This is a genomic window from Lampropedia hyalina DSM 16112, from assembly GCF_900129055.1.
In the GTDB taxonomy this organism is placed as follows: Bacteria; Pseudomonadota; Gammaproteobacteria; order Burkholderiales; family Burkholderiaceae_C; genus Lampropedia; species Lampropedia hyalina.
Window position 1 is genome coordinate 1 of record NZ_FQUZ01000011.1, and the last position, 56161, is coordinate 56161.

55 protein-coding genes, 2 pseudogenes and 1 riboswitch (1 of these 58 cut by a window edge) are annotated in these 56161 nt (G+C 62.4%); of the genes and pseudogenes, 21 read left to right on the top strand and 36 right to left on the bottom strand.

All coding sequences use genetic code 11. The features are described from left to right. Both BUE21_RS14440 and BUE21_RS15100 read right to left on the bottom strand, forming a co-directional pair. The coding region (locus tag BUE21_RS14440; RefSeq protein WP_143164438.1) for a transposase at nt 1–230 on the bottom strand (230 nt) is incomplete at its 3' end. Between the two features lie 77 nt (nt 231–307). After that, a pseudogene (locus tag BUE21_RS15100) lies at nt 308–556 on the bottom strand (DNA-processing protein DprA); the annotation flags it as partial. Between the two features lie 244 nt (nt 557–800). Between BUE21_RS15100 and BUE21_RS05855 the strand changes: the two are divergent. The 4 genes and pseudogenes from BUE21_RS05855 (at nt 801) to arsH (ending at nt 3310) form a co-directional block, all read left to right on the top strand. Then, nucleotides 801–1154 (top strand): ArsR/SmtB family transcription factor, encoded by a 354-nt coding sequence (locus BUE21_RS05855; RefSeq protein ID WP_073355709.1) that lies wholly within the window; start codon nt 801–803, stop codon nt 1152–1154. Between the two features lie 2 nt (nt 1155–1156). Further along, the gene (arsB, locus tag BUE21_RS05860; protein WP_073355712.1) at nt 1157–2170 is read left to right on the top strand and encodes an ACR3 family arsenite efflux transporter; all 1014 of its coding nucleotides are present in this window, start codon (nt 1157–1159) and stop codon (nt 2168–2170) included. 3 nt (nt 2171–2173) lie between these two features. After that, nucleotides 2174–2509: pseudogene (arsC, locus tag BUE21_RS14925) on the top strand (arsenate reductase (glutaredoxin)); the annotation flags it as partial. A 63-nt stretch (nt 2510–2572) separates the two neighbouring features. Beyond that, nucleotides 2573–3310, top strand: coding sequence for an arsenical resistance protein ArsH (arsH, locus tag BUE21_RS14930; RefSeq protein WP_234971067.1), 738 nt, complete (start codon nt 2573–2575; stop codon nt 3308–3310). A gap of 63 nt (nt 3311–3373) precedes the next feature. On the opposite strand, the gene BUE21_RS05870 is transcribed toward arsH, so the two are convergent. The 6 genes from BUE21_RS05870 to BUE21_RS05895 all read right to left on the bottom strand — a co-directional run bounded on the left by BUE21_RS05870 (nt 3374) and on the right by BUE21_RS05895 (nt 9207). Continuing rightward, entirely contained in the window at nt 3374–4573 is a 1200-nt protein-coding gene (locus BUE21_RS05870; RefSeq protein WP_073355718.1) for a tyrosine-type recombinase/integrase, read from the bottom strand. Nucleotides 4574–4879: 306 nt separating this feature from the next. Further along, entirely contained in the window at nt 4880–6484 is a 1605-nt protein-coding gene (gene guaA, locus BUE21_RS05875) for a glutamine-hydrolyzing GMP synthase (protein ID WP_073355721.1), read from the bottom strand. 112 nt (nt 6485–6596) lie between these two features. Then, nucleotides 6597–6860, bottom strand: coding sequence for a hypothetical protein (locus BUE21_RS05880; protein WP_073355722.1), 264 nt, complete (start codon nt 6858–6860; stop codon nt 6597–6599). A gap of 17 nt (nt 6861–6877) precedes the next feature. Continuing rightward, nucleotides 6878–8347, bottom strand: coding sequence for an IMP dehydrogenase (gene guaB, locus BUE21_RS05885; RefSeq protein WP_073355725.1), 1470 nt, complete (start codon nt 8345–8347; stop codon nt 6878–6880). Nucleotides 8348–8704: 357 nt separating this feature from the next. After that, nucleotides 8705–8968 (bottom strand): Txe/YoeB family addiction module toxin, encoded by a 264-nt coding sequence (locus BUE21_RS05890; protein WP_073355728.1) that lies wholly within the window; start codon nt 8966–8968, stop codon nt 8705–8707. After that, a complete protein-coding gene (locus BUE21_RS05895) occupies nt 8965–9207 on the bottom strand; it encodes a type II toxin-antitoxin system Phd/YefM family antitoxin (protein ID WP_073355836.1) in 243 nt (80 codons plus the stop codon). Before BUE21_RS05895 ends, BUE21_RS05890 begins: the two co-directional genes overlap by 4 nt. Before the next feature lie 210 nt (nt 9208–9417). Between BUE21_RS05895 and polA the strand changes: the two genes are divergently transcribed. The 11 genes from polA to mhpT all read left to right on the top strand — a co-directional run bounded on the left by polA (nt 9418) and on the right by mhpT (nt 22829). Beyond that, entirely contained in the window at nt 9418–12204 is a 2787-nt protein-coding gene (gene polA, locus BUE21_RS05900) for a DNA polymerase I (protein WP_073355731.1), read from the top strand. A 133-nt stretch (nt 12205–12337) separates the two neighbouring features. Continuing rightward, on the top strand, nt 12338–13162 hold the full coding sequence (locus BUE21_RS05905; RefSeq protein WP_073355733.1) for an ABC transporter substrate-binding protein: 825 nt from the start codon (nt 12338–12340) through the stop codon (nt 13160–13162). 155 nt (nt 13163–13317) lie between these two features. Next, nucleotides 13318–14067: an amino acid ABC transporter permease gene (locus tag BUE21_RS05910; RefSeq protein ID WP_200796697.1), complete on the top strand. Its 750-nt coding sequence runs from the start codon at nt 13318–13320 to the stop codon at nt 14065–14067. Next, nucleotides 14064–14744, top strand: coding sequence for an amino acid ABC transporter permease (locus BUE21_RS05915; protein ID WP_073355735.1), 681 nt, complete (start codon nt 14064–14066; stop codon nt 14742–14744). The genes BUE21_RS05910 and BUE21_RS05915 overlap by 4 nt, the downstream gene beginning before the upstream one ends. A 170-nt stretch (nt 14745–14914) precedes the next feature. After that, a complete protein-coding gene (locus tag BUE21_RS05920) occupies nt 14915–16615 on the top strand; it encodes a bifunctional 3-(3-hydroxy-phenyl)propionate/3-hydroxycinnamic acid hydroxylase (RefSeq protein ID WP_084522932.1) in 1701 nt (566 codons plus the stop codon). Nucleotides 16616–16697: 82 nt separating this feature from the next. Continuing rightward, entirely contained in the window at nt 16698–17699 is a 1002-nt protein-coding gene (locus BUE21_RS05925; protein ID WP_073355739.1) for a 3-carboxyethylcatechol 2,3-dioxygenase, read from the top strand. Continuing rightward, on the top strand, nt 17696–18568 hold the full coding sequence (locus BUE21_RS05930) for an alpha/beta fold hydrolase (RefSeq protein WP_073355742.1): 873 nt from the start codon (nt 17696–17698) through the stop codon (nt 18566–18568). Before BUE21_RS05925 ends, BUE21_RS05930 begins: the two co-directional genes overlap by 4 nt. Continuing rightward, entirely contained in the window at nt 18569–19378 is an 810-nt protein-coding gene (mhpD, locus tag BUE21_RS05935; RefSeq protein WP_073355743.1) for a 2-keto-4-pentenoate hydratase, read from the top strand. A 95-nt stretch (nt 19379–19473) separates the two neighbouring features. Further along, complete coding sequence (locus tag BUE21_RS05940; protein ID WP_073355745.1) at nt 19474–20427, top strand: acetaldehyde dehydrogenase (acetylating); 954 nt, start codon at nt 19474–19476, stop codon at nt 20425–20427. After that, nucleotides 20424–21446: a 4-hydroxy-2-oxovalerate aldolase gene (gene dmpG, locus BUE21_RS05945; protein ID WP_073355748.1), complete on the top strand. Its 1023-nt coding sequence runs from the start codon at nt 20424–20426 to the stop codon at nt 21444–21446. Before BUE21_RS05940 ends, dmpG (BUE21_RS05945) begins: the two co-directional genes overlap by 4 nt. A 159-nt stretch (nt 21447–21605) precedes the next feature. Next, nucleotides 21606–22829, top strand: coding sequence for a 3-(3-hydroxy-phenyl)propionate transporter MhpT (gene mhpT / locus BUE21_RS05950; protein WP_073355751.1), 1224 nt, complete (start codon nt 21606–21608; stop codon nt 22827–22829). 39 nt (nt 22830–22868) lie between these two features. On the opposite strand, the gene BUE21_RS05955 is transcribed toward mhpT, so the two are convergent. Further along, a complete protein-coding gene (locus BUE21_RS05955; RefSeq protein ID WP_073355754.1) occupies nt 22869–23687 on the bottom strand; it encodes a DNA-binding transcriptional regulator in 819 nt (272 codons plus the stop codon). Between the two features lie 128 nt (nt 23688–23815). Here BUE21_RS05955 and BUE21_RS05960 point away from each other — a divergent pair, with 128 nt between their 5' ends. Continuing rightward, on the top strand, nt 23816–24271 hold the full coding sequence (locus BUE21_RS05960) for a YchJ family protein (protein ID WP_073355756.1): 456 nt from the start codon (nt 23816–23818) through the stop codon (nt 24269–24271). A 46-nt stretch (nt 24272–24317) separates the two neighbouring features. Here the strand turns inward: BUE21_RS05960 and htpX are convergent, their stop codons facing one another. Both htpX and BUE21_RS14450 read right to left on the bottom strand, forming a co-directional pair. Then, a complete protein-coding gene (gene htpX, locus BUE21_RS05965; protein WP_073355758.1) occupies nt 24318–25172 on the bottom strand; it encodes a protease HtpX in 855 nt (284 codons plus the stop codon). Continuing rightward, the gene (locus tag BUE21_RS14450; RefSeq protein WP_143164440.1) at nt 25169–25477 is read right to left on the bottom strand and encodes a hypothetical protein; all 309 of its coding nucleotides are present in this window, start codon (nt 25475–25477) and stop codon (nt 25169–25171) included. The genes htpX and BUE21_RS14450 overlap by 4 nt, the downstream gene beginning before the upstream one ends. Between BUE21_RS14450 and BUE21_RS05975 the strand changes: the two genes are divergently transcribed. After that, nucleotides 25476–26351 (top strand): alpha/beta fold hydrolase, encoded by an 876-nt coding sequence (locus BUE21_RS05975; protein ID WP_073355764.1) that lies wholly within the window; start codon nt 25476–25478, stop codon nt 26349–26351. The two genes, BUE21_RS14450 and BUE21_RS05975, sit on opposite strands and share 2 nt — an antisense overlap. A gap of 15 nt (nt 26352–26366) precedes the next feature. On the opposite strand, the gene BUE21_RS05980 is transcribed toward BUE21_RS05975, so the two are convergent. The 11 genes from BUE21_RS05980 to BUE21_RS06030 form a co-directional block, all read right to left on the bottom strand. Beyond that, a complete protein-coding gene (locus tag BUE21_RS05980; RefSeq protein WP_084522959.1) occupies nt 26367–27269 on the bottom strand; it encodes a SphA family protein in 903 nt (300 codons plus the stop codon). A gap of 47 nt (nt 27270–27316) precedes the next feature. Next, a complete protein-coding gene (locus tag BUE21_RS05985; RefSeq protein WP_073355768.1) occupies nt 27317–27796 on the bottom strand; it encodes a flavin reductase family protein in 480 nt (159 codons plus the stop codon). Then, on the bottom strand, nt 27789–28412 hold the full coding sequence (locus BUE21_RS05990; RefSeq protein WP_073355772.1) for an FAD synthetase family protein: 624 nt from the start codon (nt 28410–28412) through the stop codon (nt 27789–27791). Before BUE21_RS05990 ends, BUE21_RS05985 begins: the two co-directional genes overlap by 8 nt. Then, nucleotides 28409–29956 carry a 4-hydroxyphenylacetate 3-hydroxylase N-terminal domain-containing protein gene (locus BUE21_RS05995; protein WP_073355775.1) on the bottom strand — a complete coding sequence of 516 codons (1548 nt, stop codon included), beginning with the start codon at nt 29954–29956 and terminating at the stop codon, nt 28409–28411. Before BUE21_RS05995 ends, BUE21_RS05990 begins: the two co-directional genes overlap by 4 nt. 123 nt (nt 29957–30079) lie before the next feature. Then, nucleotides 30080–31078 carry a VOC family protein gene (locus tag BUE21_RS06000; RefSeq protein ID WP_073355777.1) on the bottom strand — a complete coding sequence of 333 codons (999 nt, stop codon included), beginning with the start codon at nt 31076–31078 and terminating at the stop codon, nt 30080–30082. Nucleotides 31079–31118: 40 nt separating this feature from the next. Continuing rightward, the gene (dmpG, locus tag BUE21_RS06005; protein WP_073355778.1) at nt 31119–32204 is read right to left on the bottom strand and encodes a 4-hydroxy-2-oxovalerate aldolase; all 1086 of its coding nucleotides are present in this window, start codon (nt 32202–32204) and stop codon (nt 31119–31121) included. Continuing rightward, nucleotides 32201–33115 carry an acetaldehyde dehydrogenase (acetylating) gene (locus BUE21_RS06010; protein WP_073355780.1) on the bottom strand — a complete coding sequence of 305 codons (915 nt, stop codon included), beginning with the start codon at nt 33113–33115 and terminating at the stop codon, nt 32201–32203. Before BUE21_RS06010 ends, dmpG (BUE21_RS06005) begins: the two co-directional genes overlap by 4 nt. Before the next feature lie 43 nt (nt 33116–33158). Then, entirely contained in the window at nt 33159–33371 is a 213-nt protein-coding gene (locus tag BUE21_RS06015; RefSeq protein ID WP_084522935.1) for a 2-hydroxymuconate tautomerase, read from the bottom strand. Nucleotides 33372–33402: 31 nt separating this feature from the next. Then, nucleotides 33403–34191 (bottom strand): 2-oxo-3-hexenedioate decarboxylase, encoded by a 789-nt coding sequence (gene dmpH / locus BUE21_RS06020; RefSeq protein WP_073355782.1) that lies wholly within the window; start codon nt 34189–34191, stop codon nt 33403–33405. Next, complete coding sequence (dmpE, locus tag BUE21_RS06025; RefSeq protein WP_073355839.1) at nt 34188–34982, bottom strand: 2-oxopent-4-enoate hydratase; 795 nt, start codon at nt 34980–34982, stop codon at nt 34188–34190. Before dmpE ends, dmpH begins: the two co-directional genes overlap by 4 nt. A gap of 19 nt (nt 34983–35001) precedes the next feature. Beyond that, complete coding sequence (locus BUE21_RS06030; RefSeq protein ID WP_073355784.1) at nt 35002–36489, bottom strand: 2-hydroxymuconic semialdehyde dehydrogenase; 1488 nt, start codon at nt 36487–36489, stop codon at nt 35002–35004. Between the two features lie 404 nt (nt 36490–36893). Here BUE21_RS06030 and BUE21_RS06035 point away from each other — a divergent pair, with 404 nt between their 5' ends. Next, complete coding sequence (locus tag BUE21_RS06035; RefSeq protein WP_073355786.1) at nt 36894–37877, top strand: LysR family transcriptional regulator; 984 nt, start codon at nt 36894–36896, stop codon at nt 37875–37877. A 14-nt stretch (nt 37878–37891) separates the two neighbouring features. Here the strand turns inward: BUE21_RS06035 and BUE21_RS06040 are convergent, their stop codons facing one another. Both BUE21_RS06040 and BUE21_RS06045 read right to left on the bottom strand, forming a co-directional pair. Beyond that, a complete protein-coding gene (locus tag BUE21_RS06040; protein WP_073355788.1) occupies nt 37892–39163 on the bottom strand; it encodes an LLM class flavin-dependent oxidoreductase in 1272 nt (423 codons plus the stop codon). A 13-nt stretch (nt 39164–39176) separates the two neighbouring features. Next, nucleotides 39177–39962, bottom strand: a complete 786-nt coding sequence (locus BUE21_RS06045; RefSeq protein ID WP_073355792.1) for a 3-oxoacyl-ACP reductase — start codon at nt 39960–39962, stop codon at nt 39177–39179. A gap of 75 nt (nt 39963–40037) precedes the next feature. Then, nucleotides 40038–40140, bottom strand: a riboswitch (TPP riboswitch). A 159-nt stretch (nt 40141–40299) separates the two neighbouring features. Here BUE21_RS06045 and BUE21_RS06050 point away from each other — a divergent pair. Together BUE21_RS06050 and BUE21_RS06055 are read left to right on the top strand one after the other, a co-directional pair. Then, nucleotides 40300–41424: a metallophosphoesterase family protein gene (locus BUE21_RS06050; RefSeq protein WP_073355794.1), complete on the top strand. Its 1125-nt coding sequence runs from the start codon at nt 40300–40302 to the stop codon at nt 41422–41424. Next, complete coding sequence (locus BUE21_RS06055; protein WP_073355796.1) at nt 41421–44060, top strand: AAA family ATPase; 2640 nt, start codon at nt 41421–41423, stop codon at nt 44058–44060. The genes BUE21_RS06050 and BUE21_RS06055 overlap by 4 nt, the downstream gene beginning before the upstream one ends. 33 nt (nt 44061–44093) lie before the next feature. On the opposite strand, the gene BUE21_RS06060 is transcribed toward BUE21_RS06055, so the two are convergent. Continuing rightward, entirely contained in the window at nt 44094–44516 is a 423-nt protein-coding gene (locus BUE21_RS06060) for a MerR family DNA-binding protein (RefSeq protein ID WP_234971065.1), read from the bottom strand. A 46-nt stretch (nt 44517–44562) separates the two neighbouring features. Beyond that, nucleotides 44563–44763 (bottom strand): heavy-metal-associated domain-containing protein, encoded by a 201-nt coding sequence (locus tag BUE21_RS06065; RefSeq protein ID WP_073355802.1) that lies wholly within the window; start codon nt 44761–44763, stop codon nt 44563–44565. Between the two features lie 138 nt (nt 44764–44901). Here BUE21_RS06065 and BUE21_RS06070 point away from each other — a divergent pair, with 138 nt between their 5' ends. Then, the gene (locus BUE21_RS06070; RefSeq protein ID WP_073355804.1) at nt 44902–47169 is read left to right on the top strand and encodes a heavy metal translocating P-type ATPase; all 2268 of its coding nucleotides are present in this window, start codon (nt 44902–44904) and stop codon (nt 47167–47169) included. Between the two features lie 172 nt (nt 47170–47341). On the opposite strand, the gene BUE21_RS14670 is transcribed toward BUE21_RS06070, so the two are convergent. The 10 genes from BUE21_RS14670 to rsxB form a co-directional block, all read right to left on the bottom strand. Further along, the gene (locus BUE21_RS14670) at nt 47342–47695 is read right to left on the bottom strand and encodes a DUF1840 family protein (RefSeq protein WP_073355805.1); all 354 of its coding nucleotides are present in this window, start codon (nt 47693–47695) and stop codon (nt 47342–47344) included. Between the two features lie 97 nt (nt 47696–47792). Beyond that, nucleotides 47793–48968: a c-type cytochrome gene (locus tag BUE21_RS06080; protein WP_073355806.1), complete on the bottom strand. Its 1176-nt coding sequence runs from the start codon at nt 48966–48968 to the stop codon at nt 47793–47795. 18 nt (nt 48969–48986) lie between these two features. Beyond that, nucleotides 48987–49832, bottom strand: a complete 846-nt coding sequence (locus tag BUE21_RS06085; protein ID WP_084522939.1) for an ABC transporter ATP-binding protein — start codon at nt 49830–49832, stop codon at nt 48987–48989. After that, a complete protein-coding gene (locus BUE21_RS06090; RefSeq protein ID WP_084522940.1) occupies nt 49826–50914 on the bottom strand; it encodes an ABC transporter permease in 1089 nt (362 codons plus the stop codon). The genes BUE21_RS06085 and BUE21_RS06090 overlap by 7 nt, the downstream gene beginning before the upstream one ends. Before the next feature lie 4 nt (nt 50915–50918). Continuing rightward, complete coding sequence (locus BUE21_RS06095) at nt 50919–51929, bottom strand: ABC transporter substrate-binding protein (protein WP_073355807.1); 1011 nt, start codon at nt 51927–51929, stop codon at nt 50919–50921. A 70-nt stretch (nt 51930–51999) separates the two neighbouring features. Next, on the bottom strand, nt 52000–52869 hold the full coding sequence (locus BUE21_RS06100; RefSeq protein WP_073355808.1) for a class II aldolase/adducin family protein: 870 nt from the start codon (nt 52867–52869) through the stop codon (nt 52000–52002). Nucleotides 52870–52933: 64 nt separating this feature from the next. After that, entirely contained in the window at nt 52934–54028 is a 1095-nt protein-coding gene (locus BUE21_RS06105) for an LLM class flavin-dependent oxidoreductase (protein ID WP_073355809.1), read from the bottom strand. A gap of 359 nt (nt 54029–54387) precedes the next feature. After that, complete coding sequence (locus BUE21_RS06110) at nt 54388–55428, bottom strand: patatin-like phospholipase family protein (protein ID WP_073355810.1); 1041 nt, start codon at nt 55426–55428, stop codon at nt 54388–54390. A gap of 65 nt (nt 55429–55493) precedes the next feature. Continuing rightward, complete coding sequence (locus BUE21_RS06115; RefSeq protein ID WP_073355842.1) at nt 55494–55877, bottom strand: DUF2721 domain-containing protein; 384 nt, start codon at nt 55875–55877, stop codon at nt 55494–55496. Between the two features lie 46 nt (nt 55878–55923). Continuing rightward, nucleotides 55924–56161: the final stretch of an electron transport complex subunit RsxB gene (rsxB, locus tag BUE21_RS06120; RefSeq protein ID WP_084522942.1), read on the bottom strand. The gene runs 554 nt beyond the window's last position; 238 of the gene's 792 nt are visible here — the last part of the coding sequence; its start codon lies off the right edge, out of view; it ends in the stop codon at nt 55924–55926.

A 56161-nucleotide genomic window follows, 5' to 3' on the forward strand; every position in this document is an offset into this window, starting at 1 on the left:
CTGAGCTCGCGCCGTAATGCGGTCAATTCTTGGCGCTCAGCGGTGCTCAACGGTGCATCTGAAGACGTATCGCCGGTTTCATCAATTTGACTCTGGCGAACCCAGGTGCCAATGCTGGTGGCGTGGCATCCAAACTCTCGGGCAAGTTCAGCATGTGTGCGACCTGCTTTGGCCAGCTCAACAATTTGACTGCGAAACTCAGGTGGATACTGCGGGCGTTTTGAAGACATGATGGACTCCTTCTTTGAGAAATATAAGGTGTCCGGTCAATGGGGGGAACTTCAAGCTGCTCTACAGCACCTGACCAAGTGCCACTTTTACTTCCGATACTTGACTCCACAACGAGCGCAGCATCAGCCAACGCATAAATGAGCTTATTGCGCTGCATTGCCTGCCAACCTTTAAAGCGTGCACTCGGATCATAAGATGAAACCAGCACGAGACGCCCGTCAATGAGCATATCGCGGTGCTCTCGATTCATGGTCATCTTTTCAAGGTCGCCAGGCAAAACACCACAGGCTCTACCAGCCAGTACTATTGAAGAGCTCCTAGCCAAAGGGTTGAGTCAAACAGCCATCGCCCGTGAGCTCTGCGTCTCACGTCAAGCTGTGTCGGCTGCCATCAAACGGCACAAACACAGGGCAACTATCTGACTTGAACGCGGACGACACTTGCAAGGCGCCCCATCAAAACCGAACTTACCGTCCTTGGGAGCACTCATGTGATGGCAGCTTTCGACCCTAAGCAGCCATTTGCTTTTCTCAGTTGAAACATTTCAATATTTCAACTATCATTGAAATATGAGTGAAGAACAAATCATCAAGGCTTTGGCCGCACTGGCCCACTCCGTGCGGTTGAGTGTTTTTCGTGCCCTGGTAGTGGCAGGAGCCGATGGGCTTACCCCTTCGGTGCTCGCTGAACGGCTGGGTGTTCCTTCGACCGCACTGTCTTTCCATCTCAAAGAGTTGATGAATGCAGGCTTAGTACGTCAAGAGCGTGTGAGCCGTAATTTGTTTTATCGGGCTGCATATGACGAGATGAATGCGCTTCTTGGCTATCTCACAGAGAACTGCTGTTCAGGTGCTGATTGCGGTCAAGCCACCACCACCAGTTGCTGCCCCATCGCTACGCAACCCACAAAGAAGGCGGGCTAAGAATGGGGGGCTTTGAACGCTTCCTCACCGTCTGGGTCGCTTTAGGCATCGCTGCGGGCGTTGCACTTGGCCTAGTCATGCCTGCCGCTTTTGAGTGGATTGCTGCGATGGAGTATGCGCAGGTCAACTTGGTTGTTGCAGTCTTTATATGGGTAATGATTTACCCAATGATGATTCAAATTGACTGGGCTGCAGTCAAGGATGTGCGCAACAAGCCGCAGGGCTTGATGCTGACACTGGTGGTCAATTGGCTCATCAAACCATTCACTATGGCTGCGCTTGGCGTGCTGTTCTTTGAGTACCTTTTTGCACCTTGGGTAGACCCAGCATCGGCAAGTGAATACATCGCAGGCATGATTTTGTTGGGCGTTGCGCCCTGTACTGCGATGGTATTCGTGTGGAGTCAGTTGGTTAAAGGCGATGCCAACTACACCTTGGTACAGGTATCCATCAATGACTTGGTGATGGTGGTCGCATTCGCTCCCATTGCTGCGTTTCTGCTTGGCGTGACCAATGTCTCAGTGCCTTGGGAAACATTGCTTCTGTCCACTGTTTTGTATGTTGTCCTGCCTTTGATTGCAGGTGTTTTGACACGAAGTTTTCTTCAGCGACAGTCAAATCTAGCCGTCAGCAACTTCGTGGCTGCACTCAAACCTTGGTCTATTGTTGGCTTAATTGCCACCGTGGTTCTGCTGTTTGGATTTCAGGCGCAGACCATCATCGACAAACCATTGGTCATCGGCTTGATTGCGATTCCCCTTGTACTTCAAACCTACGGCATCTTCTTCCTGAGCTGGTGGGGAGCAAAGCTGATGAAGCTCCCGCACGACATCGCTGGCCCTGCCTGTCTGATTGGAACCTCCAATTTCTTCGAGTTGGCGGTAGCTGTGGCTATCTCCCTATTTGGTTTGCACTCTGGAGCTGCACTGGCCACTGTGGTTGGTGTACTGGTTGAGGTGCCCGTCATGCTCTCTCTCGTAGCCATGGTGAATGCATGGCGTCCTGCTCAAAAGTAACTTATGTCCTGCGTCACCATCTATCACAACCCCAACTGCGGCACGTCACGTAATACCCTGGCCATGATTCGCCAAAGTGGTGTGGAGCCAAACATCGTCGAATACCTCAAAACGCCACTAAGCCGTGTAGAGCTACAGGCTTTGCTTCAAGGTATGGCAATGGATGTACGTACGGTACTTCGCCAAAAAGGCACTCCTTATGACGAACTCGATTTAGGCAACTCCAAATGGACAGATGAACAGTTGCTCGATTTTGTCGAGCAACATCCCATCTTGCTCAATCGTCCTATCGTGGTGACTCCACTAGGCGTTCGTTTGTGCCGCCCATCAGAAGCAGTGCTTGGCATCTTGCCGAATGTTCAGATTGGCACATTCACCAAAGAGGATGGGGAAGTGGTGGAGATGCCCAAAGCAGCAAATCCTGGACAACTTGGAGCGGAGTTCCCTGCCTTGGTAACTGAGTCGCATCAGGCCATTGATTTGAACCAACTGAAGGCCCCATTGCGAAGCATTCATGCTCCACGAATCTTGATGCTTTATGGCTCATTGCGAGAACGCTCGTACAGCAAGCTCCTGACACTTGAAGCTGCCCGTCTCTTGGAAGCCATGGGGGCAGAGGTGCGAATCTTTAACCCTGAAGGATTGCCTCAACCAGATGCAGCTCCCGCTGAACATCCCAAGGTGAAAGAACTACGCGACCTAGTGCGCTGGTGTGAAGGCATGGTTTGGACTTCGCCCGAACGCCATGGAGCTATGACCGGCATCATGAAAAGCCAGATTGACTGGATACCGCTTTCCGAAGGTGCTGTTCGCCCGACGCAAGGAAAAACGCTGGCTGTCATGCAGGTGTGTGGAGGGTCACAGTCTTTCAATGCCGTGAACCAATTGCGTGTGTTGGGCCGCTGGATGCGGTTGCTGACGATTCCGAACCAAAGTTCTGTGGCTAAGGCTTACGAAGAATTTGCCGAGGATGGCCGAATGAAACCCTCGTCCTTCTATGACCGCGTTATAGATGTGATGGAGGAACTGGTGAAGTTCACGTTGCTGACCCGTGATGTGGCTCCGTACTTAGTTGACCGCTACAGCGAACGCAAGGAGGAGCTTGCCAAAATCCATGCCAAGAGATTGGCTGAAATGTGAAAATGGTAATGGCGGCTTTTGGCCGATAGCAGCCTCATTACAATATGAGGCAGATCAATCTCATTACATTGAGCGCTTACTCGTCCATTCATCAATCATGTTGGCCCAATCTTGCAGCATACCAGTGCGCTGTTCCCGGTACTCTGCCTTGTTATAAACCGCCCGTACTCCACGCTGCTCGTGTGCTAGGCACTTCTCAATCCAGTCCGTGTTGTACCCCGCCTCATGCAGCAAGGTGCTTGCGGTACGCCGCAAATCATGCGGCCCAAACTTAGCTAGTGGTTGCCCTTCTTTCTGTGCCAGCCGATAGGTCAAGGTCATCACCTGATTGAGCGTCGCGCTGCTCATGGGTAGGTCAGTGTCGTAACGAGATGGCAAGACATACTCGGAGCCACCCGCGAAGGTTTTCAGGGCGATGAAAATATCTAACACTTGTCGGGATAAAAACACCAAATGAGGATTGCGTCGTTTCATCCTCTCTTTCGGAATGGTCCATAACGCTTCGGTGAAGTTGATTTCGCTCCATTTTGCGTTAGTCAGCTCGCTCTTGCGCACCATCGTCAGCAGCAAAAGCTTTGCTGCTGCTCGGATAGAAGGGGTCGTACCGATACGCTCAATGTATTGATACATCAAGCCGATTTCGTCTGGTGTAAGAGCTCGGTCACGCGGCTCAAATCGGGCGATGCTGGCTGGACGGACCAACTCTGCAGGGTTCTCTACCTTCTGGCCGCGCTCAATCGCCCAGCGGAAGATTTGCAGCACCAGCTCACGCGCATGCACTGCGGTGGCAGGAGCGCCACGCTCAACAATCCGATCCGTCAGCGCGCGCAGATCCTCGTGGCTAATTTCCTGTAGCTTCAGTTTGCCGAACGCCGGTAGCAACTCCCGCTCATAGACGGACCGGCGCATATCGCGTGTGGAATCCGCCATTTGATAGCCGCGCAGCCATTTCTGCGCCCAGGCATCAAAGGTATCAGCATCTTTGATACGAGCCTTGTCACGAGCTTTCTCTTTGGCTGGTGACTTGCCTGCGGCGATCATCTTTTTGGCTTCGCCCAGTTGCTCACGCGCTTCAGCCAATGTGATGCCGCCCAAGCCGTAGCGCCCAAACGTGATTGTCTCCTGCCTGCCGTGGATGCTGTAGTTGTAGCGAAACGAAATGGCACCAGCTGGCGTGACGGCAGCATAGAGGCCATCACAGTCATTCACCTTGTACAGCTTGTCCTGAGGTTTGAGATTGCGCAGCTTGGTATCGGTCAGCATCAGAGGGGGCTCCAGATCTATAGAAATACCATGATTAAAAACTCAGAAAAAAATCAGTAAATATCCAGTAAAAACAATTGCTTATGTATTTTCAATACCATGCACAAACTGATTCGTTCGACATGGTATCTATGAGCTTCATGGTATCTAGCCCCCATGATACCAAGTTTGATGCCATGAGAAATACATGCTTGGTGTTGCCTGAAGGTGCTAGACAATGCCAAACCAAAAAACAAAAAAGCCCGCAATTACGCGGGCTTAGATGCTTTTTATGCCGTGTCGTGCCTGACTATGCCAGACGCGGGATCACTCCCACTCAATGGTCGCTGGTGGCTTGCTGCTGACGTCGTAGGTGACGCGGTTGATGCCGCGTACTTCGTTGATGATGCGGCTGGAGACCTTTTTCAGCAGCGCGTAGGGCAGTTCGGCCCAGTCGGCGGTCATGAAGTCGCTGGTTTGCACGGCACGCAGGGCGACGACGTATTCATAGGTGCGGCCGTCGCCCATCACGCCAACGCTCTTGACGGGCAGGAAGACGGTGAAGGCCTGGCTGGTGAGGTCGTACCAGGTTTTGCCGGCGGCTTCGTCGCGGAAGTTGCGCAGTTCTTCGATGAAGATGGCATCGGCTTCGCGCAGCAGGTCGGCGTATTCTTTTTTGATTTCGCCGAGGATGCGCACGCCCAGGCCGGGGCCGGGGAAGGGGTGGCGATAGACCATTTCGGGCGGCAGGCCCAGGGCCACGCCGAGTTCACGGACTTCGTCCTTGAAGAGTTCGCGCAGGGGTTCAAGCAGCTTGAGGCCGAGTTGTTCGGGCAGGCCGCCGACGTTGTGGTGGCTTTTGATGGTGACGGCTTTTTTGCTTTTCGCTCCACCGGATTCGATGACATCCGGGTAAATGGTGCCCTGGGCGAGGAAGGTCGCGCCTTGGTGACCCTGGCCACCGGCCTTGAGGCGGGCAGCTTCGGCCTTGAAGACTTCGACGAATTCGCGGCCAATGATTTTGCGTTTCTGTTCGGGGTCGCTCACGCCCTGAAGGTGGCCGAGGAATTGTTCGCTGGCATCGACGGCGACGATGTTGGCGTGGAGCTTGCCCGCGAACATGTCGATGACCATTTTGCCTTCGTCCTTGCGCAGCAGGCCGTGATCGACGAAGACGCAGGTGAGCTGATCGCCGATGGCGCGGTGGATGAGCGCGGCAGCGACCGAGGAATCCACGCCACCAGAGAGGCCAAGGATGACTTCTTCATCGCCGACCTGAGCACGGATTTTTTCGACGGCTTCGGCAATGTAGTCGGCCATGACCCAGTCGGGGGTCGCGCCGCAGATGTCACGCACAAAGCGTTGCAGGATTTGGTGTCCAAGGGGGGTGTGCGTGACTTCGGGGTGGAATTGCACGCCGTAGAAGCGACGCTGTTCGTCGGCAAAGGCGGCAATCGGGCAACTGGGGGTGGAGGCCATGCGCTTGAAGCCGGCTGGCAGTTCGGTGACTTTGTCGCCGTGGCTCATCCAGACCTGCAACTGGCCGTTGGCATCGCCCAGGCCTTGCAGCAGGTGGTTGTCGCCATGCAGCTGGATTTGCGCGTGGCCGAATTCGCGCTGCTGGCCACTTTCGACTTTGCCGCCGAGTTGCTGTGCCATGGTCTGCATGCCATAGCAGATGCCCAGCACGGGGATGCCCAGATCAAAGATGGCTTCGGGGGCGCGGTCGGTTTCGTCGGCATAGACGCTGGCGTGGCTGCCGGAGAGGATGATGCCTTTGAGCAGGCCATCGGCGGCGAAGCTGCGCACCCAGTCGCTGCTGACGTCGCAGGGGTGGACTTCGCAATAGACGTGGGCTTCGCGCACACGGCGGGCAATGAGTTGCGTGACCTGGGAGCCGAAGTCGAGGATGAGGATTTTCTGGTGGGACATGGGCGCGACCTTCCGGGGAAGAACTCAGGGTTGGGCGGTGGACAATAAAAACAAAGCACCGGGGGACGGTGCTGGCGGGGGATGATTCAAGGCAAGGCGACGGTGCGGTGCCTCAGTCGTCGGCATCGGGTGCGTAGTGCGGCTGCGCCCGGCGGTGTTTCTTCAACTGCCACGCGCCCAGACCAAAGAGGGCGACGGCGAGAAACTCGAACAGTATCCAGAGGATGGCAGGCAGATGCCGGGTGTTGCCCGGAGCCACTGCCTGCAACAGCAGCACAAAGGAACTCACCAGCACCAGCAGCGACAGTCCGATCAATGCCAGTCCGCGGGTGCGGTAGGGGGTGGGGACGGTGGCGGGCGGTGTGGTGGCACTCATATGCAATCGCTCCGGTATCAGTTGGCGCGGTAGTTGGGGGCTTCCTTGGTGATCTGCACGTCGTGGACGTGGCTTTCGCGGTAGCCTGCCGAGGTGATCTGCACGAATTCGGCTTGTTCGCGCATGTCTTCGATGGTGTTGCAGCCGCAGTAGCCCATCGCAGCGCGCAGGCCTCCAGCCATCTGGTAGATGATGGAGACGAGAGAGCCTTTGTAGGGGACGCGGCCTTCGATGCCTTCGGGCACGAGTTTGTCGGCGTTGGCGTTGCCGGTGCTGGATTCCTGGAAGTAGCGGTCGGCACTGCCCTGCTGCATGGCTCCGATGGAACCCATGCCCCGGTAGCTTTTGTAGCTGCGCCCCTGGAAGAGCACGATTTCGCCGGGGGCTTCTTCGGTACCGGCAAAGATGCTGCCCATCATGACGGTGTTGGCTCCGGCGGCAATGGCCTTGGCCACGTCGCCGCTGTAGCGCAGGCCACCGTCACCGATGAGGGGCACGCCCGTGCCTTGCAGGGCAGTGGCGACGTTGTCGATGGCGGTGATCTGGGGCACGCCCACGCCTGCGACCACGCGGGTGGTGCAGATGGAGCCGGGGCCAATGCCGACCTTGACGGCATCCGCACCCGCTTCCACCAGTGCCAGCGCGGCCGCGCCGGTGGCAATGTTGCCGCCGACCACATCGACCTGGGGATAGTTCTGCTTGACCCAGCGCACCCGCTCGATCACGCCCCGGCTGTGGCCGTGGGCGGTATCGACGATGATGGCATCCACACCGGCCCTGACAAGGGCTTCGACCCGTTCTTCCGTGCCCGCTCCCACGCCAACGGCCGCTCCCACACGCAGTTGCCCATCGGCATCGCGGGCGGCGTTCGGAAAGGTGGTCTGCTTGGTGATGTCCTTGACGGTGATGAGGCCGCGCAGTTCAAACTGGTCGTTCACGACCAGCAGGCGTTCGATCTTGTGCTTGTTCAGCAGCACCTTGGCCTGTTCCAGCGAGGTGCCTTCGGGCACGGTGATGAGCCGATCGCGGGGGGTCATGGCTTCGCGCACCGGCAGGTCGAAGCGTTGCTCGAAACGCACGTCACGGTTGGTGATGATGCCGGCGACCTTGCCGTTTTCGATGACGGGGAAGCCGGAGATGCCCCACTCCTCGGACAGGTCGATCACATGGCGGATGGTCTGGTCGGGGGTGACGGTGACGGGGTCGCGCACCACGCCGGATTCGTGCCGCTTGACCTTGAGCACCTGGGCCGCCTGCTCCTGGGCAGACATGTTCTTGTGCACAATGCCAATGCCGCCTTCCTGGGCGATGGCAATGGCCAGCCGCGCTTCGGTGACGGTATCCATCGCGGCGGATACCAGTGGCAGGTTGAGGCGGATGTTGCGGGAGAAGTGGGTCGCCAAAGAAGTGTCTTTGGGAAGCACCTGGGAGTACGCTGGCACCAGAAGAACGTCGTCGAAGGTGAGCGCTTTGCCTAGAAGTCGCATAGGGTTAGCTCCAAAAGAAGGATTGTATCGTTTTTGGGCGCAGGAGAATACATCACCGGAAAAAGATACCGGAAGCTGCGGCAATCTGCCAGATAAATTGCCGCTGGCGATACATTTATTCACAGTGAGGTGGCCTCGGCAACACGCCTGACTGTGGCCAGACACCATTGTTCTGGCACCGATTGAAATGCTTATGACACCCTCTGAAGGCCGGGGTTCTCGCGCAATCGGATGAGTGTGACTGGTGGTAACTCGAACCCCAGCCTGTCGTTACTCACCATAGTGAGGGATAGCCAAAGGCGTAACTCGCCATGCAACAAATGAAAGGCGGATACGGGTTGAATGAACTGTCGGCTGCTACTCGTAGTGTGTCCACATGCGCAGTACTTTTATCGTGTTTTCCGATTGCAGCACTTCGTAGACCAGTCGGTGTTGAATGTTGATGCGTCTGGAGTAAGCACCAGCCAGATCACCGACAAGCTTCTCGTAAGGTGGTGGATTCTGGAAAGGATTTTCCGCCACGATAGCCAGCAGTGCCTGCGCTTTGTCCTTGAGCCCTGAAGCAGCAAGGTTGCGTGCGTCTTTCTGGGCTTGCTTGGTGAATACGACATGCCAAATCACCAGTCAAGCTCCGTTGCGCAGGAGTCAATCGACTCGGCCATCCCGGCCTTGATGGATTCGCGCATGCCTGGAACGGCAAGCAGGAAAAGTGTTTCTTGAATGGCAGTCCAATCCTCCTCCGATATCAACACGGCATTGCTGCGTTTGCCGGAGATGAGAATGGGACAATGCGATTGCGCGGCCTGATCCATGAGACGGTACAGGTTGGCACGAGCTTCGCTGGCAGTGAGAGTGGTCATGGTGGTACTCCAAGGGTTTTGTAGAGCTTCGTCAAGGCTGAATCGTACGTAATTTCGTACCATTTTGCAAGTGCCGCTTGTAGCGCGAAAATGCCCATGATTTATCTGGCGTTGATTGGCTGCGAGACCGACTCGAATTTCCGCGCAAGGCATCACGCCCCACCACGTCATTGCGGCTTGCGCCGCAGTCGGCAGGGCACAATACGCGGCATGACAGAACCCACTCCCACCCTTGTGCTGGTCGATGGCTCCAGCTACCTCTACCGTGCCTACCATGCCATGCCCGATTTGCGGGCTGTGCCCGGTGAGGCGGCCAGTGCGCCCACCGGGGCGATTCGTGGCATGGTGAACATGCTGCAATCGCTGCGCAAGGACAGCCCTGCGGTCTATGCCGCCTGTGTGTTCGATACCAGTGGCAGAACCTTCCGCGATGATCTGTACGCCGATTACAAGGCCACGCGCAGCCCCATGCCGGACGATCTGCGCAGCCAGATCGTGCCCATTCACGAGGTCACGCGCCTGCTGGGCTGGCCGGTGCTGGCGGTGGAAGGGGTGGAGGCCGACGACGTGATCGGCACGCTGGCAACCCAGGCCGCACAACAGGGCATGCAGGTGCTGATTTCCAGCGGCGACAAGGACCTGGCGCAACTGGTGAACGAGCAAATCAGCATCATCGACACCATGAATGGCAAACGCCGCGACATGGCCGGGGTACTGGCCGAATTCGGCGTGCCGCCCGAGCGCATGATCGACTACCAGACGCTGGTGGGCGATGCGGTGGACAACGTGCCCGGTGTGGCCAAGGTCGGCCCCAAGACTGCCGCCAAATGGCTGGCCGAATACGGCTCGCTGGAGAACCTGCTGCAAAACGCTGCCAGCATCAAGGGCGTGGCGGGGCAGAATCTGCGCGATGCCGTGGACTGGCTGCCGACGGCGCGGCAACTCGTCACCATCAAGACCGATGTGGCCGGCTTGCCTGCCGTGCAGCAATTGCCGCTGGCGCAGCCGGATGCGCAGGCGTTGCGCCCGTTCTACCAGCAGTATGGCTTCCGCAGTCTGGCGCAGCAGCTTTCCCCGCCCGCCGCTGCCGCAACGGTGGAGCACGCAGCGCGGACGGCGGACTTGTTTGGCGAGGACGAAGGCACGGCTTCGGCCTCCTCAGAGGAGGCACTGCCATTGCCCGGCTTCCACGGCCAGCCCGATTACCACACGATTCTGGACTGGGACACGCTGGAGCAGCATCTGGCCGAATGGCAACAGGCCCCCCTGGTGGCCATCGATACCGAAACCACCTCGCTGGATTCGATGCAGGCGCAGATCGTCGGCATCAGCGTCAGCACCCGTCCGGGCCGGGGGGCCTACATTCCACTGGGGCACGACTATGCGGGCGCGCCGGAGCAATTGCCGCTGGAGGCGGTGCTGGCCAAACTCAGGCCCTGGCTGGAAGATGCGCGCCATGCCAAGCTGGGCCAGCACATCAAGTACGACCGCCATGTGTTCGCCAACCACGGCATCGAGGTGCAGGGCTTCTTGCACGACACCATGCTGCAAAGCTATGTGCTGGAGGTACACCGCCCGCACAATCTGCAAAGTCTGGCCGAACGCCACACCCAGCGGCAGGGCACGGCCTATGAAGACCTGTGCGGCAAGGGCGCGAACCAGATTTCCTTCAGTCAGGTGGCGGTGGAGCAGGCCGCCCATTACGCCTGTGAAGATGCCGACCAGACCTTCGATGTTCACAGCGTACTGTGGCCGCGCCTGCTGGCCGATGACAGACTGCGTGGCATCTACGAACTGGAGATCGCCACCAGCGAAGTGCTGTACCGCATGGAACGCCACGGCGTGCGCATCGACGCGCAGCAACTGGCAACGCAGAGCCACGAACTGGGCCAGCGCATCGTCGCACTGGAGCAGCAGGCGTATGAACTGGCCGGGCAGACTTTCAACCTGGGCAGTCCCAAGCAACTGGCGGAAATATTCTTCGACAAGCTGGGTATGCCGGTGGTGAAGAAAACCGCCACCGGCGCGCGCAGTACCAACGAAGAAGTGCTGGAAAAACTCGCCGACGACTACCCGCTGCCCGCCCGCATTCTGGAGCACCGCAGTCTGGCCAAGCTCAAGAGCACCTACACCGACAAACTTGCGCAACTGGCCCTGCCGCGCACCGGGCGCGTGCACACGCACTATGCGCAGGCCGTGGCGGTGACGGGGCGGCTCTCCAGCGTGGAGCCGAACCTGCAAAACATCCCGGTGCGCACCCCGGAAGGCCGCCGCATCCGCGAAGCCTTCATTGCCGCACCCGGCGCGAAGATCGCCAGTGCCGACTACAGCCAGATCGAGTTGCGCATCATGGCGCACCTCAGCGGTGACGAAGCCCTGCTCAAGGCCTTTGCCGAAGGCCGCGACATCCACCGCGCCACCGCCGCCGAAGTGTTCGGCGTGTCGCTGGAGCAGGTCAGCAGCGAGCAACGCCGCTATGCCAAGGTCATCAACTTCGGGCTGATCTACGGCATGGGCGCATTCGGTCTCGCCAAGAACCTGGGCATCGACCACACTGCCGCCCGCAACTACATCGACCGCTACTTTGAACGCTACCCCGGCGTGCGCCGCTACATGGACGAGACCAAGGCCCTCGCCAAGGAGCAGGGCTATGTGGAGACGGTATTTGGCCGCCGCCTCTACCTGCCGGAAATCAACTCCCCCAACGGCCCGCGCCGCGCCGGTGCGGAACGCGCCGCCATCAACGCCCCCATGCAGGGCACGGCCGCCGACCTCATCAAGAAAAGCATGGTGGCGGTGCAGGCCGTGCTCGACCGCGAAATGCCACACATTGCCATGATGATGCAGGTACACGACGAACTGGTGTTCGAGGTGCCCGAAGCCGAGGTGGACTGGCTGCGCCAGCGCATCCCGGCAGTCATGGCCGAAGTCGCCACGCTGAAAGTGCCCCTGGTGGCCGAACTGGGCGTGGGCGACAACTGGGAGCAGGCGCATTGACGGCAGGGTTGTTCGGCTCCATCCAACGGCTGGTTCTGTCGATATGGCAAAAATGTATTTCCCACGGCGAGGCGAAAGCGGTCTGATACGGGATTGAACAGGGCACGGCCCTTCTGACACTGGGAGCAATACCATGAAAAAATCACTGACCTGGATCGCCGCCGCTGCGCTGGCATTCACCGCTGGCGTGGCGCAGGCCGACCGGCTGGACGATATTCGCAAGAATGGCGTGCTGCGCGTGGCCGCCTTCGACAGCAATCCGCCGTTTGGCTTTGTCGATGCCAGCAGCAAGAAGATCGAAGGGCTGGATGTGGACTTTGCCCAGGCCTTGGCCGACAAGCTGGGCGTGAAGCTGCAAATCGTGCCCACCAACCCGGCCAACCGCATTCCGCTGCTGGTCTCCAACAAGGTCGATCTGGTGGTGGCCAACTTCACCATCACCGAAGAACGTGCCAAGCAGATCGATTTCAGCATTCCGTACTTTGCGTCCGGCCAGCAGTTCATCATCAAGAAGGGCACGGCCCTGAACCAGCCCGACGACCTGAACAAGCTGCGCGTGGGCGTGGACAAGGGCACGGTGAACGAGGGCGTGATCCGCGACAAATACCCCGGTGCGACGGTGGTGGCCTATGACGACACGCCGTTTGCCTTTGTGGCACTGCGCAACGGCAATGTGCATGCCATCACCCAGGACGGCCCCAAGCTGATCGGCCTGCTGGCGAACGTGCCGGACAAGGACAACTACGTCATCCCTCCGTTCACGGTTTCGGACGACTTGATCGGCATCGGCATTCCCAAGGGCGAGGCCGCGCTGAAAAAAGCCGTGGACGATACGCTGGTGGAACTGGAAAACAGCGGCAAGGCTGGGCAGATTTACAACGCCTGGTTTGGCCCCGACACCAAAACGCCACTGACGCGCCTGTATAAAATCGGCCACGGCAAGATCGAAGGCCAGTGAAGGAAAGCCATCCTGCTGACACGGCGCGTTGAATGTGAATGGCGCGCCTCCCGCCGAACCCTGCCACTGCTTGCCCGGTGTGCAGGGTTTGCTGTTTTTCTGCTACCTCTGCCCCGTGGGCTTCGCACCCCCTGCATGCAGGAGAAATCACCATCATGGACATCTTTGGCGAACTGCTGGCCCCCAAATACCTGGCGTGGCTCTGGCAAGGCTTTGTGACCACCATCGTGCTGTCGCTGTGCGTGTGCCTGGTGGCGACGGTGGCGGGCTTTCTGCTGTGTGTGGCGCGGGTGGAAGGGCGCGGCATGGTGGGCGCGCTGGCGCGGGTCTATCTGTCGGTGTTCCGCAATACGCCGCTGCTGGTGCAATTGTTCTTCTGGTACTTTGGCGCAGCAGCGTTCCTGCCCGATGGTTTTCTGCCGTGGTTGAACACACCGCGCCAGATCGGGCTGTTCGGTCTGCACCTGTCCTGGCCTTCGTTTGAGTTTCTGGCGGGTTTCTTCGGCCTGACGCTGTTCACCACGGCCTTCATTGCCGAGGAATTCCGCGCCGGGGTGCAGGGGGTGGGCAGTGGCCAGTATGCGGCGGCTTCTGCCGTGGGCTTCACCCGCCGCCAGACCTGGCAGCATGTGGTGCTGCCGCAGGCTCTGCGCAATGCTTTTTCGCCGCTGGTGGGCCAGTACATGCACGCGGTCAAGAACACGTCGCTGACGATGGCCATCGGGCTGGCGGAGCTGTCCTACGCCTCGCGGCAGGTGGAGACGGAAACCTTCAAGACCTTTCAGGCCTTCGGCATTGCCACGCTGCTGTACATCCTGCTGATCGCGCTGATGGAGGTGGCCTCGCAACTGTGGCAGAGCCGTCGGCGGTTCCGGCGGTTGGGGCCGGAAGGAGCGGGCGCATGAATTTCACCGTCGTCTGGGACAACCTGCCGTATCTGTTGTGGGGCGCGTGGCCCGATGGCCCGCTGGGCGGGGCTGCGCTCACGCTGGTGCTGAGCGTGCTGTCGGGGCTGGCATCGGCCCTGCTGGGGCTGGGATTGGGCATTGCGCTGGCCATGCTGCGCAACCGCTGGGCGCATGCGGCACTGACGGCGGTGCTGGCGTTCTTGCGGGCCATTCCGGTGCTGTTGCTGATTTTCTGGGTGTATTTTCTGCTGCCGGTGGCTTTCGGGCTGGATGTGCCCAAGCTGCTGACCGTGGTGCTTGCACTGTCACTGATTGGCGGCGCGTATCTGGCGCATTCGGTCTATTCGGGCATCCAGAGTTTGCCTGCCGGCCAGTGGCAGGCCGCTGCCGCACTGGGCATGAACCGCTGGCAGGTGATGCGCCACACCATCCTGCCGCAGGCTTTGCCGATGATGCTGCCCTCATTCATGAACCAGTGGATTTCACTCATCAAGGATACTTCGCTGGCCTATGTGATCGGCGTGGGCGAACTCTCCTTCGTCGCCACCCAGGTGAGCAACCGCGTGATGATCTACCCGGCCGAGATTTTCCTGGCGGTGGCAGCCATCTATTACCTGTTCTGCGCCAGCCTGGACTGGCTCTCGCGCAGGATTGGGCAGGCGGCATCGCTGTGATCTGCGGGATTTCCCGAAGAATCTAGGGTAAACCCTTGTCTTGCGTGGCCTGATTGTGCACCTGGTGCACCATCGGGCGGTTTTTTTTTGTCAGTGAAAAAGGCGAATTCGATAATCGCCGCCACTGTTCAGGCTCCCTGTGAAGGGACAAAAAAGCGAGACAAAACAACATGAACCAGACTGTTTCCCCAGAGGCATCCCGCGCTGCCCACCCCGTTTCGGCCCTGCCTGCGGCCAGCGGTTTCGACTACACCAGCCAGGTCGCCATCGTCGGTGCCGGGCCGGTGGGCCTGACGATTGCCAACTACCTGGGGCAATGGGGCATCGAGGTGCTGGTGATCGAAAAACTCGACGCGCTCATCAACTACCCCCGTGCCATCGGCATTGACGACGAGGCCTTGCGCACCGTGCAGTCGGTGGGGCTGGTGGAGCGGGTGCTGCCGCACACCACGCCGTGGCACGCCATGCGCTTTCTCACGCCCAAGGGCCGTTGCTTTGCCGACATCCAGCCCATGACCGACGAGTTTGGCTGGTCGCGCCGCAATGCCTTCATCCAGCCGCAGGTCGATGCGGTGCTGTTCGAGGGGCTGAAGCGGTTTGCGAATGTGCGCACGCTGTTCTCACGCGATCTGTCGGGCTTCAGCCAGGACGACACGGGCGTGACGCTGACGCTCACCGGCCCGGACGGGCTGACGGAAACGGTGCGCAGCCAGTATCTGGTGGCCTGTGACGGCGGCAACAGCTTCGTGCGCCGCACGCTGGACATTGCGTTCGAGGGCAAGACCGCGCCGAACCAGTGGATCGTGATCGACATTGCCAACGATCCGCTGGGCACGCCCAACGTGTACCTGTGCTGCGATCCACTGCGCCCCTATGTGTCGGCCGCGCTGCCGCACGGGGTGCGCCGCTTTGAGTTCATGGTGATGCCGGGCGAGACCGAGGAGGAGCTGGGCCAGCCGCAGAACATGCGCAAGCTGCTCTCCAAGGTGCTGCCCGATCCTGACCGGGTGGAGCTGATCCGCAAGCGCGTGTACACCCACAATGCGCGGCTGGCGGCACGCTTTCGTGCGGGCCGCATCGTGCTGGCCGGGGATGCCGCCCACATCATGCCGGTGTGGCAGGGGCAGGGCTACAACAGCGGCATGCGCGATGCCTTCAACCTGGCCTGGAAGCTGGGGCTGGTGGTGCGTGGCATCAGCCAGATCGAGCTGCTGGACAGCTACGAGCAGGAGCGCAAGAGCCACGCCAAGGCCATGATCGATCTCTCGGTGCTGGCCGGCCATGTGTTGGCCCCGCCCAAACGATGGCAGGGTGCGGTGCGCGATGGCGTGTCGTGGCTGCTCAACTACATCCCTTCGGTGAAGCGGTATTTTCTGGAGATGCGCTTCAAGCCCATGCCGCAGTACACGCAAGGCGTGCTGGTGCAGCCCGATGGCGTGGCGGCCGAGAACTCCCCGGTCGGGCGCATGTTCATCCAGCCCACGGTGCACACCGAAGCTGGCGACTCCGTGCTGCTGGACAAAGTCATCGGCAGCCGTTTTGCCATCATTGCCTGGGGCAGCAATCCGCTGTGGGGCCTGAGCGAGGCGCAGATTGCCTTCTGGCGCGCACTGGGTACGCAGTTCATCCAGGTGCTGCCGGACGTGCAGATGCAGGGCGCGCGCGAGGTTCCCGATGGCGTGGTGCGCGTGGGCGACTGCACTGGCCGCCTGAAGGAGTGGTTTGGCCGCTACCCGGCCTCGATTGCCGTGGTGCGCCCCGACCGCTTCGTGGCGGGCCTGGCGATTCCCCAGACGCTGGGCCGCGTGTCCGATGGCCTGCACACCGCGCTGGCCATCCGCACGCCACGGCCTGCCGCCCCGGCGCGCTGATTCCTCTGTTTCCCCTGTTCAATCCGCCCGGCACCCTCTGGCACAGCGGGTGGGGCATTTCTGTGGAAAGGTGATCTGTACCGTGACTGCATATCTGCATTGTCTGTCGCACACCCCGTTGCTGGGGCATGTGGACCCCGAGCCGGCCATTCTGGCCGAGGTCGATGGCGTGATTGCCGCTGCCCGGGAGCGCATTGCCGCGTTCGACCCCGAACTGGTGTTCCTGTTCTCGCCCGACCACTACAACGGCTTTTTCTACGACATCATGCCGCCCTTCTGCATCGGCACGCAGGCCCATGCGATCGGGGACTTCGGCACGGCGGCGGGCGATCTGTCCGTGCCGCAGGAACTGGCAGAAGACTGCGTGGCCGCCGTGCTGGCCGATGACGTGGACGTGGCCATTTCCTACACCATGCAGGTCGATCATGGCTTTGCCCAGCCGCTGGAATTCCTGCTGGGCGGGCTGGACTGCAAGCCTGTCATCCCGGTGTTCATCAATGGCGTGGCCGTGCCCATGCCCAGTTTCCGGCGTGCGCGGCGGCTGGGCGAGGCGGTTGGCCGCTATGCCCGCAGCCTGGACAAGCGGGTGCTGTTTCTGGCATCGGGCGGGCTGTCGCACCAGCCGCCCGTGCCCGAGCTGGCGAATGCCAATGCACACCTGCGCGAACGCCTCACCGGCGGCGGCTACCACCTGCCGCCCGACGAGCGCGAGGCCCGCACCCAGCGCGTCATTCATGCCGCGCACCGCTTTGTGCAAGACCAGAACAGCCTGCACCCGCTGAACCCGCAATGGGATCAGGGCTTCATGGCCACGCTGGCCTCAGGGCGGCTGGAGGAGCTGGACGGTCTGGCGAATGCCGAGCTGTCCGCGCTGGCGGGCAAGTCCACCCACGAGGTCAAGACCTGGATGGCAGCGTTCGCGGCCCTGTCGGTCTATGGCAACTACCAGACCAGTCACCACTATTACCGGCCCATTCCCGAGTGGATTGCGGGCTACGCCTCGATGAGCGGCCAGCCGCTGGACGTACCGCCCCAGACCGCATGGCCTTCCTACCCTTCCCCCACACAGGAGACACCCCGATGACCTCTTTCAGCGAAGCCGACAGCAGCCGCTTTGCCACCGTGCGCGACGGCGACCAGACGCTGCGCATCCACTACAACGACATGGGCAGCGACACCGGCAGCGGTGCGCAGACCGTGGTGATGCTGCACGGCTCCGGCCCCGGCGCGACCGGCTGGGCCAACTTCAGCCGCAACCTGGAGCCGCTGGTGGATGCGGGCTACCGCGTCATCCTGATGGACTGTCCCGGCTGGGGCCAGAGCGATTCCATCGTCTGCACCGGCTCGCGCTCCGACCTGAACGCCCGCGTATTGCAGGGCCTGCTGGACGAGCTGGGGTTGGAGCAGGTACACATTCTGGGCAACTCCATGGGCGGGCACAGCGCGGTGGCACTGGCCCTGCAACAGCCGCAGCGCGTGGGCAAGCTGGTGCTGATGGGCGGTGGCACCGGCGGCGTCAGCCCCTACGCACCCATGCCCACCGAAGGCATCCAGCTGCTGCAAGGGCTGTACCGCGACCCCAGCATCGAGAGCCTGAAGAAGATGATGGCAGTGTTCGTCTTCGACACCAGCGACCTGACCGAAGCCCTGTTCCAGACCCGTCTGGACAACATGCTGGCGCGGCGTGACCACCTGGAGAACTTCGTCAAGAGCCTGGAAGCCAATCCGCGCCAGTTCCCCGACTTCGGCCCGCGCCTGGGCAGCATCCAGTCGCCCACGCTCATCGTCTGGGGCCGCAACGACCGCTTCGTGCCGATGGACACCGGCCTGCGCCTGCTGGCGGGCATTCCCCGTTCCGAACTGCACGTCTTCAACAACTGCGGCCACTGGGCGCAGTGGGAGCACGCCGCCACCTTCAACCGCATGGTGCTGAACTTCCTGGGAGATGCCTGAATGACCGTCACTACCCTTTCCCCCCAGCCGCCTGCGCTGGAAAGCCTGGCCGCTGCCTTGCGCGAGGCCGAGCGCAGTGGTCAGGCCATCGCACCCCTGCGGGAGCGGATTGGCCCCGACAACCGGCAGGCCGCCTATGCCATCCAGCGGCTCAATGTGGCCCACGCGCTGGCCGATGGCCGCCGCGTCGTGGGGCGCAAGATCGGCCTGACCAACCCCAAGGTGCAGGCGCAACTGGGCGTGGACGAACCCGATTTCGGCACGCTGTTGGCCGACATGTGCTACGGCGACCAGCAGAGCGTGCCGCTGTCACGCATTCTGCAACCGAAGATCGAGGCCGAGATCGCCCTCGTTCTGGAGCGTGATCTGCCGCGCCCTGATACCCATTTCGGCGACGTGCTGCAAGCCACGGGCTGGGTGTTGCCCGCGCTGGAAATCGTCGGCAGCCGCATTCAGGACTGGAACATCCGCTTCGTCGATACCGTGGCCGACAACGCTTCCAGCGGCTGCTTTGTGCTCGGTGGCCCGGCGCGTCGCCTCGACGGGCTGGACTTGCGCCGGGCCACCATGCAGATGATGCGCAACGGCGAGCCAGTCTCCAGCGGCAGTGGCGCGGAATGCCTGGGGCACCCGCTCAATGCCGCCGTCTGGCTGGCACGCACACTGGCCGCGCTGGGCGAGCCGCTGAAGGCGGGCGACATCGTGCTCACCGGCGCGCTGGGGCCGATGGCTGCGGTGGCGGCAGGCGACCACTTCGAGGCCGTGATCGACGGCATCGGCCAGGTGGGCGTGCATTTCAGCGCGGACTGACGCTGGCACACCCGAACCCCGTAGCCCGGCGTGCAAGCGGGCAGCGGAGTTTTCCGAATCTCTCCCCATTGGCCTTTTGGCTGAAGGATTCAACCATGAAAAAACTCAAAGTCGCCATCATCGGCTCCGGCAACATCGGCACCGATCTGATGATCAAAATCCTGCGCCACGGCCAGCACCTGGAAATGGGCGCGATGGTCGGCATCGACCCCGCTTCCGACGGGCTGGCCCGCGCCGCCCGGCTGGGCGTGGCCACCACCCACGAAGGCGTGGAAGGTCTGACACGGCTGGATGTCTTCAAGGACATCGATTTCGTCTTCGATGCCACTTCTGCCGGGGCGCATGTGCGCAACGATGCCTTTCTGCGCAGCCTCAAGCCCGGCATCCGCCTGATTGACCTGACCCCGGCGGCCATCGGCCCGTACTGTGTGCCGGTGGTGAATCTGGAGCAGAACCTCACGCAGACCAATGTGAACATGGTCACCTGCGGCGGACAGGCGACCATTCCGATGGTGGCCGCCGTCAGCCGCGTGGCCAAGGTGCACTACGGTGAGATCATCGCCAGCATCTCCAGCAAGTCTGCCGGGCCAGGCACGCGCGCCAACATCGACGAATTCACCGAAACCACTTCCCGCGCCATCAGCGAAGTGGGCGGTGCGGCCAAGGGCAAGGCCATCATCATCCTGAACCCGGCCGAGCCGCCGCTGATGATGCGCGATACCGTGTTCACGCTCAGTGAACCGGCCGATCAGGCGGCAGTGGAAGCCTCCATCCAGCAAATGGCCGAAGCCGTGCAACGCTATGTGCCGGGCTACCGCCTCAAGCAGAAAGTCCAGTTTGACCTGATTCCACCCTCGGCCCCGCTGAACATTCCGGGGCTGGGGCGGCTCAGCGGCCTCAAGACCTCGGTGTTCCTCGAAGTCGAAGGCGCGGCGCACTACCTGCCCGCCTACGCGGGCAATCTGGACATCATGACTTCCGCCGCCCTCGCCACCGCCGAACGCATGGCGCAATCCATCCTGCCCACCATTTCGGGAGCCACGCAATGACCGCCAAGAAACTCTACATCTCCGATGTCACCCTGCGCGATGGCATGCACGCCATCCGTCACCAGTATTCGATTCAGAACGTGCAGGACATTGCCCGCGCACTCGATGCCGCCAGGGTCGATTCCATCGAGGTGGCCCACGGGGACGGCCTGCAAGGCTCCAGCTTCAACTACGGCTTTGGGGCGCACACCGACCTGGAGTGGATCGAGGCCGTCGCCGACGTGGTCAGCCACGCCCGCATTGCCACGCTGCTGCTGCCCGGCATCGGCTCGGTACACGACCTCAAGGATGCCTATGCCGCCGGTGCGCGCACAGTGCGCGTGGCCACCCACTGCACCGAAGCCGACGTGTCGCGCCAGCACATCGAGGCCGCGCGGGAGCTGGGCATGGACACCGTGGGTTTTCTGATGATGAGCCACATGACCACCCCGGAGAACCTCGCCCGCGAAGCCCAGAAAATGGAAAGCTACGGCGCGACCTGCATCTATGTGGTCGATTCGGGCGGGGCCATGAACATGCAGGACATCAGCGCGCGTTTCCGCGCCCTCAAGGATGTGCTGCGGCCCGAAACCGAGACCGGCATCCACGCCCACCACAACCTCAGCCTGGGCGTGGCCAACTCCATCGTCGCCGTGCAGGAGGGCTGCGACCGCATCGATGCCAGTCTGGCGGGCATGGGCGCAGGAGCGGGCAACGCGCCGCTGGAAGTCTTCATTGCCGCCGCCGACAAGCTGGGCTGGAACCACGGCACCGACCTCTACACCCTGATGGATGCCGCCGACGACCTGATTCGCCCACTGCAAGACCGCCCGGTGCGGGTGGACCGCGAAACCCTCGCGCTGGGCTATGCGGGGGTCTATTCCAGCTTCCTGCGCCATTCGGAAGTGGCCGCCCAGAAGTACGGCCTGAAAGCCGTGGACATCCTGATGGAGCTGGGGCGGCGGGGCATGATCGGCGGTCAGGAAGACATGATCGTCGATGTCGCGCTCGATTTGCTGCAACGCCAGCAGACGGCCTGAGGCGGGCGCATTCGCGCGCTGCCATTTCCTGTAACGAGACAAGGCTTGCAGATTCCCCCGGTGCCAGGCTACACCGGCACAAGGGGGCGTTGCGTCCGGCGTGCCGATGATGGGTGTGCCGCGTCGCGCTGCCTGCCGCCATTCAGTCAGAGCACTCCAATGAATACCATCGCATCCCGAGACAAACCCAATCCCCGTACCCTGATTCTGACCATCGGCCTGTGTTTTCTGGTCGCACTGATGGAAGGGCTGGACTTGCAGGCCCCCGGCATTGCGGCACGCGGCATGGCCGATGCCTTTGGCCTGGACCAGATGAGCATGGGCTGGGTGTTCAGCATGGGCATTCTGGGCCTGCTGCCCGGAGCCTTCCTGGGCGGCTGGCTGGCCGACCGCATCGGGCGCAAGCGCGTACTCATGGCCTCGGTGGCCCTGTTCGGCGTGTTCTCGCTGGTCACCGCCCATGCCTGGGACTATTCCAGCCTGCTGGTGGCGCGTTTTCTCACCGGCGTAGGGCTGGGAGCGGCCCTGCCCAACCTGATCGCCCTGACGGCGGAAGTGGCCGGGCCGCGCCTGCGCGGCATCTCCATCAGCCTGATGTACTGCGGCGTGCCGCTGGGAGCCGCACTGGCGGCGGGTATCGGGGTCGTGGAGTTTTCCACCGGCTGGAAAATGGTGTTCTACGTTGGCGGCTTCGTGCCACTGGCCATCGTGCCGCTGCTGGGCCTGTTCCTGCCCGAGTCGCCGCATTTCACCGCCCAGCAATCCCGCCCGGCCACGCAACGCATTGGCGTGTGGGAGGGGCTGTTTCGCAATGGCAATGCCAGCACCACGCTGCTGCTGTGGGCGAGTTACTTCTTCACGCTCATGGTGGTGTACATCCTCATCAACTGGCTGCCCAGTCTGCTGATGGCGCAGGGCTTCTCACGCAGTCAGGCCAGCTGGATCATGTTCGCGCTGCAAATCGGCGCGGCCGCAGGCACGCTGATTCTGGGCTATCTGGCCGACCGCATCGCCCCCTGGGCCATTGCCGCGCTGGTCTATGGCGGCATGTTGGCCGCATTGGCGGCCCTGGGGCTGGCCAGTTCCTTCACGGCCATGCTGGCGGCTGGAGCCGTGGCCGGTTTCTTCGCCACCGGTGGCCAAGGCGTGCTCTATGCCCTGGCCCCGCCTTTCTATCCGGTGGAAGTGCGTGCCACCGGCGTGGGCAGTGCGCTGTCGATTGGCCGCTTCGGGGCCATGAGCGGCCCACTGGTGGCCGGCAAGATGCTGGCCCTGGGGGCAGGCACGACCGGCGTGATGGTGGCAGCGGCCCCTGGCATTGTGGTGGCGGCAGTCGCGCTGTTTGTGCTTTCGGCACGGCGGGGCCGGATTCAGGGCGAATAAGAACGTGTTGAGAAACGACACCTAACGCGCAGGCATGGGTCAGGGGCGGCGCGCATCCGGCCCTTGCAGCGTGTACACGGCCTGCTCGATGTCATTGGCTGTCTGCTGCATGGCATGGAGATACCGCTGCGCCGCCCGCTCCAGCGACATGGCCGTGGCCATGTACACCAGGCTCAGGCAACCCAGCACCTGCCCATGCACATACACGGGCACGGCAATGGCGGCAATCTTCTCCTCGCGCCGCCACGCCATGAAGTTCTCGCCATAGCCCTGGCGGCGGGTCTTTTGCAGGATTTTCTCCAGCTCCTCCGGGTCGCGTGCCAGCCGGTTTTCCTCGTCGCGCCGGTTCGCCAGCATGGCAATGATCTGCTCGCGCTCGGCATCCGGGCAGAATGCCAGATAGGCCCGCCCGCTGGAAGTCAGCAGCAGCGGCAAACGCCTGCCCACCATCGAGCGGTGAAACGACAGGCGGCTGAAGCGGTGCGTGGTCTCGCGCACGATCATGGCATCCACGTCCAGCGTGCACAGATCGGTGGGCCACAGCACCTTCTGCATCAGCTTGGCCATCAGCGGTGCGGAAACCGAGGCAATCCATTCATCGTCGCGGAAGCCCTCGCTCAACTCGCGCACCTTCAGCGTCAGGCGGTAGCTTTTCTCGTCGGACTCACTGCGCCGCACAAAGCCTTCGGTTTGCAGCGTCTCCAGCAAACGCCGCACCGTGGTGCGGTGCAGCCCCGTCAGTTCCGCCAGCCGTGCGGCACTGGCCCCGCCATCGCACCGGTTCAGCACCGTCAGCAATTGCAGGCCGCGCACCAGTCCGCGCACTTGCTTGTATTCGGTTTCGGGGTGGTCGTTCATGGTGCAGACGCAAATGGATGCCGGGTGGTTGCAGACCTTGCGAAGAATAGCAGCAAAGAACCCCCTGATCCGGCCGCACGGTTTTCCCGCACAATCGACGGCTTTTGCCATCGCCCATCCCTATACCCATGAAACGCGCTGCATCCCATTCTTCTGCTCCGTCCTGCCCCTGCCGTGTGGGGCAGCCCATCGTTGCCCACCAGGTTCTGCCCACCTATGAACAGTGCTGTGGCCGCTACGTTGAACAGTGGCCCGATGCCCTCGCGCCCGATGCCGAACACCTGATGCGCTCGCGCTACACGGCCTTTGTGCGGGAGCGGGCCGATTACCTGCTCCAGACCTGGCACCCCAGCACCCGCCCGGCCGCGCTGGATTTCGAGCCGCAGGCGCAATGGCTGGGGCTGGAGGTCAAACGCCACCTGCCGGGCAGTGTGCCCGGCGATGCCGACCGCAGCGAAGTGGAGTTCGTCGCACGCTACCGCGTGCATGGCCGCGCCGTGCGCCTGCACGAGCGCAGCCGCTTCGTGCGCGAACACGGCCAGTGGTTTTATCTGGATGGCGACTTCCCCGGTTCCCGGCCATGAAAAAGCCCCTGAACAGGGGCTGGGAGTTCACGGGAAGGCACCCGGATCAGGAGAGTTTCTGCAACGCCTGAATGCGCTCCTCGATGGGCGGGTGGGTGCTGAACAGCTTGCCGATGCCACCGGCAATGCCCATGGTGGCCAGATTCTGCGGCAGGTCTTCGGTGCTCAGGCCGCCCAGCCGGGCCAGGGCCTTCTGCATCGAATGCGGTTGCCCCATCAGGCGCGCCGCGCCTTCGTCGGCCCGGAATTCACGGTAGCGGCTGAACCAGGCCACGATGATGGAGGCCAGAAAGCCCAGCACCACCTGCAACACCATCACGGTGACGAAATAACCGATTCCACCGCCTTCGGAACGCTCGTTGCCCCGGTTGAGAAAGCCATCGACGATGGAGCCGATCACGCGCGAGAGGTAGATCACGAACGTATTGGTCACGCCCTGCACCAGCGTCATCGTCACCATGTCGCCATTGGCGACGTGCGCCACTTCGTGGCCGATGACCGCTTCCACTTCCTCGTGCGTCATGCTTTGCAGCAGGCCGGTGGAGACCGCCACCAGCGATGAATTCTTGAATGCACCGGTGGCAAACGCATTGGGTGGGCCATCGTAAATGCCCACTTCCGGCATGCGGATATTGGATTTCTCGGCGAACTGGCGCACCGTCTCGACAATCCACGCCTCATCCTGGTTGGTGGGCTGGTTGATGATGCGCACCCCCATGCTGTGCTTGGCCATCGTCTTGCTCAGCAGCAGCGAGATGATGGAGCCGCCAAAGCCCATCACCAGGGCCATCAGCAGCAGCCCGCCCTGGCTTTTCGGATCGACCCCGAGAATGCTGGTGATGATGCCCAGCACCAGCAGCACCGCCATGTTGGTGGCCACAAAAAGAAGAATTCGTGTCATCGTGGGTTCCTGTGAAAAATGATCGAAAGAATGCCGTTTCTGCCGTGAAGCTGTTTGAAATCCATGAAGAAAACAGCCTGTTGCACGCATTGGCATCGGTGAAAAATACCATTATGCAAGATGCGCTCCAGCGACAGAAGTTCAAGGGAATGCCCGTTGGCGTTGGGGTGTATCCGGGCCATTGGGCCAGCAGAAACTTTTCGCCTGTTCAGAAATCCTGCAAGAATCCCTGCTCTGCCTGCCCATATTCGATGATTGGGCAATGCGCAGGCATCTCGGACTTTGAGAGGGAAGGAAACTGTCATGGGCCATATCGTCTATTCCGAATTCAGCGACCACCGGCTGGCAAGTGGGCCGGTGCGCATTTATGCCGCCGGGGCTGCCCACGCGCCCGCCGTGCTGTTGCTGCACGGTGCCATGCTGGATTGGGCGGAGCTGTCGTGGATGCACCTGGCCCCCGTGCTGGCGCAGACGCACCGCGTGTACGCGCTGGATTTTCCGCGCCACGGAGCCAGCCGCCCCTGGGGCGATACGCTGGTCGATCAGGCTTTGCTGGAACGCATCGTCCACGAAGCCCTGAACGTGCTGGCGGTGGGCAAGGTGCATCTGGTGGGGCTGTCGATGGGGGCGGGCGTGGCCATGGGCTACGCGCTGCACCATCCCGAGCGCGTCCACAGGGCCGTGCTGGCGGCCCCGGCAGGCATCGGGGCCAAGCGCAAGGCGCAGTTGCTGACCTGGGCGTTCACGCGCATCGCGCCGGTGCAACGCTGGAATGCCCGCTATCTGGCCAAGAAGCCAGAGCTGATTCGCGACACGCTGCGCAAGGGACTGTCGCAGGGCGAGGCCACTCCGGCATTCGAGGCCATCGTGCTGGCCTGCCAGCAGGAGGCCGAACGCCAGGCGCGCCACGGTGAAAAGGCACTGGATGACTGGCAGATCGAAGCCTTCGAGCCATTTTCCATGCAACTGGACTTTCTGCCGGAACTGCCCGACATGCGGGTGCCCACGCTGTGGCTGCGCGGCAGCGACGACCCGATGGTCTATGCCGACGATGTGGCCGAAGCCGTGCGCCGCACCCCCGGCGCACAGTTCATCGGCATCGAACGCGCTCGCCACCTGCTGCCACTCGACCAACCCGAAGCATTCAACCGCGCGGTGCAGGCGTTTTTGGTGGACTGAACGCGATCGGCATGCTCAGAAGGGAATGGCCAGCTTCAGATAGAGTTGCTGGCCTTCGGGGCGGTTGCGTACCTCGAATTCCTTTTGCCACTTCAGGGTCAGCAGCCAGCCGTCGGCATTCGCATAGCGAATCGAAGGGCCGATGCCCAGGGCCTGTGCTTTGCCTTGCGCCCGGTTGGGGCCTTTGTCGTCGCTGACCTGTTGGAAGACATGGCCTCCCAGGCCCAGCACCCAGCCATTGCCCAAACCCCAGCCTGCACTGTAATCGGCATGAATGGCCTGACCGGAGCGGGTATCGGTGTCCTTGTTGCGCAGGTTGATGTCGAACATCAGTTTCAGGTCGGCATTCAGTCCGCTGGGCTGGGTGTAGGTGAGGGCGTAGAAGGGCTGCAATGCCCAGTGGTTCTTTCCCAGGCTGGCCGGGTCGTCGCGGTCATAGTCTCCGGTGGGAACAACCGCATCCAGGCCCACGATATAGTGCAGTGCGGATGACGCATGGTAGCCCAGCCCCGCTCCCAGCGTGATGTCGCCCAGCCCGGATTGGCTGAAGCGTGCGCCGTTGGCGCGGAAGTCGATGTCGAGTACCGGGGCAACGGCATGCAGCACGAACTGTCCTCCCAGCATTTGCCGGTCTGTGACCCAGATCAGGCGGGGCACCAGCAATCGGGTATCGACCTTGAAATCCGCCAGCAGGGATTCGCCCGCATCGCCGCGCAGTTTGTCGTAGTGCATGCTGCCGCCATACAGCAGAAAATGCACACCGGGCGGTGGCAGGGCACCGACCATGAAGTTTTCCAGGCCGTCTGCATAGACCGCCAGACCGCCCCCTTCACTGGCCATACTGCCCGATGCAGCGCAACAGGCGCAGGCAATGACCGAGAGCCGCAGGCCCATCCACCGTGGTGATCTTGAGTGCATGTATTGCTCCTTGCAGGAAATGGAAATGAACAAAGGGGGAAAGGTGGCTATGCAGCACCGAGCCGGTTGAAGCGGCCGCTGTGGAACAGCAAGGGCGCGACATTCTCGGTACTGTGAATGGCGCGAACCTGGCCGATGAACAGGGTATGGTCTCCCGCAGCCACTTCATTGACGACATCTGCAATCAGTTGTACCGGGGCGTTTGCCACCACGGGAAGATCGTTCTTGCTCACCAGGATGTTGTCCAGCTCGCTGTTGTGGCGGCCTGCGAAGTGCAGGGCGATGTGCTCCATGTTTTCGCCCAGGATATTGACGGCATACTGGCGGGAGGCTTTCAGCTTGGCCAGCATCTTGGAGCGGTTGTCGAGCGAAATGGCGATCAGCGGTGGGTCGAGCGAGATCGACATGAAGGCGTTGGCCGTCATGCCGTGGCTGCCGTCACCATCGCTGGTGGTAATCACGGTCACACCGGTGGCAAAGCGGCCGCAGGCATTTCTCAAGGCAATGCCATTGATTGCGTCAGACATGGCTGTCCCTTTCATCGAGTTGGTGATCGACCAGCATCCAGCCGGTCAGCAGTTTTTCAGCGTGTGCGATGCCCTGAATCCGTTGTGCACAGTCCTGTTGGCCCTGTGCCCGAAGGGTGCGGATGCGGCTGGAAGAGACTACTTCCTGCTGTTCACAGCGCACGGTTTCGTGGATGCGCGTGGTGAAGTGCTGCGCCAGCAGTGCGACATCTCCTGCCTGTCCGGCTCCAAAGCGAAAGTCCATGCCCACATGCACTTGCACCGGGTGCAGTTGTGCCAGTGCCTGCAAGAACTGTGTTGCCGTGCGGGTGCGGTAGCTGCGGTTGAAGCGCGCCAACACAATATGATCCGGCCCCAGGGCAGCAATCCGGGCCAGCTTGTCGTCGAGTGTGCAAAGCTGGGCTGCGCCGGTGAAGAAAACCTTGGGTGGTGGATCGAACGTCCATACCACCGAGGCGACGCCCTGTGCCCGTGCGGTCGTGACGGCCGTGCCAATCAGTGCCTGATGGCCCAGATGCACGCCATCGAAGGCACCGATGGTCACGATGCTGGCCGCCAGGCAAAGCGTGCCTTCCGGTACAACCGGGGTTCTGCAAGCGCAAAACTCGCCAATCATGGAACGAGCTTGCCGAGCTGATTGACATCCCAGGGATTGACCATGTCCTTGGCCAGCCAGCCGCTCAAATCGTACTCGCTCATGTAGTCGGCTACGATTTGCTGCATTGCTCCGAGTTCGCCGCAGGCCTGCGACATCATCATGGTCTGGATGCGGATATCTTCGTAATTGCCGGCATAGTTCAGTTCGTACAGTTCGTGGCGGCCGCCGAATTCCGACCCCATGGCATCCCACAGCAACTTGAGCAGCTTGACGCGGTCCAGTGCCACGATGCCGTTGGAGCCGCGTACAAAGCGATCCAGATAGGGACGCACTTCGTCGCTTTCGAAGTCCAGTGCCGACGAGGGAAGATAAATCAGACTGCTGGCCACATGGCGTTCGATCAGTTGCTTGATGCGGGCGTATGCGGTTGGTGCGAATACGCGATAGGCGGCTGCGTAGGCGGGATTGGCCTGTACATAGCCTTCTGTGCCTTCCCATGCGACTGGACTCTTGACCATGGCATCGGAAAGTCCCCAGAACAGATTCCGCCAGGCAATCACCTCGCCCACGGCAGTCTGTGGCCCACGGAAAGTATGGACGCCACTGACTTCGAGGGCCTTGGAAAACAGCCCGGCAATGAAGTCGAGCTTGATGGCCAGCCGGGTCACGCCATGCAGCAGAAAGCGTGGCACGAAACCGGATGCGGGTACGAAACGGTTGGCAGCCTCGATGTCGCCATAAATGAAGATGTTTTCCCAGGGAATCAGCACCTTGTCGAACACCAGAATGGCATCGTTCTCGTCCAGCCGACTCGACAAGGGGTAGTCGAAGGGCGTACCCATGACCGCAGCATTCAACTCATAGGAGGCACGGCTGATGAGCTTGCAGCCCTTCGAGTGGGTGGGGGCAGTGAAGATGACGGCAAATTTCTTGTCCTTGACGGGTACGCCGTAGTGGCCCACAAAGGAGGCGTGGGTCAGGGCCGAGCCGGTGGCCACTACCTTGGCTCCCGAGACAATCAGCCCGGCATCGGTTTCTTTTTCGACGTGGATGAATACTCCGCCGGTTTCCTCGATGGGCAGGTGGCGATCCACAGGGGGATTGACGATGGCATGGTTCCAGTACACCACCCGCTCCTGTGCCAGCCGGTTCCAGCGTCTGGCGTTTTCTGCATACTCGCCGTAATAGTCGGCATTGGCTCCGAGTGTGCCGATGAAGGATGCCTTGTAGTCTGGCGAGCGTCCCATCCAGCCGTAAGCGGCACGCTGGGTTTCGGCAATCGCATCGCGGGATTGCAGCAGGTGCTCGGCGGTTTTGGGGCCCTGGAAAAACGGGTGTGTCCAGCTTCCGGAACCCGTATCGGTTGGCACACCGATCTTGTCCTTGCTGGCGTGCAGCCGGTCGTACCAGCGTGCCAGCATGCGGGCGGAATTGCGAAATGCCGGGTGGGTCGTGACATCCTTGACGCGCTGCCCGTGGATGTAGACTTCGCGATCATCGCGCAGGGATTCCAGGTATTCGGCACCGGTATAGGGCGCAACGATCTTGTGCTCGTCTGACATTGTTGTCTCCTTATGGGTTCTTTTTGATTGCCCTGGGCCTCTGGGGGCACGGGGGATTCATGCCTCGGCTCGCAAGGGGAGCCGGGGCGTGCATAGCCTGGCGAAAACGGGGCTGATTTCTGGTCAGACGCTGGCAAGACGGGACAGGTCGGCCTGTGCCTCTGCCGAAAGCGTGCCGCCGGTGCCATAGGTGAAATAGGTGGGCGGAAGTTTTGCGCCACCGATGGCCAGACCCACATCGAAGTCGTTGAAGTCCCAGACCTTGGTATCGGCATCGGGATCGAGGTGCAGAATGCCGGTGTTGCCGAACAGTTCGATGCGGTTGCCGCCGGGTTCCATCACATACAGGAAGGCTCCCTGGGTGATGCCGTGGATATCCGGGCCGACCTCGATTTCGATGTCGTATTCACGGAACATTTCTGCCGCATCCGTGTTGTGTTGCAGCGATCCATAGAAGAACGCCAGGTGGTGCAGGCGACCGCGTGCCCCGGTGGAGTCGCGCATGGTGGCAATTTCATGGCCCAGCAGATTGGTGGTCATCCAGGCCCCCACTTCGACGTTCCCGTTCAGCACGGACTCTGTGGTGCGATAGCCCAGATGGCGTTCAAATGAACGACGCACGGGGGTGATGTCGGATGCCATCAGGTTGATGTGGTCGAGCCGTTTGACAGGCACCCCCTTGAGGGGCTTGCGCGATGGACGGGTCAGAATCTTGCTTTGCAATGCTGGTGGTGCGACGTATTTCTCCACTTCCCAGAAGGCCGACACGCCATGCCCGTCGGGGGTCTGGAAGTGCAGGGTCTTGCCATAGCCGAATTCGTTTTCTCCCCAGGACAGATTGACGCTGTCTGCCTTGAGTGCGTCTGCACGTCGATCCAGCGCGGCCGCCGAAGTGGTTCGCACCCCCAGATGGCCCAGCCCTGCCGAGGGGGCTTCGGTGATTTTCAGGCTCCACTGGTAGGGGTCCTCATAGGAGCGCAGGTACACGGACTGTCCTTCCCGTTTGGTGACGTACATGCCCAGCAATTCGGTGAAGAACCATTCGGTCTTCTCTGGTACGGGGGTCAGTAATTCGGCACGCGCGAGATGGGCAATTTCGAATCGGTTGTCTTGGTGGCTCATTGTTGTCTCCTGTTGAAAAAAATGGTTGCTGAATGGCATCTCAACCTGCGGTCACGCTCCGGCTGCGCTGGCCAGAATGGTTTTCCGTGAGCAGGCCACGTTCCTTGGCCATGGTCATCGCGGTGTCTTCGATCATGTCTTCCTGGCCGCCGATCATCTTCTTGCGGCCCAGTTCGACGAGGATGTCGCGTGCCGGTACCCCAAAGCGTTGAGCGGCGCGTTTGGCGTGCAGCAGGAAGGTGGAGTACACCCCTGCATAGCCCAGTGTGAGAGAGTCACGATCCACGCGCACCATGTGGTCCATCAGCGGCACGATGATGTCCTCGGCCATGTCCATCAGCTTGAACAGGTCCACACCGGTTTCGATGCCCATGCGGTCACACACGGCGGCAAAGACTTCCAGCGGCGTATTGCCTGCTCCTGCGCCCAGACCGGCGACCGAGGCATCGATGCGGCTTGCGCCAGCCTCGATTGCGGCAATCGAGTTGGCCACGCCCATGCCCAGGTTGTGGTGGCCATGAAAACCGATCTCGGTTTCCGGCTTCAGTGCGTCACGCAATGCGGCCACCCGTGTCCGCACGTCATCGGGCAGCATATAGCCGGCCGAATCGGTGATGTAAACGGTTTGCGCACCATAGGATTCCATCAGCTTGCCTTGCTGTGCCAGCCCTGCCGGGTCGTTGAGGTGTGACATCATCAGAAAGCCGCTGGCATCCATGCCCAGCTTGCGGGCATAGGCAATGTGTTGTGGCGAGGTGTCGGCCTCGGTGCTGTGGGTGGCCACATGGACGCTGCGCGCGCCGCATTCATGGGCCGATTGCAGCTCGCGCATGGTGCCCAGACCGGGGATCAGCAGCACCGAAACCACCGCCTGCTTCATGCGGGGAACCACGGCTTGCAGGTACTCTTCGTTGGAGGCCAGCGCAAAGCCATGCTGGATGGAGTTGCCGCCCAGCCCGCCGCCGTGCGTGACCTGGATCATCGGCACACCGGCATCGTCCAGTGCGGTCGCGACCTGCACCATTTGTTCCACGGAAATCTGCTCACGCTTGGCGTGCATGCCATCGCGCAGGCACATGTCGTGCAGGATGATCTTGCGACCTTTGAGGGGGTGGAGCGTGGTCATGCGGCCTCCTTGGTGCTGGGTTGCAGGCGTCCGGCCAGAATTTCCTCGGCGAACATTTCTGCCGTGCGGCTGGCGGCGGCGGTCATGATGTCCAGATTGCCCGCATACCTGGGCAGGTAATCGCCCAGCCCAGCGACCTCCATGAAGACGGTGACGCGCTGGCCGTCGAACACGGGGCCATTGACCAGGCGATAGCCCGGCACATACTTCTGCACCTGTTCGATCATCTCCAGTACCGACTCGATGATGCGCGGCTGATCCGGCTCCACGTCCGTGATGCAGTTGATGGTGTTGCGCATGATCATCGGCGGCTCTGCCGGGTTGATGATGGCCAGTGCCTTGCCGCGTCGTGCACCACCCACTTTCACGATGGCATTCGATGTGGTGTAGGTAAATTCATCCAGGTTGGCGCGGGTGCCGGGGCCGATGGATTTCGAGGCCAGACTGGCGACGATCTCGGCATAGTCCACGGCCTGCACGCGCGAGACGGCATGCACGATCGGGATGGTGGCCTGCCCCGCGCAGGAGATCATGTTCACATTCGTCTCGTTGTTGGCCGCATGGGTTTGCAGGTTCACCGGCGGTACGCACAGCGGCCCGATGGCCGCCGGGGTCAGGTCGATCATCAGCACGCCCAGTTCGTTGAGCTTGCGCGAGTTTTCGGCATGCACATAGGCGGAGGTGGCATCGAAGGCAATCTGCACACCGTCTGCCAGCACATGGGGCAGCAGCCCGTCCACGCCTTCTGCCGTGGTTTTCAGGCCGAAGTCACGGGCGCGTTTCAGGCCTTCGGATGCAGGGTCGATGCCGACCATCCATACCGGCTCCAGCACCGGACTGCGGCGCAGTTTGTAGATCAGATCGGTGCCGATGTTGCCCGGCCCGATGATGGCGCACTTGATTTTGCTCATGCGAAAAAATCCTTTCGGTCTTGGTTCTATGGGCGCAGTCGCATCACTCGTTCTGCTGGGCGGCCTGGGCGGCTTTGTCTGCCGCCGTGATGCCGCCGACCGAGAAATGCTCGGGCGTGAGTGTGTGAATGAGGATGCGTACCTGCTCGGGCCTGACACCCAGCGTGTCCACCACGCTGCGGGTGACTGCGGCGCACAACTGGCGTTTCTGCTCGACTGTGCGTCCTTCCATCAGATGAAATTCGATGATCGGCATGTGGGGTTCCTTTCTCTTTCTGTGGGTGGAGTCAGACGAAGTGCAGCGAGACGCTGCCCATGTTCTGAAAACGGGCCACGATGCTGTCGCCGGGGCTTACGGCAATCGCTTCGGTGATGGCTCCGGTCAGGATGAAGCTGCCTGCCGGCAGATATTCACCGCGTGCAGCCAGATGCTCCAGCAGCAGCACGATGGCATTGGCAGGGTGGTTGAGTACGGCGGCTCCGGCTCCCGATGCCTGGATTTCGCCGTTTTTCTCGATCACCACGCCCACGGTGCGCAGGTCCAGATCGCGCGGGTTGCGGGGCCGCCCACCGCTGGCGTAGCGGGAAGACGAGCTGTTGTCGGCGATCACGCTTTCCAGGTCGAACTTGAATTTCTCAAAGCGTGAATCGATGACTTCCAGCGCGGGAATCACGAAATCGGTTGCGGCCAGCACGTCCTCGATGCTGTGGCCTGGCCCGCGCAACTCCTCGCGCAGCACGAAGGCGATTTCTGCTTCCACACGGGGGTGAATCAGTTCGCGGGTGTCGATGGCACTGTTTTCCGGGCGTGCCATGGCATTGGTCAGGATGCCGAAGCCGGGCACATGCACTCCCATCTGCTCCATCTTGGCCCTGGAGGTCAATCCTGCCTTGAAGCCGGTGACGCGCTCGCCGCGCACCTGCCAGCGGCGGCGCAGTTCGTCCTGCACGGCATAGCCATCGGCAATGCTCAGTTCAGGGTGGCGGATGGTGAGTTTTTCGATGGTGTGGGCATGGTCTTGCGCATGCTGCACGGTATCGGCCAGTTCGCGGATGATGGTGGGAGAAAGGCTCATGATGCAGCTCCTGCAAAGCGGATGGAACAGGACCCCAGGCCGCCGACGCTGCAACGCAGGGTTTCGCCCGGCACACAGGGCACGAGTGACGATTGCGAGCCGGACAGAATCACCTCGCCCGCCCGGAATGGAATTCCCAGCCTGCCCAGCGTGTTGGCCAGCCAGACCACGGCATTGACCGGGCCGCCCTGCACGGCCGCACCGGCGGCGGTGTCGAACAGCTCGCCATTGCGCTCCAGTACCATGCCAGCCAGATTCAGATCCAGTTGCGTGGGGTGCAGGCGCGTCTTGCCCAGCAGATAGACACCGCAGGAGGCGTTGTCGGCAATCGTGTCCTGAATCCTGATCTTCCAGTCGGTGATGCGCGAATCCACGATCTCGAAGCAGGGCACGACGTAGTCGGTGGCATACAGCACATCGGCTGCCGTGATGCCGGGGCCATGAAGATCGCGCTTGAGCACAAAGGCCACTTCGGCTTCGGCACGCGGCTGGATCAGGCCGTCCAGCGGCACGTCCTGCCCTTCCTCGTAGGCCATCCCCGAGGTCAGTTGGCCAAAATCCGGCTGGTGTACTCCCAGAAGATTCTGGATGGCCTTGCTGGTGGCTCCAATCTTCTTGCCCACGACGGTCTCGCCTGCCGCCACGCGGCGTGCCACCAACCGGCTTTGAATCCGGTAGGCATCGTCGATGCCCAGGTCAGGTTCGCGCTCCAGCAGCGGTGCAATGGCCTGGCGCGTCAGCAGTGCGTCGTACAGTTCGTCGCCGTAGCGGTTGATGCTTTGTGAATCCAGAGGCATGGGAATGTCGCTTTCAGAGTTTGATGCAGACGTTGCGCAGTTCGGTGTAGAACTCCAGCGAGTGAACGCCGCCTTCGCGGCCAATGCCGGACTGCTTGGAGCCGCCAAAGGGGGTGCGCAGATCGCGCAGGAACCAGGAGTTCACCCAGACGATGCCCACGTCGATCCTGGCGGCCAGCCGGTGGGCACGCGAGAGGTCGCGGGTCCAGATGGCGGTGGAGAGGCCATAAGGGGTGTCATTGGCCAGACGGACGACTTCGGCTTCGTCATCGAATGGCGCGATGTGGCAGCACGGGCCGAATATTTCCTCGCGTACCACGGCTGCGTTTTCGGGCAGGCCAGTCCAGATGGTGGGCTGTACCCAAAACCCTTGCGCCAGATCGCCTGGCAACTCCGGCACTCCTCCGCCTGTGACCACGATCGCGCCTTCTGCCCTGGCTTTTTCGTAGTACGAGAGCACCTTGGCACGTTGTGCATCGCTGATGAGCGGCCCCAGCGTGGTGCTGCTGTCTTGCGGGTCTCCGGGCTTCAGGGCCTCGGCACGCTGTTTCAGGGCTGCGACGAAACGCTCGAAAATCGGCCGCTCCACATACAGGCGTTCTGTGCCCAGGCAAACCTGACCGCAGTTCAGGAAGACCGAGCGCATCGTGCCTTCGATGGCGGCTTCAAAGTCACAATCGGCAAAAACGATACCGGCGTTCTTGCCGCCCAACTCGAACGAGACATCCTTGATGGTGTCGGCTCCGGCCTTCATGATGGTTGCGCCGGTGCGGGTTTCACCGGTGAAGGTGATGGCATCCACGTCGTGGTGCGCCGTCAGGAATGCGCCAGCCGAATGGCCCCCAAACCCGTGCACCACGTTGTACACGCCGTTGGGAATGCCTACCGCATTCATCACCTCACCCAGCAAGGTGGCTGTACCGGGGCTTTCTTCCGAGGGCTTGACCACCACGGTATTGCCGCAGGCCAGTGCCGGAGCGACTTTCCAGGTCATCAGCAGCAGAGGCGCGTTCCAGGGACAGATCACACCGATCACGCCCTTGGGCGAACGAATCGCATAGTTCAGCGCACCCGCACCGTCTGGCGTGGCAGTTTGAAAGGCTTCCGTCGCAACGTTCTTGGCCACATCGGCAAAGATCTTGAAGTTGGCGGCACCGCGCGGGATGAAGGCATGTTCCATCATGCTGCGGGGCTGGCCGGTATCCGCCATTTCGGCAGCGACGAAATCGTCGAAACGCCGGGTGATTTCGTCTGCCACGCGGTCCAGCAGTGCGGAGCGTTCTTCCACCGACATCTGTCCCCAGGGGCCGTCCAGTGCGGCACGGGCGGCTTGTACCGCCGCGTCGATTTCCTCCTGTCCACCCTCACTCACATGGCCGATCAAGGCGTTGTCAGTCGGCCGGCGTTTCTCGAATGTCCTGCCGCTGCTGCTGGCAGTGAAACGGCCATCAATGAAATGTTGAAATTGTTTCGGATGGGGGGATGCTGGATGATGTGTCATGGTGCAGACTCTTTCGTCATCGTCGTTACCGCCAACAGGGCGGAGGAAGGGCGTACCGCACAGCGTCGCCATGCAGTCAATGTGGTGGTCAATCGAAGGTGCTGGCCCACTGCAAGCCACTTCATGGACGAAGTGGGCGCATGGCAGCCTGTTGGCCCATCAGGGAGATGGAGGTGGCATCCCGGCTGCTGGATGCCAACGGGGTCTTGAACCCAAGACAAGAGCCTGATGCTGGTCTTGCTCTGAAATGTGGAATGTCATGTTTGTCTCCTTGCGCTGTTCCGTATGGAGGAACTTCTTGTGTGGTTGAAATTTAAACAAATCAACCCATACCGTCCAATACTTTTGAATGGCACAATCAATACCCAATCGGTATATTGAACAAGACCAGAAAAGGAACCTGCATGAACACGAAATTCGCAGCAGTGGAGATGCGGCACTTGCGTTATTTCGTCAGTGTGGCGCAGGAAGGCAGTTTTCGGGCCGCCGCCGATCGATTGCATATCACGCAACCGCCACTGACCCGGCAGGTGCAACAACTGGAAGACATACTCGGTACCGAGCTGTTCGTGCGCCAGCCTCGCGGCGTGGCACTGACCACGGCGGGACGCATGTTGCTCGAAGATGCACAGAACATCCTCTCACTGACGGAGCAGGCACTGGATCGCAGCCGTATTGCCGGACGGGGAGAGCTGGGCCGGATCGACATCGGCGTGTTCGGTTCGGCTGGGCTGAATTTCGTGCCGCGCATCATTCAGGACTATCGCTGCCTCTATCCGCAGGTCGAGGTGGTGCTGCACAATCTGGATCGCGGCAGCCAGATCAAGGCCTTGCACGAACGGCGTTTGACGCTGGCATTCAATCGCTATTTTGAGGATGAGATCGGCCTGGAGTGGGAGGTTCTCCTCACCGAACGAATGCACGTTGCCGTTCCCATATCACACCCGCTGGCCAAGCACCGGGAGCTGGCATTGGCCGATCTCACCGAACAGCCCCTGATTCTGTATCCACGCAAGCCTCGTCCGGGGTTCATCGATCATGTCATGCGCCTCTTCCATGCCCAGAACCTGCAACTGCATCTGGAACAGGAAGTGGACGATGTGGTCACTGCCGTGGCCTTGGTGGCGGCTGGCGTGGGGCTGAGTCTGGTGGTGGACTCCTCGTGCAACCTGAAATTGCCGGGGGTGGTCTATGTGCCATTGCACCGGCTGGACAAGGCGATTGTCAATTTGTGCATGATCCACCGCAAGGATGACAACTCCCCGCTTCTGCAGAACTTTGTCAGGGTCGCCCGCAAGCAGAAGAACCGGAAAACTGCGGTCAAGCCGCAACGCCAGGGCCATTCCGAAAATCCACCTCCGGGCATGGCAGGGCACACCATTTCATGAAACCTTGGCGGTAATCAAACCCCCAGGTGATCGCGCAGAGTCCGGCCTGTGTAGTCGCGGCGGAACAGGCCGCGTTTTTGCAGTTCGGGCACGACCTGTTCGACAAAGTCCTCGATGCTGCCGGGCAGGGACGGGGGCATGAGGTTGAAGCCGTCGGCACCGCCTTCGCGCAGCCAGCGTTCCATTTCGTCGGCAATGGATGCGGGCGTTCCGACCATGGTGCAGTGGCCGCCACCGGCGGCCAGCCGTCCCAGCAGTTGCCGCAGGGTGGGGCGTTCGACTTCGATGATGCGCAAGATCGTGGCGTAGCGTCCCTGAGGGCCGAGGAAGGCTTGCAGCGGCGGCAGATCGGGAACCGGTTCGTCCAGTGCCCACTGTGAACAGTCCTGCTGGATGAACATTTGCAGTTGCTGCAAGGAGGTGTCGGTGGGCAGCAGTTCGTCGAGTTCACGCTGTTGGGCGCGCGCTTCGGCTTCGGTGGAGGCGACGTAGGTGACCAGCCCAGGCATGACGGGAACGGGCGCGGTGCGCCCGGTGGCCCGCACGCGCTGGTGGATGTCCTGGCGGTAGGCCTGGGCGGCGGGCAGGTCGTAGGCGACGGCGTAGATGGCTTCGGCGTGGCGGGCGGCAAAGTCCCGTCCTTGTTCCGATGCACCGGCCTGAAACAGCACCGGGGTGCGCTGTGGCATGGGCAGGGTGTTGAGCGGGCCATCGACCAGAAAATGCTCGCCCTGGTGCAGCAGCGGGTGCACCTTGCTGGCATCGGCAAAGTCGCCGCTGCGGTTCATGCGCACGGCATCGGCATCCCAGGTGCGCCACAGTCCGAGGGTGGCCCGCACGAATTCTTCGGCCCGGCGGTATCGCCAGTCGTGGTCGGGCATGGCCGGGTAGCCGTGGTTGCGCGCTTCGGCATCGAACATGGAGGTGACGACGTTCCAGCCCACGCGCCCTTGCGAGATGTGATCCAGCGAGGCCAGCAGCCGCGCCGCATGGAACGGGGTGTAGAAGGTGCTGGAGATGGTGCTGACCAGTCCGATGCGTTCGGTGGCGCGTGCCATGGCGGCCAGTGCCGTCAGTGGCTCCAGCACCCAGAATGGGCAGTCGCTGACATCGTAGGCGGATTGCCCGTCGGCAAAGAACACGGCATCGAATTTGCCGCGCTCGGCAATGCGTGCCAGTGCTTCGTAGTAGCGGATGTCGGCCAGTTGCTCGACGGCAGAATGTGGGTGTCGCCAGGCGGCACGGTGATGACCGCAGGCGAGGATGAACAGGTTCAGGTGCATCATCGTGGCGTTTCCTTCAGTGTTTGACCAGCCCGCCATCGACCAGCAGGTTTTGCCCGGTGATGGCGCGTGCCCACGGCGAGGCGAAGAACAGCACGGCATCGGCCAGTTCGGCGGGGGTGGTGACGCGCCGCAGCGGGGTGCTGGCGGCAATCAGATTGAAGACGGCATCGGGCGTGGCCGCCGAGGCATCGGTGGTGCGCAGCAGGCCGCCTGAGACCATGTTCACGGTGATGCCATCGGCCCCCAGGTCTTGCGCCAGTGTGCGCGTGAGGGCCAGCAGTGCGGCCTTGGCGGCGGTGTAGTCGTGGTAGGGAACGACGGGGTTCTGCACCAGATTGGTCCCGATATTGACGATGCGGCCCAAGCCGAGCTGGCGCATGCCTGCCAGTGTGGCCTGGGTGGTGTGCAGCGCACCGCGCACGGCCCCTTCGAGTTGCTGCTGCATGTGGTTCCATGTCAGGTGGTCGGCGTGCGCACGGGCATCGCCGTTGAACTGGAAGGAGGGCAGGGCGTTGTTCACCACGGTGCTGATGGGGGTGCCGAAGTGCTGCCGCGCCTGTGCAACGAGTGCCTGCACGGCCTCGCGGTCGCAGACATCGGCCTGTACCGCCAGGGCTTGCTGTGGCCACTGGGCGGCCAGTGCCTGTGCGGCTTGGGCACTGCGGTGGTAGTTCACGACGACCCGTGCGCCTTCGCGCAGAAAGGCCTGTGCAATGTGCAGCCCCAGACCGCGTGCCGCACCGGTGACAAGTACGGTTTGCGCCGCAAGGGGCAGGGGGGATGGCTGGGTGTTGGTCATGGCTTCTTCTCCTTGGAATCGGGCAGGAAATGCGTGCCAGACGAAGAGGCCATGCCCCGACCCGGCGCAATGGCCGGGCAGGGCGGGTGACATCCCTTCGCCAGCATGAACTGGATCAGGTTCAACGGGTGTGATCTCAGCCCTGTCCAGCGTGGACGGGACACCCCGTGTCGGTGTGCGCTGAAAGTGCGCGGGATGATTGTAGTTCTTCCACGGTATGGTTTTGCGCCTGAATTGGCCATGCAGGGGCCTATGATCCAAACCTGAAAAGAATGGATCGGTGGCGAGGGCTGGCCGCCTCTATTCATGCTTTGAAACTTGCCAGCACGGAACTGTTATGCCACGAATTCTGCACACTGCCGATTGGCAGATTGGTCGCCAGTATGGGCGTTTTGCACCGGAGGATGCGGCGGCCTTGGCCGAGGCCCGTTTCTCCACGATTGAGCGCGTGGCTGCGCTGGCTGTGGAGCAGCAGGTCCAGGCAGTGCTGGTGGCGGGAGATGTGTTCGATGCGCAGACGGTGTCCGACCGTACTATCCGCCGCTTGTTCAACGCCTTGCAGGGATTTGCCGGGCCGTGGGTCGTGATTCCCGGCAACCACGACGCTGCGCTGGCCGAAAGCGTCTGGAGCCGTGCCCGGCGTCTGGCGGCCATTCCCCCACATGTGCATGTGGCGTGTGAGCCGCAGGTGCTGCCTTTCCCTGATCTGGGCATTGCGGTGCTGGCCGCACCGCTGACGCAGCGTCAGACCCACAGCGATCTGACCGAGTGGTTCGATGCCGCCGAAACGGCCTCTGGCCTTTTGCGCATTGGGCTGGCGCATGGCAGTGTGCAGGGGCTGCTGGCGCAGGATATCGATTCGCCCAATCCGATTGCCGCCGACCGCGCCCGCCGGGCACGCCTGGATTACCTGGCATTGGGTGACTGGCATGGCCGCAGGCAGATCGATGGGAATACCTGGTACAGCGGAACGCCCGAGCAAGACCGTTTCAAGGACAACGATGCAGGTCATGTGCTGCTGGTGGATTGGCCCGATGGTGAGCCGGGGCCATGCGTGCAGTCGCACGCTGTGGGGCATTATCACTGGCAGCAGTGGCGTGTGGTGTTGGCGGTGGAGTCCGATCTGGAGCCATGGATCGAACGCCTGAAGGCTTTGCCTGACCATGCGGTGCTGCATCTGGAGCTGACGGGGCATCTCGATCTGGCCGCGCGGTACCGCCTCCAGCAGGCATTGTCGGTGGCGCAAGGCCGATGCCGCAGTCTGCAATGGGATGAGAGCCGACTGCGCATCCTGCCTACCGATCAGGAGGTGGCTGCCCTGCATGCCGATGGCTATCTGGGTGAAGTCATTCACGAACTGCGTGAACAGCAACAGGCCGAAGGGACAGAAGCAGCAGAAGTGGCCCGCGAGGCCCTGAGCATTCTGGCGGGTTTGTTGCGGGAGCAGGAGGGCCGGACATGAAGTTGCGTCGCTTGCGCGTGGAACAGTTCTGCCAGTTTCGCCAGCCCCTGGAGATCCGCGGGCTGGAGCCGGGGCTGAATTTGTTCACTGGCCCCAACGAATCGGGCAAGACTACGCTGGTGCGTGCCATCCGTGCGGCTTTTTTCGAGCGTTACCGCTCCAGCAGTGTGGAAGATTTGCAGCCCTGGGGTGATTCCGCTGCCGCCCCCTCGATCGAACTGGAATTTGAGTGGCAGGGCGAGTGCTGGCATCTGGCCAAACGATTCATTCGGCAAAAACGCTGCGATCTGCGCAAGGGCGATCAGTCGTTCGACGGGGAGGAAGCCGAAGACATGCTGGCGGGCCTGCTGGGCTACCAGTTTGCCGGACGCGGAGCCAGCAAGGCCGAGCACTGGGGCATTCCGGGCCTGCTGTGGATCGAGCAGGGCACCGGGCAGGACATTCACACTGCCGTTACCCATGCGGGCGATCACCTCAAGTCCGCGCTGGGCCAGACACTGGGCGAAGTGGCCAGCAGTGCGGGCGATGGCATGACGGCTCTGGTGCAGCGTGAGCGCGCGATATTGCTGACCCCCAGCGGCAAACCCACCGGCGATTACGCCCGGATTCTGCAAGAGCATGGGCAATATCGGGCGAAGCTGGAGGAGATCGACACCCGGATTGCGACCTACCGCCAGCAGGTCGATCGGCTGGGTGAATTGCAGCAGTTGCAACGCGACGATACCGCCAGACCCTGGGAGCATTACCGCCAGCAGGTGCGGCAAACGCAGGCGCGGCTGGCAGAGGTGGAAAGATGGGTGCTGGAACAGCAGCGCGAGCAACGCGATCTGCAACATTGCCAGGAAATGCAGCAGTGGTGCAGCGATCAACTGCGCCACTTCGCTAGGCAACAGCAGGAATGCCAGCAGCGCGACATGGCTCGGCAACAGGCCGCCGCCGCACTGGAGGAGGTGCAGGCACGCCAACCGCAGGTGCAGACGGTACTGTGCCGGGCGCAGGCCACCTACCAGCAGGCACGCGAAGCCCTTGCGCAAGCCCGCCAGCAGGAACAGCACAACACCCTGGTGCGTGAGCTGGCCTTGCTGCGCGAAGAACTGGCCACTACCGAAAGCGCGTGGCAGCAGGCGCAGGAGCTGCAATCCCGGCTGTTGGCACAGCGCACCCAACTGCAAGCCCTGCACATCGACACCCGGCAACTGGGGCAATTGCAGAAACTCCGTCAGGAATGCAGCGATCTGGAGATTCAGCGCAAAGCAGTGGCGACCCGGCTGCAATTTGCACTGGAGCCTAGCCAACGCTTGCAATGGGGCGATGAGGTGCTGGAGGGGCAAGGTGAGCGTTTGCTGCTGGAGCCGGTGAGCCTGTCGATAGAGGGCATGGGAGTGCTGCACATACAGCCCGGCGGCGAAGACGTGGCGGATCTGGCGCGTCGCCAGCAGACCCGGCAAGACCGGTTTGCTGCCATGCTGGAGAAAATGGGGGTGGCAGACCTTGCCCAGGCCCAGGAGCGTGCCCAGCAGTGCCGCAGCCTTCAGGAAGAAATCCGCCACAACGAATTGCGTCTGCACCAATGCGCGTCCAAAGGGGTGGCCGAACTTGAACAGGAGCTGCAATTGCAGCGGCAACGCCTGCATCTGCTGGAGCAGCAGCAGACCCATGCGTCCCCCGTGGCAATTGACTGCATTGGCGTGGCCCATGCCGAGGCCCAATCGGAAGCCGCGCGCGAAAAACTCAAGGCAGCAGAACAGGCCGAGGCGGATTTCCGCCGGGACTTCAGTCTGGCCGAGCAGGCATGGCGCAATGCCGATGCGGAATGGCAAAGAGTCGAACGCGAGCTTCAATCCGCCGAACGCCAGCAGCGCGAACAGCAACTCCACGCCCAGCGGCTGGAACTGCAAGGCATGGAATCGGCCTTGCGGGCATCCATCTCGCACCGTCAGCAGGAAATCGACGCCGCGAACCCCGAACTGCTGCGCCAGGACATCGAACGCCTGAGTCGTACCGCCGATGGCATGGAAAAAATTGCCCAGGAGCGCGCCCAGGAATGCGATCGCCTGCAAACCAGTCTGGAAGCCCTTGGTGCCCAGGGGCTGGAAGAGCAACGCACTTCACTGCTGCTGGAACAGCAACGGGTGGAACGCCGCCGCGATGAACTCAGTCGCCGTGCCGCTGCCCTGAATGCGTTGCTGCAACTGTTGCAGGCCAAACGCCAGGAACTGGTGCAACGGTTGCAGCAGCCGCTGCAACGCCACCTCGACCGCTATCTGCAACTGATGTTTCCGCAGGCCAGTCTCCGCGTGGATGAAAACCTGATCCCTGAACAACTGGTACGCACCAGCCACCACCGGGAAGCACGCGACAGCTTTGCCATGCTCAGCTTCGGTGCCCGTGAGCAAATGGGTCTTATCAGCCGCCTCGCCTACGCCGACCTGCTCCAGGAGGCCAACCGGCCCACCCTCATCATTCTGGATGACGCGCTGGTTCACAGCGACCGCCAGCGACTGGAGCCGATGAAGCGCATCCTTTTCGATGCTGCCCGGCGACACCAGATTCTGCTGTTCACCTGCCACCCAGACAAATGGCACGATCTGGGGGTGACTGCACGCGAGATGCAATCGCTCAGGGCCGGTGCCTGAAAACCTGTTCACGATCTTTTCATGGGGTACGCATCAAGGCTGCGGGCAGGCCGCGTCAGGAGCTGCCAGGTCTTGCAGGATGGGGCATTCGGGCTGGGTGCCGTACTGGCAATGTTGCACTAACTCCCGCAGGGTCTGCTGTATGGCTTGCAGGCCCTGGATGCGCCGGGTGAGGTCGTCCAGATGCTGTTGGGCAATGGCGCGAACCTGGGTGTGATCCTGGCTGCGTTGTTGCCACAGGGTGAGAAGCTGGCGGATTTCCGCACTGGAAAAACCCAGCTCGCGTGCCCGCCGGATGAAGCCCAGCGTGTGCAGGTCTGCCGGGCCGTATTGGCGGTAGCCGCTGGCACTGCGCACGGTGGCTGGCAGCAGGCCCAGGCTTTCGTAGTGGCGAATCATGCGCACCGAAATGCCGCTTTGCGCGGCGGCCTGGCCAATGGTCAGTGGGCTGGACATGCTGTGGCTGGCCATATGCTGAAGCCTGCGCCAGAGCCTGTGCCGCTCAGGGGCTGGTGACGGTGTAGCCCTCTTCCTCGATGGCGGCGATCAGGGTGGCGCGGGGCTGGCTGCTGTTGATGCTGGTCAGGCCGGTGGCGAGGTCGATCTGGATTTGCGCGGTGTTGTCTGTTTTCAGTACGGCCTTGCGCACGGCACTGGCGCAGTGTTCACAGGTCATGCCTTTGATCTTGAATGTCTGGTTCATCACAGTCTCCTTGGGTTGTGGGGCAATGGGGTCACTTTACCATGCAGCGCATGGACCATGAAGCCAGAAAATCCCGCTGAAGGGTCGGGCAGACAGGGTGTTTGACCTTGCCACGGTGTCAGGGTTTATGCTGGCCAAATGCAAGAAAATCTCCAGACCCATGACCTTGGCATCGATGGCATGACCTGTGCGTCCTGTGTGGCGCGGGTCGAACGTGCGCTGCGCAAGGTTCCGGGCGTGCAGGAGGTCAGCGTGAATCTGGCCACCGAATCCGCACGCATTCAGATCGCTGCATCCGAGGACATGGCCGCACGCCTGCGCCGGGCCGTGCGCGATGCGGGCTATACGCCGCGTGCGCAGCCGGACGGTGCGCCGTCGGCAACTGCCAGCCCCAGCCGCTGGCAGGGGTTTGCGCCGGTGGCTCTGGGCTTGCTGCTGGCCGCGCCGCTGGTCTTGCCGATGCTGCTGCAACCCTTTGGCCTGCACTGGATGCCACCGGCCTGGGTGCAGTTTCTGCTGGCCACGCCGGTACAGTTCGGGCTGGGATGGCGTTTCTACCGGGCAGGCTGGCATGCGGTGAAGGCGCGGGCAGGCAATATGGATTTGCTGGTGGCGATTGGCACGAGCGCGGCCTATGGCCTGTCGCTGTGGCTGTGGTGGCAACACGGCCAGTCGCCCGTGCCGGTGGATGCGCATGCCGGGCACGGCACGGCCACTGAGCCGCTGCATCTGTATTTCGAGGCTTCCACGGTGGTGATCGCGCTGGTGATGCTGGGCAAGTGGCTGGAGGCGCGTGCCAAGCGGCAGGCCCTGTCGGCCATCCGGGCCTTGCAGAACCTGCGCCCCGAGACGGCGCGGCTGGTGGACGCACTGGGCGAAGAAACCGACGTGCCGATGGCCGAGGTGATGGTGGGCGACCGGCTGGCCGTGCGTGCGGGCGAGCGCGTGCCTGCCGATGGGCTGGTGCTCGATGGTGCGTCGGAGGTGGACGAATCCATGCTCACCGGCGAGCCGCTGCCGGTGCTCAAGCGGGTGGGCAGTGGGGTGACGGGCGGTTCCATCAATGGCACGGGGCGGCTGCTGGTGCAGGTCAGTGCGGTGGGGGCGGAATCGGTGCTCTCGCGCATCACCCGGCTGGTGGAAGATGCGCAGGCGGCCAAAGCCCCCATTCAGCGGCTGGTGGATCGGGTGGCAGAGGTGTTCGTGCCGGTGGTGCTGGTGATTGCTGCCGTCACCCTGGTGGGCTGGCTGCTGTATGGCAGTGGCATCGAAGAGGCGTTGATTCATGCCGTCGCGGTGCTGGTGATCGCCTGCCCTTGCGCACTGGGGCTGGCCACTCCAGTAGCCATCATGGCGGGCACGGGCGTGGCGGCGCGGCATGGCGTTCTCATCAAGGATGCGCAGTCGCTGGAGTTGGCTCACCGGGTGCAGGTGGTCGCGTTCGACAAGACCGGAACCCTGACGGTGGGGCAGCCCCGGCTTGAGGCCCTGCATGCCTTGCCCCATGCTCCCGCTACCGAAGACACTTTGCTGTGCATGGCCGCCAGCCTGCAAAACGGCAGCACCCACCCACTGGCCCGGGCGGTGGTGCAGGCCGCAGAGCAGCGCGGGGTGGCAGTGCAGCCGGTGGTGGAGTTTCAGGATGTGCCGGGCCGGGGAGTGCGTGCCGTGGCCGACGGCGTGACCTGGCTGCTGGGCAGTGTGGCATGGGCGCGTGAGCTGGGCGTGGTGTTCGAGCCGTCGCTGCTCTCGCGGCAGCCGTTTGCGCAGGCCACCGTCTCGGTGCTGATGCACCATGACGCAGATGCCGCCTCTGCCGCGCAGCCGCCCCAGGCCGTGGCGTTGCTGGCCTTCACCGATGCCTCCAAGCCCGGCGCGGCGGCAGCGATTGCGCAGTTGCAGGCACAGGGGCTGGAGGTGGTGATGATTTCGGGCGACAACCCGCAGGCAGCGCAGGCGGTGGCCGCGCAACTGGGCATTCCCGCCGACCGGGTGCGTGCCCAGGTGTTGCCTGCCGAGAAGGCCGCTGCCGTGGCCGCCCTCAAGCGCGATGGCAAGGTGGTGGCCATGGTCGGCGATGGCATCAACGATGCCCCCGCACTGGCCGCTGCCGATGTGGGCATGGCGATGGCCAATGGCACGGATGTGGCAATGGAGGCGGCAGGCATCACGCTGATGCGCGGTGACGTGGCCCTGGTGGGGCAGGCTCTGGAACTGTCACACCGCACGGTGGCGAAAATCCGCCAGAACCTGTTCTGGGCGTTTGCCTACAACGTGCTGGGCATTCCGTTTGCCGCCTTTGGCCTGCTCAGCCCGGTGGTGGCGGGTGCGGCCATGGCCGCCTCCAGCGTCAGTGTGATTGCCAACGCCTTGCTGCTGACGCGCTGGAAACCCCGGCGTGGATAAGTACGTTCTAAGGAAGGTCTGCAAAACCCGTTGCGCCGCCCGCATCCCGCCACTGGGCGCATCGCCGCGTTGGCTTTTGCGGTCAATAGCCCCGCTATTGACCGCAAAATCCGCCTTGCGCTGCATCCCACTGGCGGGCGCGGGCTTACCGCAAGAGTTTTGCAGACCTTCCCTAAACGCCCCACACCACCGGCTCGTCGGCCGCATGGCTCTCGCGCAGCAGTTGCAGCAGGGGCTGGGCGCGCTGGCGCAGTGACACGGTTTGCACGGGGGGCGTGTCGGTGTCGTGGCCGGGTTCCGGCTGGGGGGGAATGGGCACAAAAGCCTGCGGCTCGGGCGGGGTGCCTTGCAGCCGTTCATCTTCGGCACGGATGGCCGCTTCGAGTGCCGCGATGGCGGCGGGGATTTGTTGCTGCGTCAGAATGCCCTGGGGGCTGGCTTCCTTGCCCACGATGTCCAGCAGGCGTTGGGCATCGGCATTGAAATACAGAATGGCCGCGTTGGAGCGCGACTGAAACTTGAACATGGGTGTCTCCTGATACGAGCGTGAATGCACGGCTTTCGCACTGTAAACCGGATTGGCGGTGTGCGGTGTGACACGTTCTTGCCGCTCACTCTGTTCATCAATGCGCAAAGCCGCCCTTGACGTAGCGCACCGGCTCGGCATCCATGCGGTCGATGAGTTCGCCCAGTCCGTCGGCAGGGCGTGGGGAGGCGGCGGCAGGTGCGCCATCGGTGTCGCTGGTGCTGGTGCAGAGGAAGTCGCTGTCGCTCCAGACATCGAGTGAGCGCGCGCGCAGCCAGCCCTGCCGGTCTGCGAGGAACTGCACACCGGCGAATGCGTCTTCGGCCACTCCGGCCATCAGCGCGAGGCTGTCCCAGGCGGCGCGGCTGTCGCTCCAGCACTGCATCTGCGGGTGGCGTTGCGTGTCTGCGTCGGGGGTGAGCATGATGGTGAGCAGGCGCGGGTCTTCCAGCCAGTTGGCATCGGCCTCGCTGCCTGCGGCGATCAGGCGCACGCGCTGGCGGTTGCGCATCTGGTGCAGCGGCTGTGGCGGCTGGTTTTCGCATTGCACGGTGAAGTCGGGCAGGGCCAGTGGAATCGGCCACAGGCCCTGCTGCTGCACGCCGGTGCCCGCTCCCAGGGCCTTCATGTAGTCCAGCAGTGCCCATACGTCGTCCGGGCTGATCTGTCCGGCAAAGCCGGGCATGGTGGGCTGGCCACGGTGATCCTGCATGCCGTGCAGAATGTGCCATGCCAGCTCGCCATCGGCCTTGCGCCCCAGCAGCGGGCTGGCGAGGTGGGGCGGCCAGCGCGACAGCGACGATGCCCGCTCGCCTTGCCCACTGCCGTCCGCGCCGTGGCAGGAGAGGCAGTTCTGCTGGTAGAGCGTGCGCCCGCGCACGATGGAGTCGGCGGCGAACAGCGTGGGTGACTGGTGGAAACTGCTGGGGTAGGCGGTGGTGAACACCAGTTCCGGGGCTGGCCAGGGAATCAGCCCCACGCCCAGCACGAATCCGGCCAGCAGCCACCAGCGCAGCCGCCGCCAGCACAGGGCGACGATGAGCGTGAGCCACAGCAGCGGCGCGCCAATCAGGCTGTAGAGTACCTGCCGCGCCAATTGGTGGTCGATGCGCAGCACTTCGGCGGCCACGCGGTGTTCCAGCGGCCAGGCGGGCTGGCCGAAGTCGGTGGTCTGGCCGGTGAGCCAGTACCAGGCCAGCAGCACCAGGTTTTGCAGCCATTGCAGGGCCAGCAGCAGTTCATTCAGCCATTCGCTGAGCGGGGGCGGGGTCATGGTCTGGGTGCGCTGCCCTTACCAGGAGGCATCCAGCCCCAGATGGTGCAGTGCCTGCCTGCGCAGTTCGGTAATCAGCGGGTCGCTGCGGTGGCGCGGGTAGGGCAGATCGACGGTGAATTCGGCCTTGATCTGGGCGGGGCGGTCGCTGAAGATGACCACGCGCTGCGCCAGGAACAGGGCTTCTTCCACGTCGTGCGTCACCAGCAGGGCCGAGAAGCCGTTTTTGCGCCACAGTTCCACCAGTTCGCTCTGCATGGCCAGGCGGGTGAGCGAGTCGAGTTTGCCCAGTGGTTCATCCAGCACCAGCAGTTGCGGGTCGTTCACCAGGGCGCGGGCAAAGGCCACGCGCTGGGCCATGCCGCCGGAGAGCTGGTGCGGAAAGCTCTGCGCAAACTGGCTCAGGCCCACGCGCTCCAGTGCGGCATCGACGCGGGCTTTGGCGGTTTTCAGCAGGCCACGGGTTTGCAGGCCCAGGGCCACGTTGTCCCAGACGGTGCGCCAGGGGAACAGCGTGGGGTCCTGGAACACCACGATGCGCGAGGGGTCGGGCTGGGTGATGGGCTGGCCATCCTGCCACAGTTCGCCGCGTGTGGCAGGCTCCAGTCCTGCCACCAGCCGCAGCAGGGTCGATTTGCCGCAGCCGCTGGGGCCAAGCAGCGCGACGAATTCCCCGGCCTTGACGGTCAGGTTCACGTTGAGCAGCACGGGCAGCCGACCCTTGGGGGTGTCGAAGGCGTGGCTGACGTTGTGGATGCCGATTTCCGCGCCCACGCCCGGCTGCGACGCGCCGGTGGGCGCAGGGTGGGTCTCGGGGCGGGTCGAGGTGCGGCGGCGCAGTGCCTCGTCGAAGACGGCTACCATTTCACGGTTCCTTTCTGCCAGGACAGTACCCGGTCGCGGATGGTGAACAACAGGGTGATGAGGCCGGAGAACAGCAGGGCCATGACGATGAGGGCGGCGTACATGTTGTTGTAGGCCGTCCAGCCCTGTGCCCAGGTCAGATACCAGCCCAGACCGGATTTCACGCCCATCATTTCGGCGGTCACCAGCACCGAGAACGAGGCACTCAGGCCCATGAACAGCCCCACGAACACCTGTGGCAGTGCGGCGGGAATGGCCACGCGCGAGACCAGGAACCATTGGCTTGCTCCCATCGTGCGGGCCACGTCGTAGTAGCTCTTGTTCACGCTGGCCACGCCCGACCAGGTGAGGATGGCCAGCGGAAAGGCGGTGGCCAGCGCGATCAGGAATACCGCTGCCGAGTAGCTGGAGGGGAAGATGTAGAAGGTCAGCGGCAGCAACGCGGTGGAAGGCACCGGCCCCAGAACGCGCAGCAGCGGGTGAATCCAGTAGCCAATGGCCTGCGACCAGCCAATCGACACGCCGGTGAGAAAGCCCACCACCGCGCCCCAGACGAAGCCGGTGGTCAGCAACTTGGCGGTGTTCCAGACGCTGTCGGCCAGGCGCGGCCAGTCGTCCACATAGACTTCGATCAGCGACTGCGGCGGGGCGAAGAACGGCACGGGCAGGATGGCGGTCTTGGCCGTCAGGTACTGCCAGGCGGCCAGCACCACGGGAATGGCCACCAGCCAGCGTCCGGCCGGGCGCAGCCGCTCCAGGGGCAGCAGGCGCAGCCGCTGCACCCACAGCGTGGAGGCGGCCAGCAGCAGCAAACCGGCGGCGATGCTGGCAATGCCCAGTTCGCGGGTGAAACGCCATTCGGAGATGAAGCCCGCCACCTTGTTGGGCAGCAGCAGCGTCAGCAGGCCAAAGCCGATCCAGACCAGCCCGGCGGCCAGCCCCCATGTCCAGAGCGTGGCCTGGGTCTGCCCGACGGCCAGCAGGTCTTCCACCGTGGCCGGGGTGCGGTTGAGTGACCGTTGGGCATCTTCCCGCCCGCCGGGCAGCGCGCCGGCATGGAGTGCGTGCGTGTTCGTGCTCATACGCTCAGCCCAGCACGTTCACATAGACGTGATCCGCCAGCTTTTCCGGGTCGGTGCTTTGCTTGAGCACGCCAATCTTGCGGAAGTCGGCGGCGTAGAAGGCCAGCTCGTCGCGCAGATCCTGCCCGGTGGGGTGGTGGTCGAAGGTCAGTTGTTCGTAGAGCTTGAGGATGTCTTCCTCGGTGATCTTGGGAGCGTATTTGGCGAACACGCGCGCACCTTCCTTCGGGTTCTCGTGAACGAACTGGGTGGCCTGCACCAGCGCGCGCGAGATGGCCGCTGCCGTGGGGCGTTCCTTGCGCACCAGATCGCCGTTGGCTCCGAACACGCAGCAGACCTTGCGGGCGTATTCGCCGGTGAGGTTGGTGGCCAGTTCCACAAAGGCATCGCCGGTGCGTTTTTGCAGCAGGTAGAGGTTGGGGTCACCATCGGCAATGGCCTGAATCTCGCCTTTCTCGGCGGCCACGCCCAGCAGGTCGGCGGGGTATTGTCGCCAGGTGATGTCCTTGTCCACATCGATGCCGTACTTGGCCAGCAAAATGGTGAAGAAGTGCTTGCCGGGAGCGGCCAGATCGCTCACACCCACGGTCTTGCCGCGCAGGTCGTCCAGGGTCTTCACGCCGCTGGGCTGGTAGCCCACCAGCCGCACGCAGCCGCCGTGGGAACTGCCGATGATCTTCACATCCAGCCCGGATTCCAGCGACTTGATCCAGCGGTGAATCATGCCCACGGCCGCATCGGCCTTGCGCGTGGCAATCGACTCCAGCAATTGGTCGGTGGAGCCGCTGTAGTTGAGCAAGTCCACGTCCAGCCCGTTTTTCTCGAAATAGCCCAGTTCATGGGCCACCACGATGGGCGTGAGGCAGTAGGCGTTCTGGTTCCAGGCGAAGGTGATTTTCTTCTGGCCACCGGCCCAGGCGTAGTTTGTCACCTTGATGGCTGGCATGGCAATGGCGGCAGCAGCAGCAGCGCGCAGCACCTTGCGGCGGGTGGGGTTCTGGGAGGAATGGGTCATGGGGATGCTCCTGGGGAAAATGGGATGAATCGGTGTGGGATGAATCGGTGGCGGTGGGCAGAACCCGCGCTCAGTTCAGCACATCGGGTTCGGCGGCCACCAGCCCTTCGTAGAGGCTGTGGAAGGCGTGAATCGCCCCTTCCGTGCCGCCAATCTGCGAGTGCGTGAAGTGGGCGGTGGCGTGGTCGATGGGCACGGGCTGTCCGGCAGCCTGCGCCAGCAGTTGCGCCTGGCAGGCGTTTTCCAGCGCGATGTACCACCACGCAGCTGCTTCCAGGCTGGGGCCAGCGGTCAGGATGCCGTGGTTGCGCAGAATCACGCCCTTGTGCAGGCCGCCTGCGGGTTTGCGCAGCGCGTGGGCAATGCGCTCGCCCTCGCTGGTGTCCACCACCATGCCTGTGAAGTCGTCGAACAGGGCGTGGTCTTCGTAGAACACGCAACTGTCCTGGGTCAGCGGCTCCAGCGTGCGCCCCAGTGCCGACCAGGCCTTGCCATAGGTCGAATGGGTGTGTGCGGCAGCCACCAGTTGCGGATGCACTTCGTGTATGGCGGCATGGATGGCAAAGGCGGCCTTGTTCAGCGGACGCTCGCCCACCACGGTCTCGCCGCGTGCATTCACCAGCAGCAGGTCGGATACGCGAATGCGCGAGAAATGCAGCCCCAGCGGATTGACCCAGAAATGGTCGTGCAGCTCGGGGTCGCGCACGGTAATGTGCCCGGCCAGTCCGTGGTCAAAGCCGTGCTGGGCAAAGATGCGAAATGCCGCCGCCAGACGGGTGCGGCGGTACTGGCGTTCTTCCTGCACCGTGGCGCGTGGCGGTTGGGGGTCGAACCAGAATTTCTGCGCCCCCTGGGCCTTCAGCACCAGGCCGCTGGCGGTGCGGATGTAGTCCGGCTGGTCGGTGTGCTGGCGCAGGGCTTCTTCGATAACGGCGTTCATGGCGATGCTTCGGTGGGGTGATGTGGTGTGGCGAGAGGGGCGACGGCATGGGCCGTGGTCGTGCTCAGGCGGCCGCCTGGTCGTGCTGCTGTTCGCGGGCCTGCACGGCGGCACGAATGCGCGGAATCAGTTCCCGGCCATAGTCGATGGCATCGTCCAGCGGGTCGAAGCCACGAATCAGCAGCGTGTTCACGCCCAGATCGACGTAGCGCAGCAGGGCATTCGCCACCTGTTCGGGCGTGCCCACCAGCGCGGTGGAGTTGGAGCGACCGCCGATGAGTTCGGCCAGATCGGTCCAGAGATGGCGTTCATCGGAGCCGGCCTGCTCGCGTGCCTGAAGCAGGCGGCGCGCACCTTCGCTTTGCAGCGGCGTGCCCGGCTGTTCCAGCCCGTGGGCCGCACGCACCTGCCGCGTGCGTTGCAGAATATCGGCCGCACGTTGCCAGGCTTTTTCTTCGGTCTCGGCCAGGATGGGGCGGAAAGAGATGGAAAAGCCGATCTCGCGGCCGTGCAGGGCGGCCTGTGCCCGCACACGGCTGGTCAGTTCTGCCACCTGCCCCAGCGATTCGCCCCAGAGGGCATAGACATCGGCATGTCGCCCGGCCACTTCCAGCGCGACATCCGACGCGCCACCGAAGAAGATCGGCACATGAGGCTGCTGTGCCGGACGCACATCGCTCCAGCCGTTCTCGAAGCGGTAATAGCGGCCTTCGTGGCTGAATGGTGCATCGGCAGTCCAGAGGCGACGCAGCAGGCCGATGTATTCGTCGGTGCGGGCATAGCGTTCATCGTGGTTCAGATAGTCGCCATCGCGCCGCTGCTCGGCATCGGAACCGCCGGAGATGAAATGCACGGCCAGACGGCCCCCGGTGAACTGGTCGAGCGAGGCAATGTCGCGTGCTGCATAGGTGGGGGCAACAAAGCCGGGGCGATGGGCTTGCAGAAAGTGAATGCGCTGCGTTACCGAGGCGGCATAGGCAATGGTGTGCGCCGCAGACGGGCTGACCGAGTGGTGCGGCACGAGAATGCGGTCGAACCCGGCGTTTTCATGCGCCTGGGCGAAATCCCGGACGTAGTCCCGGTCCACGGCTGGGCCGCTGGCAGGCCATATTTCGGACTGCTTCTGGCTCTGAATCATTCCCACGATCTGTACGCTCATTTTTTGACTCCTTGGCATGGCAGGGGCGCGCCCAGAAAATGGGCCAACGCACCGGACGGGCGCAAAGATTAGCGTTCCAGCGTCTTGAAAATAAATACTTATTGATTATTTTGATATGCAGAAAAACCGCCTTGACAGAGTGGGAAAGCGTGCTGCCCTGCCAGCCGCAGATACGCATTCCGCACGCGGTGGACTGTCAAGATGTTGATAAAGAATGGAAAAGATTATTCGTGGATTGGATATTCCACAGGCCATCACCGGCAGGAAATCATCGTTGGCGTGAACCCGCAACCGTGCAAAGTTCCGGCAGGCCGCTGCCTTGCCCTGCCGATTGGTGGCGATAGCGTTCAGCCGGGGGCCTACTTCATGGTGGGGCGCACGCCAATGTACTGGCGGTTTTCCTCCAGCCAGGTATGGGCGGATTCCCGGCCCTGGGCGCACAGGCGTTGCAGAAAGCCGATGTCGGTGCGCATTTTGGTATCGCTGCCAAAGGTCTGGAGCAGCGCGCCGCCGTCGATGCGGTGCATCCGCATGTATTTGTAGCGGCCTTTTTCCACCCGCCCTTCTTCGATCAGCCGTTGCACGAACTCGATGGCGCGCAATTCCGCCAGCAGGCTGGCATTGAAGGTCACTTCGTTGATGCGCTCCTGGATTTCCGACATGCTGACCGGCAGGTTCTGGATTTCAATGGGATTGATCTGCACCAGCAGCACGTCATCAATGTGGGTGCGGTAAATCAGCGGGTAAATGGCCGGATTGCCCGCAAAGCCGCCATCCCAGTAGCATTCGCCGTCGATTTCGATGGGGTGGAACAACTGCGGCAGACAGGCCGAGGCCATGATGGCATCGATGGTGATGCGTTCGTCGCAGAACACCTCACCCCGGCCGGTGCGCACATTGGTGGCGCACACGAACACCTTGGGCACGTTGGGGTGCTTGCGGTGCTGCACCAGCTTCTCGAATTCCACCGTGCGTTTGAGCAGGGTGCGCAGCGGGTTGATGTCCAGCGGATTGACCTGCGAGGGAGCCAGCACCGGACGCAGCCAGGGCATCAGTTGGTGGGCGTAGCTGGCGGGGCTGGCGGCCAGAAAACTGCCCAGCGTGCCCACGGTTTCCCAGAAGTGGCGCAGCTTTTGCCGCGCCAGTTCGCAGCCCCTGGCGTGCTCTTCGTGAACATCGGCAATGCCCAGCTCACGCGCATCGGCAAAGCCGGAGGCCAGCACCGCCGCATTCATGGCTCCTGCACTGGTGCCGCTGATGCCCGCAAAGCGAAAGCCACCGTCTTCCAGCAGGGCATCGAGCACTCCCCAGGTGAATGCGCCGTGCGAGCCGCCTCCCTGCAAGGCCAGGTTGATGGTCTGGATGCCGCCGGGTACATGCGCGTATTTCGGGTGGGCCATGGTGTGTGTGCTCCTGGTGGTAAAACGCAATAGATCGCAATATCACGCGCTGATTATGCCGCGTGTCAATCGCCTTCCATGTCCTGCACCACCACCGACAGGGCGTTGGTGGAAATGAGCACTTCGGCCAGCGACAGGATCAGCGACAGTGCCAGCGCGACGATGCTGATGCCGAACAGCCACTTGCCCAGCCATGTGGCTTCCATGAACAGGGCGAACATGGCCAGGGCGCACAGCAGAAAGCTCAGCACGCCAAAGCTCTGCATGTACTGGATCATCAGAATGCGGCGTTTGAGGCCGGGAATCTGCTTCTTCACCAGCGGGGAGTCGTGCTGGGGCGAGGCGTGCAACTGACGAATTACCTGCGCCAGCACCAGAAAGCGGTTGGTGTAGGCCAGCAGCAGCAGAGAAATGGCGGGAAACAGCAGGGCGGGAGTGGTGATGTCCATGACAGTCAGCGGGAAGGCATGCAAAGAGGACAGTGTGCCTGCAAATTCAGGGAAGGTCTGCCAGACCCCGGCGGTTGCGGGCCTTGGCCATGATGGCGGCCAGCATCGCCGCCTTGGAGTCGGTGGCGGGTGCATGGGCAGAGGGGCTGGCTTGCGTGCTGGAACCTGCTGGCACGGGCGTGGCGATGCCCCGGCGTTGTTGCAGGGGTGGCAGTGCCTGGCCGATTTGCAGCCCCAACCGCTGCGCCCGGTGGGTGTAGCGATGGCGTGCGGTATGTGCCTGC

Coding starts and splice junctions, on each gene's coding strand:
- BUE21_RS05855 (WP_073355709.1), top strand. CDS start 801: ATGAGTGAAGAACAAATCATCAAGGCTTTGGCCGCACTGGCCCACTCC.
- arsB (WP_073355712.1), top strand. CDS start 1,157: ATGGGGGGCTTTGAACGCTTCCTCACCGTCTGGGTCGCTTTAGGCATC.
- arsH (WP_234971067.1), top strand. CDS start 2,573: ATGCCCAAAGCAGCAAATCCTGGACAACTTGGAGCGGAGTTCCCTGCC.
- BUE21_RS05870 (WP_073355718.1), bottom strand. CDS start 4,573: ATGCTGACCGATACCAAGCTGCGCAATCTCAAACCTCAGGACAAGCTG.
- guaA (WP_073355721.1), bottom strand. CDS start 6,484: ATGTCCCACCAGAAAATCCTCATCCTCGACTTCGGCTCCCAGGTCACG.
- BUE21_RS05880 (WP_073355722.1), bottom strand. CDS start 6,860: ATGAGTGCCACCACACCGCCCGCCACCGTCCCCACCCCCTACCGCACC.
- guaB (WP_073355725.1), bottom strand. CDS start 8,347: ATGCGACTTCTAGGCAAAGCGCTCACCTTCGACGACGTTCTTCTGGTG.
- BUE21_RS05895 (WP_073355836.1), bottom strand. CDS start 9,207: ATGACCACTCTCACTGCCAGCGAAGCTCGTGCCAACCTGTACCGTCTC.
- polA (WP_073355731.1), top strand. CDS start 9,418: ATGACAGAACCCACTCCCACCCTTGTGCTGGTCGATGGCTCCAGCTAC.
- BUE21_RS05905 (WP_073355733.1), top strand. CDS start 12,338: ATGAAAAAATCACTGACCTGGATCGCCGCCGCTGCGCTGGCATTCACC.
- BUE21_RS05910 (WP_200796697.1), top strand. CDS start 13,318: ATGGACATCTTTGGCGAACTGCTGGCCCCCAAATACCTGGCGTGGCTC.
- BUE21_RS05915 (WP_073355735.1), top strand. CDS start 14,064: ATGAATTTCACCGTCGTCTGGGACAACCTGCCGTATCTGTTGTGGGGC.
- BUE21_RS05920 (WP_084522932.1), top strand. CDS start 14,915: ATGAACCAGACTGTTTCCCCAGAGGCATCCCGCGCTGCCCACCCCGTT.
- BUE21_RS05930 (WP_073355742.1), top strand. CDS start 17,696: ATGACCTCTTTCAGCGAAGCCGACAGCAGCCGCTTTGCCACCGTGCGC.
- mhpD (WP_073355743.1), top strand. CDS start 18,569: ATGACCGTCACTACCCTTTCCCCCCAGCCGCCTGCGCTGGAAAGCCTG.
- BUE21_RS05940 (WP_073355745.1), top strand. CDS start 19,474: ATGAAAAAACTCAAAGTCGCCATCATCGGCTCCGGCAACATCGGCACC.
- dmpG (WP_073355748.1), top strand. CDS start 20,424: ATGACCGCCAAGAAACTCTACATCTCCGATGTCACCCTGCGCGATGGC.
- mhpT (WP_073355751.1), top strand. CDS start 21,606: ATGAATACCATCGCATCCCGAGACAAACCCAATCCCCGTACCCTGATT.
- BUE21_RS05955 (WP_073355754.1), bottom strand. CDS start 23,687: ATGAACGACCACCCCGAAACCGAATACAAGCAAGTGCGCGGACTGGTG.
- BUE21_RS05960 (WP_073355756.1), top strand. CDS start 23,816: ATGAAACGCGCTGCATCCCATTCTTCTGCTCCGTCCTGCCCCTGCCGT.
- htpX (WP_073355758.1), bottom strand. CDS start 25,172: ATGACACGAATTCTTCTTTTTGTGGCCACCAACATGGCGGTGCTGCTG.
- BUE21_RS05975 (WP_073355764.1), top strand. CDS start 25,476: ATGGGCCATATCGTCTATTCCGAATTCAGCGACCACCGGCTGGCAAGT.
- BUE21_RS14450 (WP_143164440.1), bottom strand. CDS start 25,477: ATGACAGTTTCCTTCCCTCTCAAAGTCCGAGATGCCTGCGCATTGCCC.
- BUE21_RS05980 (WP_084522959.1), bottom strand. CDS start 27,269: ATGCACTCAAGATCACCACGGTGGATGGGCCTGCGGCTCTCGGTCATT.
- BUE21_RS05985 (WP_073355768.1), bottom strand. CDS start 27,796: ATGTCTGACGCAATCAATGGCATTGCCTTGAGAAATGCCTGCGGCCGC.
- BUE21_RS05990 (WP_073355772.1), bottom strand. CDS start 28,412: ATGATTGGCGAGTTTTGCGCTTGCAGAACCCCGGTTGTACCGGAAGGC.
- BUE21_RS05995 (WP_073355775.1), bottom strand. CDS start 29,956: ATGTCAGACGAGCACAAGATCGTTGCGCCCTATACCGGTGCCGAATAC.
- BUE21_RS06000 (WP_073355777.1), bottom strand. CDS start 31,078: ATGAGCCACCAAGACAACCGATTCGAAATTGCCCATCTCGCGCGTGCC.
- dmpG (WP_073355778.1), bottom strand. CDS start 32,204: ATGACCACGCTCCACCCCCTCAAAGGTCGCAAGATCATCCTGCACGAC.
- BUE21_RS06010 (WP_073355780.1), bottom strand. CDS start 33,115: ATGAGCAAAATCAAGTGCGCCATCATCGGGCCGGGCAACATCGGCACC.
- BUE21_RS06015 (WP_084522935.1), bottom strand. CDS start 33,371: ATGCCGATCATCGAATTTCATCTGATGGAAGGACGCACAGTCGAGCAG.
- dmpH (WP_073355782.1), bottom strand. CDS start 34,191: ATGAGCCTTTCTCCCACCATCATCCGCGAACTGGCCGATACCGTGCAG.
- BUE21_RS06030 (WP_073355784.1), bottom strand. CDS start 36,489: ATGACACATCATCCAGCATCCCCCCATCCGAAACAATTTCAACATTTC.
- BUE21_RS06035 (WP_073355786.1), top strand. CDS start 36,894: ATGAACACGAAATTCGCAGCAGTGGAGATGCGGCACTTGCGTTATTTC.
- BUE21_RS06040 (WP_073355788.1), bottom strand. CDS start 39,163: ATGATGCACCTGAACCTGTTCATCCTCGCCTGCGGTCATCACCGTGCC.
- BUE21_RS06045 (WP_073355792.1), bottom strand. CDS start 39,962: ATGACCAACACCCAGCCATCCCCCCTGCCCCTTGCGGCGCAAACCGTA.
- BUE21_RS06050 (WP_073355794.1), top strand. CDS start 40,300: ATGCCACGAATTCTGCACACTGCCGATTGGCAGATTGGTCGCCAGTAT.
- BUE21_RS06055 (WP_073355796.1), top strand. CDS start 41,421: ATGAAGTTGCGTCGCTTGCGCGTGGAACAGTTCTGCCAGTTTCGCCAG.
- BUE21_RS06060 (WP_234971065.1), bottom strand. CDS start 44,516: ATGTCCAGCCCACTGACCATTGGCCAGGCCGCCGCGCAAAGCGGCATT.
- BUE21_RS06065 (WP_073355802.1), bottom strand. CDS start 44,763: ATGAACCAGACATTCAAGATCAAAGGCATGACCTGTGAACACTGCGCC.
- BUE21_RS06070 (WP_073355804.1), top strand. CDS start 44,902: ATGCAAGAAAATCTCCAGACCCATGACCTTGGCATCGATGGCATGACC.
- BUE21_RS14670 (WP_073355805.1), bottom strand. CDS start 47,695: ATGTTCAAGTTTCAGTCGCGCTCCAACGCGGCCATTCTGTATTTCAAT.
- BUE21_RS06080 (WP_073355806.1), bottom strand. CDS start 48,968: ATGACCCCGCCCCCGCTCAGCGAATGGCTGAATGAACTGCTGCTGGCC.
- BUE21_RS06085 (WP_084522939.1), bottom strand. CDS start 49,832: ATGGTAGCCGTCTTCGACGAGGCACTGCGCCGCCGCACCTCGACCCGC.
- BUE21_RS06090 (WP_084522940.1), bottom strand. CDS start 50,914: ATGAGCACGAACACGCACGCACTCCATGCCGGCGCGCTGCCCGGCGGG.
- BUE21_RS06095 (WP_073355807.1), bottom strand. CDS start 51,929: ATGACCCATTCCTCCCAGAACCCCACCCGCCGCAAGGTGCTGCGCGCT.
- BUE21_RS06100 (WP_073355808.1), bottom strand. CDS start 52,869: ATGAACGCCGTTATCGAAGAAGCCCTGCGCCAGCACACCGACCAGCCG.
- BUE21_RS06105 (WP_073355809.1), bottom strand. CDS start 54,028: ATGAGCGTACAGATCGTGGGAATGATTCAGAGCCAGAAGCAGTCCGAA.
- BUE21_RS06110 (WP_073355810.1), bottom strand. CDS start 55,428: ATGGCCCACCCGAAATACGCGCATGTACCCGGCGGCATCCAGACCATC.
- BUE21_RS06115 (WP_073355842.1), bottom strand. CDS start 55,877: ATGGACATCACCACTCCCGCCCTGCTGTTTCCCGCCATTTCTCTGCTG.